50 protein-coding genes and 2 tRNA genes (2 of these 52 cut by a window edge) are annotated in these 57,671 nt (G+C 51.6%); 28 read left to right on the top strand and 24 right to left on the bottom strand.

Annotated elements, in window-relative coordinates; translation table 11 throughout:
• Nucleotides 1-172, top strand: the 3' portion of a protein-coding gene (locus tag JS578_01500) for a phosphatidate cytidylyltransferase (protein ID QRX63967.1). It extends 668 nt beyond the left edge of the window; only the last 172 of its 840 coding nucleotides appear in the window; its start codon lies beyond the left edge, outside the window; its stop codon occupies nucleotides 170-172.
• Nucleotides 173-296: 124 nt separating this feature from the next.
• On the top strand, nucleotides 297-515 hold the full coding sequence (locus tag JS578_01505; protein ID QRX63968.1) for a winged helix-turn-helix domain-containing protein: 219 nt from the start codon (nucleotides 297-299) through the stop codon (nucleotides 513-515).
• 81 nt (nucleotides 516-596) lie between these two features.
• Here JS578_01505 and galE read toward each other — a convergent pair whose 3' ends face one another.
• Nucleotides 597-1,628, bottom strand: coding sequence for a UDP-glucose 4-epimerase GalE (gene galE, locus JS578_01510; protein QRX63969.1), 1,032 nt, complete (start codon nucleotides 1,626-1,628; stop codon nucleotides 597-599).
• A 121-nt stretch (nucleotides 1,629-1,749) separates the two neighbouring features.
• Between galE and JS578_01515 the strand changes: the two genes are divergently transcribed.
• Together JS578_01515 and JS578_01520 are read left to right on the top strand one after the other, a co-directional pair.
• A complete protein-coding gene (locus JS578_01515) occupies nucleotides 1,750-2,229 on the top strand; it encodes a YkgJ family cysteine cluster protein (protein QRX63970.1) in 480 nt (159 codons plus the stop codon).
• A 71-nt stretch (nucleotides 2,230-2,300) separates the two neighbouring features.
• On the top strand, nucleotides 2,301-3,287 hold the full coding sequence (locus JS578_01520) for a GNAT family N-acetyltransferase (GenBank protein ID QRX63971.1): 987 nt from the start codon (nucleotides 2,301-2,303) through the stop codon (nucleotides 3,285-3,287).
• Nucleotides 3,288-3,536: 249 nt separating this feature from the next.
• Here the strand turns inward: JS578_01520 and JS578_01525 are convergent, their stop codons facing one another.
• Nucleotides 3,537-4,226 (bottom strand): 1-acyl-sn-glycerol-3-phosphate acyltransferase, encoded by a 690-nt coding sequence (locus JS578_01525; protein ID QRX64881.1) that lies wholly within the window; start codon nucleotides 4,224-4,226, stop codon nucleotides 3,537-3,539.
• A gap of 236 nt (nucleotides 4,227-4,462) precedes the next feature.
• Between JS578_01525 and JS578_01530 the strand changes: the two genes are divergently transcribed.
• Nucleotides 4,463-4,747: a hypothetical protein gene (locus JS578_01530; GenBank protein QRX65019.1), complete on the top strand. Its 285-nt coding sequence runs from the start codon at nucleotides 4,463-4,465 to the stop codon at nucleotides 4,745-4,747.
• 94 nt (nucleotides 4,748-4,841) lie between these two features.
• Here JS578_01530 and JS578_01535 read toward each other — a convergent pair whose 3' ends face one another.
• Nucleotides 4,842-6,230 carry a nodulation protein NfeD gene (locus JS578_01535; GenBank protein ID QRX63972.1) on the bottom strand — a complete coding sequence of 463 codons (1,389 nt, stop codon included), beginning with the start codon at nucleotides 6,228-6,230 and terminating at the stop codon, nucleotides 4,842-4,844.
• Nucleotides 6,231-6,325: 95 nt separating this feature from the next.
• On the opposite strand from JS578_01535, the gene JS578_01540 reads away from it, so the two are divergent.
• Complete coding sequence (locus JS578_01540) at nucleotides 6,326-6,706, top strand: 2-amino-4-hydroxy-6-hydroxymethyldihydropteridine diphosphokinase (protein QRX63973.1); 381 nt, start codon at nucleotides 6,326-6,328, stop codon at nucleotides 6,704-6,706.
• On the opposite strand, the gene JS578_01545 is transcribed toward JS578_01540, so the two are convergent.
• Nucleotides 6,703-8,901, bottom strand: coding sequence for a bifunctional (p)ppGpp synthetase/guanosine-3',5'-bis(diphosphate) 3'-pyrophosphohydrolase (locus tag JS578_01545; GenBank protein QRX63974.1), 2,199 nt, complete (start codon nucleotides 8,899-8,901; stop codon nucleotides 6,703-6,705). The genes JS578_01540 and JS578_01545 overlap by 4 nt on opposite strands.
• A 143-nt stretch (nucleotides 8,902-9,044) precedes the next feature.
• On the opposite strand from JS578_01545, the gene JS578_01550 reads away from it, so the two are divergent.
• The 4 genes from JS578_01550 (at nucleotide 9,045) to menA (ending at nucleotide 15,610) form a co-directional block, all read left to right on the top strand.
• Nucleotides 9,045-11,609 (top strand): glycoside hydrolase family 2 protein, encoded by a 2,565-nt coding sequence (locus JS578_01550; protein ID QRX63975.1) that lies wholly within the window; start codon nucleotides 9,045-9,047, stop codon nucleotides 11,607-11,609.
• A 1-nt stretch (nucleotide 11,610) separates the two neighbouring features.
• Nucleotides 11,611-13,020, top strand: coding sequence for an MFS transporter (locus JS578_01555; protein QRX63976.1), 1,410 nt, complete (start codon nucleotides 11,611-11,613; stop codon nucleotides 13,018-13,020).
• A 187-nt stretch (nucleotides 13,021-13,207) separates the two neighbouring features.
• Nucleotides 13,208-14,689, top strand: coding sequence for a proline--tRNA ligase (locus tag JS578_01560; GenBank protein ID QRX63977.1), 1,482 nt, complete (start codon nucleotides 13,208-13,210; stop codon nucleotides 14,687-14,689).
• A gap of 15 nt (nucleotides 14,690-14,704) precedes the next feature.
• On the top strand, nucleotides 14,705-15,610 hold the full coding sequence (gene menA / locus JS578_01565) for a 1,4-dihydroxy-2-naphthoate octaprenyltransferase (protein ID QRX63978.1): 906 nt from the start codon (nucleotides 14,705-14,707) through the stop codon (nucleotides 15,608-15,610).
• A gap of 19 nt (nucleotides 15,611-15,629) precedes the next feature.
• On the opposite strand, the gene JS578_01570 is transcribed toward menA, so the two are convergent.
• The gene (locus JS578_01570; protein ID QRX63979.1) at nucleotides 15,630-16,163 is read right to left on the bottom strand and encodes a hypothetical protein; all 534 of its coding nucleotides are present in this window, start codon (nucleotides 16,161-16,163) and stop codon (nucleotides 15,630-15,632) included.
• Nucleotides 16,164-16,422: 259 nt separating this feature from the next.
• On the opposite strand from JS578_01570, the gene JS578_01575 reads away from it, so the two are divergent.
• Genes JS578_01575 through JS578_01585 form a run of 3 tightly spaced genes read left to right on the top strand, consistent with a single transcriptional unit; the run spans nucleotide 16,423 to nucleotide 20,287 of the window.
• The gene (locus JS578_01575) at nucleotides 16,423-17,961 is read left to right on the top strand and encodes a DUF853 family protein (protein ID QRX63980.1); all 1,539 of its coding nucleotides are present in this window, start codon (nucleotides 16,423-16,425) and stop codon (nucleotides 17,959-17,961) included.
• Nucleotides 17,962-17,974: 13 nt separating this feature from the next.
• Nucleotides 17,975-19,456 (top strand): hypothetical protein, encoded by a 1,482-nt coding sequence (locus tag JS578_01580; GenBank protein ID QRX63981.1) that lies wholly within the window; start codon nucleotides 17,975-17,977, stop codon nucleotides 19,454-19,456.
• A 54-nt stretch (nucleotides 19,457-19,510) separates the two neighbouring features.
• Nucleotides 19,511-20,287 carry an ABC transporter ATP-binding protein gene (locus JS578_01585; GenBank protein QRX63982.1) on the top strand — a complete coding sequence of 259 codons (777 nt, stop codon included), beginning with the start codon at nucleotides 19,511-19,513 and terminating at the stop codon, nucleotides 20,285-20,287.
• A 19-nt stretch (nucleotides 20,288-20,306) separates the two neighbouring features.
• Here the strand turns inward: JS578_01585 and JS578_01590 are convergent, their stop codons facing one another.
• On the bottom strand, nucleotides 20,307-20,723 hold the full coding sequence (locus tag JS578_01590) for a hypothetical protein (protein QRX63983.1): 417 nt from the start codon (nucleotides 20,721-20,723) through the stop codon (nucleotides 20,307-20,309).
• Between the two features lie 273 nt (nucleotides 20,724-20,996).
• Here JS578_01590 and JS578_01595 point away from each other — a divergent pair, with 273 nt between their 5' ends.
• Nucleotides 20,997-21,464, top strand: a complete 468-nt coding sequence (locus JS578_01595) for a hypothetical protein (GenBank protein QRX63984.1) — start codon at nucleotides 20,997-20,999, stop codon at nucleotides 21,462-21,464.
• Nucleotides 21,465-21,830: 366 nt separating this feature from the next.
• Here the strand turns inward: JS578_01595 and JS578_01600 are convergent, their stop codons facing one another.
• From JS578_01600 to JS578_01610, 3 genes are all read right to left on the bottom strand, one after another.
• Nucleotides 21,831-22,625, bottom strand: a complete 795-nt coding sequence (locus tag JS578_01600; protein QRX64882.1) for a transporter substrate-binding domain-containing protein — start codon at nucleotides 22,623-22,625, stop codon at nucleotides 21,831-21,833.
• Between the two features lie 51 nt (nucleotides 22,626-22,676).
• Complete coding sequence (locus tag JS578_01605) at nucleotides 22,677-24,734, bottom strand: putative porin (GenBank protein ID QRX63985.1); 2,058 nt, start codon at nucleotides 24,732-24,734, stop codon at nucleotides 22,677-22,679.
• Between the two features lie 87 nt (nucleotides 24,735-24,821).
• The gene (locus tag JS578_01610; GenBank protein ID QRX63986.1) at nucleotides 24,822-26,609 is read right to left on the bottom strand and encodes a hypothetical protein; all 1,788 of its coding nucleotides are present in this window, start codon (nucleotides 26,607-26,609) and stop codon (nucleotides 24,822-24,824) included.
• A 309-nt stretch (nucleotides 26,610-26,918) separates the two neighbouring features.
• Here JS578_01610 and JS578_01615 point away from each other — a divergent pair, with 309 nt between their 5' ends.
• The 8 genes from JS578_01615 to JS578_01650 all read left to right on the top strand — a co-directional run bounded on the left by JS578_01615 (nucleotide 26,919) and on the right by JS578_01650 (nucleotide 34,056).
• Nucleotides 26,919-27,776 (top strand): ATP phosphoribosyltransferase, encoded by an 858-nt coding sequence (locus JS578_01615; GenBank protein QRX63987.1) that lies wholly within the window; start codon nucleotides 26,919-26,921, stop codon nucleotides 27,774-27,776.
• 44 nt (nucleotides 27,777-27,820) lie between these two features.
• A complete protein-coding gene (hisD, locus tag JS578_01620) occupies nucleotides 27,821-29,152 on the top strand; it encodes a histidinol dehydrogenase (GenBank protein ID QRX63988.1) in 1,332 nt (443 codons plus the stop codon).
• Nucleotides 29,139-30,167 carry a histidinol-phosphate transaminase gene (hisC, locus tag JS578_01625; protein ID QRX63989.1) on the top strand — a complete coding sequence of 343 codons (1,029 nt, stop codon included), beginning with the start codon at nucleotides 29,139-29,141 and terminating at the stop codon, nucleotides 30,165-30,167. Before hisD ends, hisC begins: the two co-directional genes overlap by 14 nt.
• Complete coding sequence (gene hisB, locus JS578_01630; GenBank protein ID QRX63990.1) at nucleotides 30,164-31,252, top strand: bifunctional histidinol-phosphatase/imidazoleglycerol-phosphate dehydratase HisB; 1,089 nt, start codon at nucleotides 30,164-30,166, stop codon at nucleotides 31,250-31,252. Before hisC ends, hisB begins: the two co-directional genes overlap by 4 nt.
• 1 nt (nucleotide 31,253) lies before the next feature.
• Entirely contained in the window at nucleotides 31,254-31,832 is a 579-nt protein-coding gene (gene hisH / locus JS578_01635) for an imidazole glycerol phosphate synthase subunit HisH (protein ID QRX63991.1), read from the top strand.
• Nucleotides 31,833-31,852: 20 nt separating this feature from the next.
• Nucleotides 31,853-32,581 carry a 1-(5-phosphoribosyl)-5-[(5-phosphoribosylamino)methylideneamino]imidazole-4-carboxamide isomerase gene (gene hisA / locus JS578_01640; GenBank protein QRX64883.1) on the top strand — a complete coding sequence of 243 codons (729 nt, stop codon included), beginning with the start codon at nucleotides 31,853-31,855 and terminating at the stop codon, nucleotides 32,579-32,581.
• A 79-nt stretch (nucleotides 32,582-32,660) separates the two neighbouring features.
• Nucleotides 32,661-33,416 (top strand): imidazole glycerol phosphate synthase subunit HisF, encoded by a 756-nt coding sequence (gene hisF, locus JS578_01645; protein ID QRX63992.1) that lies wholly within the window; start codon nucleotides 32,661-32,663, stop codon nucleotides 33,414-33,416.
• Between the two features lie 10 nt (nucleotides 33,417-33,426).
• A complete protein-coding gene (locus JS578_01650; GenBank protein ID QRX63993.1) occupies nucleotides 33,427-34,056 on the top strand; it encodes a bifunctional phosphoribosyl-AMP cyclohydrolase/phosphoribosyl-ATP diphosphatase HisIE in 630 nt (209 codons plus the stop codon).
• 105 nt (nucleotides 34,057-34,161) lie between these two features.
• Here JS578_01650 and JS578_01655 read toward each other — a convergent pair whose 3' ends face one another.
• The 9 genes from JS578_01655 to JS578_01695 all read right to left on the bottom strand — a co-directional run bounded on the left by JS578_01655 (nucleotide 34,162) and on the right by JS578_01695 (nucleotide 41,528).
• Nucleotides 34,162-35,331 carry an SAM-dependent methyltransferase gene (locus JS578_01655; protein QRX63994.1) on the bottom strand — a complete coding sequence of 390 codons (1,170 nt, stop codon included), beginning with the start codon at nucleotides 35,329-35,331 and terminating at the stop codon, nucleotides 34,162-34,164.
• 109 nt (nucleotides 35,332-35,440) lie between these two features.
• The gene (gene rpmA, locus JS578_01660; protein ID QRX63995.1) at nucleotides 35,441-35,710 is read right to left on the bottom strand and encodes a 50S ribosomal protein L27; all 270 of its coding nucleotides are present in this window, start codon (nucleotides 35,708-35,710) and stop codon (nucleotides 35,441-35,443) included.
• Between the two features lie 20 nt (nucleotides 35,711-35,730).
• The gene (rplU, locus tag JS578_01665) at nucleotides 35,731-36,042 is read right to left on the bottom strand and encodes a 50S ribosomal protein L21 (protein ID QRX63996.1); all 312 of its coding nucleotides are present in this window, start codon (nucleotides 36,040-36,042) and stop codon (nucleotides 35,731-35,733) included.
• Nucleotides 36,043-36,159: 117 nt separating this feature from the next.
• Nucleotides 36,160-37,662, bottom strand: coding sequence for an NAD(P)H-hydrate dehydratase (locus JS578_01670; GenBank protein QRX63997.1), 1,503 nt, complete (start codon nucleotides 37,660-37,662; stop codon nucleotides 36,160-36,162).
• A 23-nt stretch (nucleotides 37,663-37,685) separates the two neighbouring features.
• Nucleotides 37,686-38,612 carry a hypothetical protein gene (locus tag JS578_01675; GenBank protein QRX63998.1) on the bottom strand — a complete coding sequence of 309 codons (927 nt, stop codon included), beginning with the start codon at nucleotides 38,610-38,612 and terminating at the stop codon, nucleotides 37,686-37,688.
• Nucleotides 38,613-38,730: 118 nt separating this feature from the next.
• Nucleotides 38,731-38,814, bottom strand: a tRNA-Leu gene (locus tag JS578_01680).
• An 8-nt stretch (nucleotides 38,815-38,822) separates the two neighbouring features.
• Nucleotides 38,823-38,906: transfer RNA gene (locus JS578_01685), tRNA-Leu, on the bottom strand.
• Between the two features lie 292 nt (nucleotides 38,907-39,198).
• A complete protein-coding gene (locus tag JS578_01690) occupies nucleotides 39,199-41,169 on the bottom strand; it encodes a PspC domain-containing protein (protein QRX63999.1) in 1,971 nt (656 codons plus the stop codon).
• On the bottom strand, nucleotides 41,166-41,528 hold the full coding sequence (locus tag JS578_01695; GenBank protein ID QRX64884.1) for a PadR family transcriptional regulator: 363 nt from the start codon (nucleotides 41,526-41,528) through the stop codon (nucleotides 41,166-41,168). The genes JS578_01690 and JS578_01695 overlap by 4 nt, the downstream gene beginning before the upstream one ends.
• A 203-nt stretch (nucleotides 41,529-41,731) precedes the next feature.
• On the opposite strand from JS578_01695, the gene coaBC reads away from it, so the two are divergent.
• Both coaBC and JS578_01705 read left to right on the top strand, forming a co-directional pair.
• Nucleotides 41,732-42,931, top strand: a complete 1,200-nt coding sequence (gene coaBC / locus JS578_01700; protein QRX64000.1) for a bifunctional phosphopantothenoylcysteine decarboxylase/phosphopantothenate--cysteine ligase CoaBC — start codon at nucleotides 41,732-41,734, stop codon at nucleotides 42,929-42,931.
• Between the two features lie 15 nt (nucleotides 42,932-42,946).
• The gene (locus JS578_01705; protein ID QRX64001.1) at nucleotides 42,947-44,638 is read left to right on the top strand and encodes a M23 family metallopeptidase; all 1,692 of its coding nucleotides are present in this window, start codon (nucleotides 42,947-42,949) and stop codon (nucleotides 44,636-44,638) included.
• Nucleotides 44,639-44,679: 41 nt separating this feature from the next.
• On the opposite strand, the gene pncB is transcribed toward JS578_01705, so the two are convergent.
• The 6 genes from pncB to JS578_01735 form a co-directional block, all read right to left on the bottom strand.
• Nucleotides 44,680-45,852 (bottom strand): nicotinate phosphoribosyltransferase, encoded by a 1,173-nt coding sequence (gene pncB / locus JS578_01710; GenBank protein QRX64002.1) that lies wholly within the window; start codon nucleotides 45,850-45,852, stop codon nucleotides 44,680-44,682.
• 287 nt (nucleotides 45,853-46,139) lie between these two features.
• On the bottom strand, nucleotides 46,140-46,433 hold the full coding sequence (locus JS578_01715; protein ID QRX64003.1) for a hypothetical protein: 294 nt from the start codon (nucleotides 46,431-46,433) through the stop codon (nucleotides 46,140-46,142).
• Nucleotides 46,434-46,451: 18 nt separating this feature from the next.
• The gene (locus tag JS578_01720) at nucleotides 46,452-49,589 is read right to left on the bottom strand and encodes an efflux RND transporter permease subunit (protein QRX64004.1); all 3,138 of its coding nucleotides are present in this window, start codon (nucleotides 49,587-49,589) and stop codon (nucleotides 46,452-46,454) included.
• A gap of 30 nt (nucleotides 49,590-49,619) precedes the next feature.
• Complete coding sequence (locus tag JS578_01725) at nucleotides 49,620-50,642, bottom strand: efflux RND transporter periplasmic adaptor subunit (protein QRX64005.1); 1,023 nt, start codon at nucleotides 50,640-50,642, stop codon at nucleotides 49,620-49,622.
• 23 nt (nucleotides 50,643-50,665) lie between these two features.
• Nucleotides 50,666-52,063: a TolC family protein gene (locus JS578_01730; protein ID QRX64885.1), complete on the bottom strand. Its 1,398-nt coding sequence runs from the start codon at nucleotides 52,061-52,063 to the stop codon at nucleotides 50,666-50,668.
• 85 nt (nucleotides 52,064-52,148) lie between these two features.
• Nucleotides 52,149-52,766, bottom strand: coding sequence for a TetR/AcrR family transcriptional regulator (locus JS578_01735; GenBank protein ID QRX64006.1), 618 nt, complete (start codon nucleotides 52,764-52,766; stop codon nucleotides 52,149-52,151).
• Between the two features lie 262 nt (nucleotides 52,767-53,028).
• Here JS578_01735 and JS578_01740 point away from each other — a divergent pair, with 262 nt between their 5' ends.
• The 4 genes from JS578_01740 to JS578_01755 all read left to right on the top strand — a co-directional run.
• On the top strand, nucleotides 53,029-53,484 hold the full coding sequence (locus JS578_01740; GenBank protein QRX64007.1) for a hypothetical protein: 456 nt from the start codon (nucleotides 53,029-53,031) through the stop codon (nucleotides 53,482-53,484).
• Complete coding sequence (locus tag JS578_01745; protein ID QRX64008.1) at nucleotides 53,484-54,176, top strand: DUF2461 domain-containing protein; 693 nt, start codon at nucleotides 53,484-53,486, stop codon at nucleotides 54,174-54,176. The genes JS578_01740 and JS578_01745 overlap by 1 nt, the downstream gene beginning before the upstream one ends.
• Nucleotides 54,177-54,245: 69 nt before the next feature.
• Nucleotides 54,246-56,549 (top strand): NADP-dependent malic enzyme, encoded by a 2,304-nt coding sequence (locus tag JS578_01750; protein QRX64009.1) that lies wholly within the window; start codon nucleotides 54,246-54,248, stop codon nucleotides 56,547-56,549.
• Between the two features lie 28 nt (nucleotides 56,550-56,577).
• Nucleotides 56,578-57,671: the 5' portion of a TrpB-like pyridoxal phosphate-dependent enzyme gene (locus JS578_01755; protein QRX64010.1), read on the top strand. The gene runs 262 nt beyond the window's last position; the window shows 1,094 of its 1,356 coding nt (coding positions 1-1,094); the start codon lies at nucleotides 56,578-56,580; its stop codon lies beyond the right edge, outside the window.

Raw genomic sequence — 57,671 nt, forward strand, 5'->3', positions numbered from 1 at the left:
TGCCCTTTTTGGCACCGTAGGCGACCTCTTTGAATCGCTGATCAAACGTACCTGCTCTGTGAAAGATGCCGGCACCCTGATCCCCGGCCACGGAGGCATTCTCGATCGCATCGACAGCCTACTGGTGGCAGTACCGGCAGCGTACCTCTTCCTGATTCTCTTTTTAAACTGATTCCTTTTTTCCTCTTTTGGGGCGAACAAACTTCTGACATCAGTTGTTTTTATGATGCAGGATGATGATCCCCAACAACAAACATGCAAAACAAACAAGCATCACACCATTAAGAGCTATCGTTATGAACAAGAAACTGATTGGCACCAATGCAGGTATTATCTGGAACCTGTTGAACAACAACCAGAAATGGAATATCGCCGACCTGCGAGAGGCTTCCGGTTTGACAGAAAAGGAGATTTACACTGCCATAGGCTGGCTGGCCAGAGAGAACAAGATAGAGATTGAAAAAACACACAAGGGTGATGAAAAATACTACCTTGTGATTGAATATTACTTCTGAGCTAACCTCAGAAATGGATACACAAGAAAGGTCCGGCCATCAGTTCCGGACCTTTCTTATATGGTTAATACTGCTTTGCTTTCACATCACACCTTTCTCACGCAGTCGTTGCTGCCATCGCCATGCAGAAGCCATGGTATCCTCAACCGACACCTCTGCTTTCCATCCCAGTACCTCATTCGCTCTGTCCGGTTGTGCCCATATCTGTTCAATATCACCCTCACGACGTCCCACAATCTGGTAGTTGAGGGGCAACCCGGAGACTTTCTCAAAGAGGGCAATCAGTTCCAGCACTGACAACCCCGTACCGGTGCCCAGGTTGAAGATCTCGACAGGTTCATCCGACTGATCTTCGACCATCCGCTCAATGGCTTTGACGTGCGCTTTGGCCAGGTCCATCACATTGATGAAGTCACGGATACAGGAGCCGTCGGGCGTATTGTAATCATTGCCGAAAACACTCAGCTGCTGCCGGATACCAATCCCGGTTTGGGTGATGTAGGGTACCAGGTTTTGGGGCACCCCCAGCGGCAGTTCCCCGATCTCGGCAGAGGGATGGGCTCCGATAGGATTGAAATAACGAAGAATGATGCTTTTGATCGGAGCTCCCGAGTGGACAAAATCCCGAATGATCTCTTCGTTGATCTGTTTTGTGTTCCCGTAGGGAGACGCTGCCGGTTTGATGGGTGCGTTCTCATCGATGGGGTTGCTGTCGGGTTCCCCGTACACGGTGCAGGAGGAGGAGAATACGATTCCCTTCACCTTGTGTTCCGGCATCAACTCCAGCAGGTTGACCAACGAGACCAGGTTGTTTCGGTAGTAAAGCAGCGGCTTTTGTACCGACTCACCCACCGCCTTGCTGGCAGCGAAATGGATGATACCGTCGAAGGTGTGTTTCCTGAAAAGTGCCTTCAACGCCTCCATGTCGGTGCAGTCCAGCTTGTCGAATTGTGGACGGATGCCGGTGATGCGTGTAATCCCCTCGATTACATCGGCATTTGAGTTGGAAAGATTGTCTGCAATGACCACTTCGTAGCCTGCCTGTTGCAATTCAACAACTGTATGGGAACCGATGTAGCCTGTCCCCCCTGTTACCAGTATTTTATTTGCCATATGTTTATAATAGTTTGATTGATCTCTCTGATGGTTTGGTTAGCTTGTTGTACAAATTTACAAAATAAATCAGTAACTGCTGTCGAGTTAAGCAGAAAAGCATATACTTTTGCAGAAAAAAATGAATGTCACTGATCTGCCGAAAGAGGTTGCACTGAGAAAGCCCGCATGGGAGAAATGGGTTGCGAAGAACAAACGACGCCTGATGAAAATGGATCGGGAGATTCTGCAACTGCACCTTGAAGCCGAGGAAGAGACCGATTGCCTGGCGTGCGGAAACTGCTGCCGCTCACTGGGGCCGATGATCCTACCCGACGATGTGGATCGAATGGGCAAGGCTCTGCGCATCAAACCTTCGGTGGTCATTGAGCGTTACCTCCGCACCGATGAGGATGGCGACAGGGTGTTCCGCTCCATGCCCTGCCCTTTTCTTGGTGACGACAACTATTGCGCCATCTATGAGAACAGGCCCAGGGCATGTCGTGAATATCCGCATACCGACAGGAAGAAGTTCTACCAGATCTTCGCTCTTTCGGTGAAAAACGCGGAGACCTGCCCCATCGTTTTCAAAGTGCTGGAAAAACTGACAGCCGGAGGATAACCACCTGGGGTTGTCTGTTTGCTTTTTTTTACTACATTTGTAAAAAATGTGATCATTCACCCCCGATCTGCATGGCATTCAGCGTTCAAACATACTATCACAAAGAAGAGCTGCCGCCAATGGAAGAAACCAACTTCTTCCACTCTCCCGACGCTTTCGACTGGTACAGTTGCATACCCGCATACACCCCCTTCATGCTGGTAGCCTTCAACGAAGGGAAACCGGTTGCCGCCCTCTTCGCCATTATCGCCCGCAAAAACAGATTGCTGCGCCATTCACTCTTCAGACGATGCATCATCAGCCAGCCCCCTTCATTTTTCGGGAGTGATCTACCGCAGATAGAGCTCTTTGAACTGCTTATCACCCGCTTGGTTGAAGAGGTGCGACAAAAGGTGTTTCTCATCCGTTACGAGAACCTGGGTAACGCCATCTTCGGATACAAGGGGTTTCGCGAGAATCAGTTCTTCTCGGTGAAATGGATCAACATCTGCAATTCGTTGCAACGAAGACGAAAGATTTGGGACCAGCTCACACCCTCCCGCAAGAACCAGGTCAACAGGGCATTGAAGAAAGGGGTGCAGATGGTGGAGGTAACCTCTGACGATGATCTGCCTGAAATCTATCGGCTGATCAGGGATACCAACCAGAAGAAGATCAGACGTCGTTTACCACCATACCTCTATTTTGAGAATTTCTACCGACACTATGTGAAAGAAGGAAAGGGAATGATTTTGCTCACCCGCTACCAGGGCAAGATCATTGGTGGAGCCATACTGGGTTTCGAGCAGAAAAAGAAAGTCTACTGCCTCTATTACTGGGGCAAATCGAAGCGCTACAAACTGCTCTATCCTACCATCTTCACCATCTATTCAGCTATGAAACGGTCGGAAGATGAAGGCTTTCACTATTTTGATTTCATGGATATAGGCTTTATTCACAAAAACAGCGGACGGTCACGTTTTCTCCTTCAGTTCGGGGGAAAACAGAAAGCCACCAGGCGCTGGTATCGCCTCAACTGGGGGTTGCTCAATTTTTTTGCCAACAGATTATACGACTAATACCGTGATGTTCAATCAGGAACAACTGTACCCTCAAAATATGCAAACAAACGCAAATAACCTGGTAGTTTGAAGCACTCTAAGGAGATAAATACTAAATTAATTTAAAAAGCATCTTTTTTTCTCCATATTGCTTGGAAAAGTGCATTGATGCGTGTACATTTGTACTGTGTTTTTCATGGTATTAGATTTAAGGTTAACAATGAAGATTGGTTGTCGTGAGACAACCATTTCTTTTTTAACCCCCTCCTAGCGATATTTCTCCCACAATGCAGAATGGATGATCTCTTTTGACCGGTCGATCAGAACGGCCAGCTCCTCGTCGCTGAGCGATGATGTAGGGATCGGATCATGAATGATCAACTCAAGCTTTCCCGGTTTGAGGAATCGGCTGTTTCGCTTCAGTACATCATATGGCCCGTTGATGGTCAGCGGTACCACAGGCAAATGAAGATCCCGTGCGATATGATAGGCTCCCCGTTTGAAACGCCCCATCTTACCGGTGAGAGTACGCGCACCCTCAGGAAAGATCACCATGGAGACACCATCCGTGATTTGTGCCTTGGCTCTTTCAATGGTAGCAGCACGGGCTGTAGCGGTGGAGTTGTCCACAAACACATGACCTGCTTTTTCAGAAGCATACCCCACAAATGGAATCTTTCGCAGACTCTGTTTTTGAATCCATTTGATGTTCTGATTCAGGAAACCATAGACCAGGAAGATATCAAACGCACCCTGATGGTTGGCTACAAAGACGTATGATTGCCTGGGATCCAGTTTCTCGTGACCTGAACATTTCACCCGACAAAGCGCCAGCCAGCAGGTGACCCGGCTCCAGATGTGAGGAGGATAATACCCCCAGAAGCGATTTCCGAAAAAGGGAGTCGTAATCATCACCGTTACAGCGGTAAGAATGGTGATCAACAGAAACAACGGCATGAAAATGATCCATTGATAAAAAAACCGGGCAATTCTTTTCACAGCTTACACTTTCTACGGATGAACAAAGCACAAAAATAAACAAATTAAAAGATGTCACACGCCTCCATGGCTGTTTTTTGGCCCAAAACTGCTTTTTTAAACGGTGGTTCAGTTTTTTCTGTCAAATTATTTCCTGGTTTGTCGATTTTTGTGTTTATTTGCGTTACGAAATCGAAATCATAATTATTATACACATGAAAGAATTTGCGAAGTACTTCGGAGTGATTGTAATGCTCATTGGCGTTGCACTGTTGGTGGTACCCTTCCTGATGGGCACAACAAACAATACCAATTTGATCATTGGGTTGTTATTGGTGATTGAAGGGATGCTGGGCCATATCTTCATCAACAACATGAAAAAAGGAAGCAAGCTGAGCAACATCATCTGGGCCATCATTCTGTTGTTCATCCCTTATCTTCTCTTTTTCTTCTTCAAGAAGAAGGCATACAGCGAAGAGGAGATGGCTGCTTACAATTAAGATTGCTGCCTGAAAGCAGTTGCATAAAAGAACTATTAGACAAAAAACAAACCCTGAGACAATGTCTCAGGGTTTGTTTTTTTCAGAAACCTGGTCAATTATCTTTTCGCATCACATAAAGCTGAAAATTTTCATAACGTTTCACCACCACCTCTTCCCCCTTCTCTACAAAACCTTTCAGAGAGACAGCGTCGTAATATGCTCCCTCCAGTAATATCTTCCCCGAGGGACGGAGCACTGTGGCCGCCACGGCACTCTTACCCGTCAACAGGCGGGGTTCCACCGGTACCGAGACAAAGCCCTCCTCATCGGCATTGAGTGCGGCATTTCTCAAAATACCCGGCTTGCCGATCCTTCCGGTGAGGTAGATGATCAGCACCATCCCCATGCCCATACCTCCCAGCACGATCATCACTGCGCGAAAGAGTCCAACAGCATCTACCCCCTCCAGGCCGAAACGTATGTTCCCCACGAGTGCCAGCACCAGTGAAGAGAAGATAAAGACGATGCCGGCGATACCGGGAACGCCAAACCCCGGAAAGACAAACAGCTCAAATACGATAAAGATCAGTCCCAGCACAAAGAGAAGAACCTCCCAGTTCTGGGCGTATCCGGTGAGGTAGAGCGGTGTGAAGTAGAGCAGAGCTGCAGTGATGGCCATTGCAGTGGGAAAACCCATGCCGGGTGATTGCAGCTCAAAGTAAATGCCGCCGATGATCAGCATGATCAGTAGTGCCTGTACCACACCGCTGGTGAGAAAACCCTTTACCCTGTCGTAAAAGGTGGGGTTATAGGTCTCCAGCCGGTAATCAGCAATGCCCAGCCGGGTCACGATCAATTCATGGAGGCTCTCGGAGGTGCCCTCACAATAACCCAGCTCCATGGCCTGGGTGGCTGTTAGAGTCAAGATCTGCGTCGAATCGGCATATCCGGGTACTACAATCCGTTCATCCACCATTGCCTCTGCAACCAGCGGATCCCGCCGCCACCGCAGAACCGTGTCCCCATCAACGATGGTTGATATTTTACCGTGGCTCTCGGCCGTGGCACGCATGATGCCGCGCATGTAAGATTGGTACTTGTCCGGAGCCGCGGCACCTGTCCCGCCTTCCACCACGGTTGCCGCACCTATGGAGGCACTGTTTCGCATGAAGATGCTATCGCAGGCGGTGGCAATCAGAGCTCCCGCCGAAGCTGCATTGTTGTCGATGAAAACATATACCGGCAGGGAGCTGTTGAGGATGGCCGTTCGCATCGAATCAGCTTCGAGCACCCCTCCCCCGTATGTGTTCATGTGCAGCAAAATTGCATGGGCCTCTTTTTGTCCGGCTTCATGCAATCCATTTTGCAGGTGAATCCAACTGTTGCTGCCGATGTTTTCACGGAGATTGATCCGGTAGATCAGCGGAGTATCATCCTGTGCCGTGATATTGCTGACGAGAAGTGAAAAAAGAAGGAGTAACGCTCCCTGTAAATTTTTCATTTTTTAATAGTTATAGTGGAACAAAGATAATTGATTTACGTTTGAGCCGATCATTTTCATCAAAAATGTGTATATTTGTAGTTCAATTTAACAGTATGAGCACAATTTTACTAAGCATAGGATCCAACACGTTCGCGAGGACCAATATTGACAAAGCCCGGAGGATGTTGACGCGCCTCTTTCCCGGCATCGTCTTCAGTGAGTCTGTCTTGTCGGAACCGGATGATGAGCGTTACTCCTTTCTTTTTCGGAATGTGCTGGCAATGGCTGAGACAGATTACACACCCGTGGAAGTGATTGACAAGATCAAACAGACAGAACGTGCCGTTGGTCGTTCACCGCGTGACAAGTACCAGGGAAAGGTGATCATCGACATTGATCTGATCCGTTACAACGACGAGATTCTGCGTCCCGAAGATTTTCAACGGGAATATCTGCAACAACTCCTCACCACCTTCACTCCTCCGGTCGATTAGTTTAACCTGGTTACCGATTTCACCCCCTTCACAGCCTTCAGTTTCCTGATAAGCTGTTCCAGCATTGAGGTGTTGGCTAGCATCACCGATATATTCCCCTGAAAAAGGCCGTCGTTGGAATCAATGGAGATGGCACGCAACTGTACCCCCTCCTCTTTTGATATAATCGACATCAGGTTAGCTACGATGTTGATCTGGTCATTGCCAATCACCCTCAACACGATGGTGTAGTTAGAGCTGCCGGTACTACCCGACCAACGTGCCTTGATCACACGATAGCCAAAGCGTGAGAAGAGATCCTGTGCGTTGGGACAGTTTACCCGGTGAATTTTAATGCCCTGAGAAGAGACGAAGCCAAAGATCTCATCCCCAAAGATAGGATTGCAGCACTTTGCCAGTTTGTAATCAACGCCGGTCAGGTTTTGATCAATCACAAGCTCATCACTGCTGTGGCTCTCACGAGCGTCGGTTTTGAGGGTGAACTGGCCGGCACTTATCTGTTGAACAGCATCACGGCTCTCGCTTTCCCTGCTCTCCAGTTCCAGGTAACGATCAATCACCCAGTTGACATCCAACTTCTCTGCCGCGATGTCTGCGTAAAAATCAGTAACAGTTTTATATTTCAGCTTCTTGATCAACTGCATCAGGTGGGCATCGTCGACCTCGATCTTACGGTTTTTCATCCGTCGCGAAAGCGTCTCCTTGGCAATATCGACCTGCTTACCCGCTTCCTCTTTTAGCAGCTGGCGAATCTTGGTGCGTGCACGGGAGGTAATCACGAAACTGAGCCAGTCCTGCTTTGGCGTCTGATGTGTGGAGGTGTTGATCTCCACCTGGTCGCCACTCTTCAGCGGATGCTTGATCGGCACATTCTTACCATTCACCCTTCCCGAGATGCAGGAAGCTCCCAGCTTCGAGTGGATGGCAAATGCAAAGTCCAGCACGGTAGCTCCTTTGGGCAGCTTGAAGAGATCACCCTTGGGTGTGAAGACAAAAATCTCTTCCTCATAAAGGTCAAGCTTGAAATCGGTCAGTTTCTGACTCAGGTTGGACTCCTTGTCTTCGAGCGATTCACGCAACGTGGTAAGCCAGCTGTCTAGCGTCGACTCCTCTTTCACCCCCTTGTACTTCCAGTGGGCAGCCAGTCCCCTCTCAGCAATCTCATCCATTCGGCGGCTTCTGATTTGCACCTCCACCCATCTTGAATTGGGCCCCATCACGGTGATGTGCAGTGATTCGTAACCGTTGCTCTTAGGGATCGAGAGCCAATCCTTCAATCGCCTGGGGTTGGGTTGATACATGTCGGTAATCACCGAATAGACCTGCCAGCACTGCGCTTTCTCCTGATCGGCCGGAGCATCCAGGATCACGCGAATAGCAAAGAGATCGTATATATTCTCAAAATCAATCTTCTGCTTCTTAAGCTTGTTGAGAATAGAATGAATCGATTTGGTACGCCCCTTGATGTCGAAGATCAGCCCTGTTTTTGCCAGCCGCTCCTCCACCGGCTCAATGAATTCACGGATATATTTCTCTCTTGAGCGCTTGGTTTCGTTCAGCTTTTGTGCCACATAATCGTACGACGCACGGTCGGTATATTTGAGAGAAAGATCCTCCAGCTCCGATTTGATGCTGTAAAGACCCAATCGATGTGCCAGGGGAGCATACAGAAAGGAGGTCTCCACAGCCAGGTCAAGCCGTCGGGAGCTATCGCTGCCTTTTGCATCACGCATCAGCTGCAGCTGCCTTGCAATCATCACGAAGACCACCCGAATATCCTCAGCCATCGAAAGCAGCAGCTTCATGTAATTCTCCGACTCCACGGCTGATCGTTTGTCGCTGAAACGGCTGATCTTCTTTAACCCCCGCAGGATCACCTCCACCTCTTCACCAAAAAGCCGCCCGATATCTTCCAGTTGATACTGATCCGAAACGGCTCCACGATAGAGCAAGACAGCACATACCGTGGGTTGTCTTAGTCCTATCTCATTGATGGCAATCAGAGCAGTACGCATCTCGAGGACAAGGGAGGAATATGCATCCTCATCACCCGGCTCCGCGGACTGCAGGGAGCTCCTTACCATCTCCTTGAGGCGTAACAGCTTCTCGCGCTCCATTGCCTGGCGCAAAAAAGAATATAACCTTCGATAGAGTTGCAGGAACTCGCGGCGTTCGATGGTTTGCTTGTCGTTCATCCTTTTGTGGTTGTTCGTAATGCTCTTACAAATGTACAATTTTCCGTTAAAAAAGTGATCCTCTCACCAGAAAAGTAAAGTGAGAGACCTCTCCCCTGCACTTGCGCAACCGAACCAGAATATCTATATTTGTATTTCATTTTATGCGAAAGATCACCATGCGAAAGATTCTCACCATGCTCTTACCCCTCCTCTCCCTGCTGGCAAATGCACAGCAAAGCGAAACCATCTCCCTGAACGAGGGATGGCAGTTCTCACAGATGAACAGCGACCAGTGGTACAACGCAGAGGTGCCCGGCTCGGTACAGCGCGACCTGGTGCGTCACGGTGTACTGCCGGATCCCTTCTACGGCACCAACGAAGAACGGGTGCAGTGGGTGGAAGATGAAAACTGGGATTTCAAAAAAACATTCTGCGTCTCCGCTGCACAGCTGCAACATGACGAAGTGTTGCTCCGGTTCGAAGGACTGGATACCCATGCCGAGGTGTTCCTCAACGGCTCCCGCATCCTGCGGTCGCAGAACATGTTCGTGGGTCACGAGGTCTCAGTGAAGAACCTGCTGAAAGAGGGGGAGAACAGCCTCTATATTCGTTTCTACTCACCCATCGCGACCATGATGCCGGCCCGTGCCACCTTCGGCTACGACTACCCCGCGGGGAACGACCACCGTGAGGAGAAGCTGAGCATCTACAACCGAAAGGCTCCCTACCACTTCGGGTGGGACTGGGGGATCCGCATCGTGCAGATGGGTATCTGGAAACCTGTTTCACTTCTCTTCTATGACGATGCACGAATAGAGGATTACTACGTGAAGCAGCATTTGGTGACTGAGGAGAAGGCAGAGATTGCACATCAGCTGACCATTCACGCTCTCACAGAAGGTGATGCCACCCTCACATACGGTTATCTTCTCAACGGAAAGATGCTGAAATCGGAGCAGAAAGAAGTCCGTTTGGCGGAAGGGGTGAACAGCCTCTCCATTCCTTCCACCATCAGCAATCCGCAACGCTGGATGCCGGTGAACTGGGGTGAGCAGCATCTCTACGACTTCTTCGTGACCGTGAAGCGTGGCGACAGGCTGATCGCAGAGAAGCAGGTGCGCACGGGACTCCGTACAGTGCGCCTGGTACAGGAACCCGATGATCATGGTCGTTCCTTCTACTTCGAGGTGAACGGCATCCCCCTCTTCGCCAAGGGAGCCAATTACATCCCGGGGGAGATCTTCACCACACAGCAGGATGAAGCCTACTACGAGAAGATCTTCGACCAGATCACCGATGCCAACATGAACTTTGTCCGCGTCTGGGGGGGAGGCATCTATGAGCATGAGGAATTTTACCGACAGGCCGACGAAAGGGGCATCCTGGTATGGCAGGATTTCATATTTGGTTGTGTACCCTACCCCTCCGACGATGCCTTCCTGGCCAACGTGCGGGAGGAAGCGATCTACAACATCAAACGGCTCCGCAACCATCCCTCCCTCGCCTTCTGGTGCGGCAACAACGAGATTGACGAGGCCCTCAACCACTGGGGTTGGGACAAGCAGTACCCAGAAGAGGTGATGAAGGCCTGGTTCGAAGGGTACGACAAAACCTTCCGCGAGCTGCTGCCATCATTGGTGGAAGAGTTGGATGGTACCCGCAGTTACATACACGGATCACCTTACGACGCCAACTGGGGCAACACCGAGAAATTCGCCTCAAGCGACGTGCACGACTGGGGTCTCTGGTATGGGCACCTCCCCTTTGAAGCGATGGCAGACCGATTGCCACGCTTTGCCAGTGAGTTCGGCTTCCAGTCGTTCCCCGAGATGAAGACCATCCGCTCCTTCGCACCCGAAGAACAGTGGGCACTGGAGAGCGAGGTGATGCAGGTACATCAGAAGGCTTCAACTGGCAACTCACTCATCAAGAAATACATGGACATGTACTACCCCGAGCCGAAGAACTTCGAAGACTTCGTTTATGTGGGACTGGTGATGCAGGGCAACGGCATGGAAGAATCGGTGGAGGCGATGCGCCGCGGCAGGCCCTACTGCATGGGTGCACTCTACTGGCAGATCAACGACGACTGGCCGGTGGTATCCTGGTCGAGCATCGACTACTATGGCAACTGGAAGGCACAGCATTACAGGATGCGCAACGTGTTGGCACCTCTGGCATTGGGGGTGGATGAAGAAGAGGGCATGGTGCACTATTACACCCTGTCAGATTATCTCACAGACAGGGATGACCTGACCCTTACGGTACAGGTGATCGATTTCTCAAAAGGAATCCAAAAGGAGTTTCGGGAAAAGGTAAGTGCGACGGCAAACGCCAGCACCATTGTCAAAAGTTACAAGCTTTCCGATTTGTTGAAGGAGGATGAAAAGTCGCACACCCTGCTTCACGCCTTCCTCACCGACAGTAACGGGGAAGTGATCTCGCGCAAGGATCATTTCTTCTACTGGCCCAACCGGCTGAAGCTGCCCAAGACCACAGTCGCAAGCAATGTACAGTACGCTGATGGAGAGTACCGGGTAACGCTCTTCAGCGAGAAGCTGGCCAAGGATCTCTTTCTCGAGATCCCAATTCAGGGAGCCCGCTTCAGTGACAACTTCATCAACCTGTTGCCGGGAGAACAACGCACCATCATCATCCGCTCCCCGCAGTTGAAGGCCGCTGAAAGAACTGCGGTGACTGTGAAGCATATGCGGGAGACATTCTGACATGAGTACCCACCAAGCTGACAATGTGCAACATGCACCGGAAGTGAAGAGTCTCTCCATCCTACTGATGGTTGCCACCACCTCTTTCCTGGGCACCTTCCTCATCTCAGCGGTCAACATTGCCCTCCCGGACATAGGCAATGAATTTAACTTCTCTGCCGTGGGCCTGAGCTGGATCATCACCTCGTTTCTGTTGGCGACGGCGCTCTTCATGCTGCCCGCAGGAGCCTGGGGCGACCGTCACGGCAGCAGCCGTTTTTTCAAGGTGGGAGTGCTGCTCTTCTCCCTCTCCTCTCTCTTCTGCTGGATGGCACCCAGTGGAGGATGGCTCATCGCTGCCCGTTTCCTGCAGGGGGTGGGTGCCGCCTTCACCAGCACCACAGGTCAGGTGTTGTTGGTCTCCTCCTTTCCCGCACACAAAAGGGGCCAGGTGCTGGGCATCTCCGTCTCGGCTGTCTATGCAGGTCTGGCACTGGGCCCCCTGCTGGGTGGGATCATCACCCTCTATGCCGGATGGCGCCTGCTCTTCCTCATTGCCGCTCTGCTCGGCTTTGCCACGTTGCTGCTGACGCTTCTCAAGCTGAAGGAGCCGGCAAGAAAACAGCACTCTCCTGCATCAAATGATGGCAGGGGCACACTCCTCTTTATGATGGGCCTCACGTCACTGGTCTTCGGCTCCACACTCATTCCAGCGCTCCCAGGATGGCTGCTCATGGTGGGTGCACTGATCCTGTTGCTGCTCTTCTGGCGGCAGGAGAAGAGAACCCAGCATCCGCTGTTCGAGGTGCGTCTCTTCACCCACAACCGCCTCTTCACCTTCTCCAGCCTCTCGGCACTGATCAACTACACCGCCACCTTCGCCATCGTCTTCTTCCTCAGCCTCTACCTGCAAAAGATCCAGGGGCTCTCCCCCCGTGATGCGGGTGCGGTGATCATCGCCCAGCCATTGATGATGACCCTCTTCTCCCCGCTGGTGGGACGTCTCTCCGACAGGATTGAACCTCGCTACTTCGCCACTGCAGGCATGGCTCTTTGCTCCTCCGGACTGGCCATGCTGGCTATGATCGGCAGCCGGACACCCATCTGGGTGATCATCGCCATCCTCGTGTGGGTGGGTCTCGGCTTTGCCCTCTTCTCCTCACCCAACATGAGCACCATCATGGGATCGGTGGAACGAAGCAGCTACGGGCAGGCCTCCGGGCTGGCAGCCTCAATGAGGGTCTTTGGACAGATTGTCAGCATGAGCGTGGTCACCCTCCTGTTCACCCTTTATTTCGGTGATTTAACCGTGGAGGCGGTGGGGGAAGCAATGTTTCTCAAGGCCATGCGGTTGGGCTTCATTATCTTCGCACTGATTGGCATCCCCGGAATCTACCTCTCATACAACAGGGGAAACATGAAAAACCGATAAAATCGAAGTTTTGACTGATTGAATATTTTTCGCGCATACCATGTTTAAAGTGAATCAGAACAATCTTATGACCAATGCTGTCGATTCTTTAGACCTGCGAATAAAAAATGTGTCGCACGAATGGGGTAAAATCAGTCAGTTGGTGTTATCTTTGCACCCACAAATAAAAGATTGAATTTTCACGATAATGGCTAAAGAATTGAAGGAGCTTACGCCCCGCAGTAAAGACTATTCGCAGTGGTACCTCGACCTGGTAATCAAAGCCGATCTGGCGGAGAACTCCGCCGTGCGCGGCTGCATGGTGATCAAACCTTACGGTTACGCCATCTGGGAGAAGATGCAGCGCCAGCTGGATGATATGTTCAAGGAAACAGGACACGAGAACGCCTACTTCCCGCTCTTCATCCCCAAATCCTACCTCAGTCGAGAGGCCGATCACGTGGAGGGTTTTGCCAAGGAGTGTGCAGTGGTGACCCACTACCGCCTGAAAAACGACCCCAACGGCAACGGCGTGATTGTGGACCCGGAAGCGAAACTGGAAGAGGAACTGGTGGTACGCCCCACCTCTGAGACCATTATCTGGAGCACCTACAAGAACTGGATTCAGTCCTACCGCGACCTGCCGCTGCTCATCAACCAGTGGGCCAACGTAGTGCGCTGGGAGATGCGTACGCGGCTCTTCCTGCGTACGGCCGAGTTCCTCTGGCAGGAGGGACACACCGCACACGCCACGGAAGAGGAAGCAGTAGCGGAGGCGGTGCAGATGATCAATATCTATGCCGATTTCGCGGAACAATATATGGCGATGCCGGTGATCAAGGGACACAAGTCGGAATCGGAACGTTTTGCCGGCGCCCTCGACACTTACACCATCGAAGCACTGATGCAGGATGGCAAGGCTTTGCAGTCGGGCACCTCCCACTTCCTTGGGCAAAACTTCGCCAAGGCATTCGACGTGCAATTCACCGACAAGAGTGGCGCACGTGATTTCGTCTGGGCCACCTCCTGGGGTGTCTCCACGCGACTGATGGGAGCCCTGATCATGTCCCATTCGGATGACAATGGCCTGGTATTGCCCCCGAAGCTGGCACCCTACCAGGTTGTGATCGTGCCGATCTACAAGAACGAAGAGCAGCTCCAACAGATCAACGAAAAAGTAACCGGCATCGTGAAGGGGTTGAAAGATCTGGGCATCTCGGTCCGTTACGACAATGCCGACAACAAGAAACCGGGCTGGAAATTCTCAGAGTATGAATTGAAAGGGGTACCGGTACGACTCGCCATGGGTGGCCGCGACCTGGAGAACAACACCGTGGAGGTGGCACGCCGCGACACGCTGACCAAGGAGACCCTCTCCTGTGAGGGTATCGAACAACATATCAAGGATTTGCTGGATGAGATGCAGGAAAACATCTACCGGAAGGCGGCCGACTTCCGCACGGCACAGACCCGCGAGGTGAACAGCTACGAGGAGTTCAAGGTGGAAATCGAGAAGGGTGGCTTCCTGCTCTGCCACTGGGATGGCACTGCCGAGACCGAAGAGCTGATCAAGAACGAGACCAAAGCTACCATCCGTTGCATCCCTCTCGACGGCGACAAGAGCCCCGGGCAGTGCATGGTGACCGGTAAGCCCTCCTCACAGCGGGTAATCTTTGCCAGAGCCTACTAAACAACTTTTTGCAACATGGCATCGCTCAACAGGTGGATAGAAGCCTTCCGGCTACGCACCCTCTTCCTGGCGGTGTCGAGTGTCATCCTGGGCAGCGGGGTGGCCTGGTTCAAGGGGCTCTTTACGCTCCACACCTTCATCCTCGCCTTCCTGCTGGCGGTAGTGCTGCAGATCCTGGCCAACCTGGCCAACGACCTGGGGGATTACCTCAAGGGTACCGACACCACCGGACGGCGTGAGGGACCGGTAAGGGCACTGCAGGGAGGCAGCATAACCCCCCGCGCCATGAAGCGGGCAGTGGCCATAGCTGTTTCAATATGCATTGGGATCGGACTGGCGCTGATCTTCACAGCACCGGGAACAGCCAGCGGAGATGCAGTCTGGATTCTCCTGCTACTAGGAGGCGCCTCCATCCTGGCAGCCCTCTTCTACACCATGGGACGCCATGCATACGGATACAGGGGATGGGGTGATCTCTTCGCCTTCCTCTTTTTCGGACCGGTGCCGGTGATCGGCACCTACTTCCTCCACACAGGGTCAGCAGTTGCACTGCCCCTGTTGCCGGCAATCGGACTGGGACTGATCAGCAGCATGATCCTCAACGTGAACAACATGCGGGATATCGAGAACGACCGCTCCTCCGGAAAAAGAACCATCGCTGTCAAACTGGGATTGAAGGGAGCCAAACGTTACCATGCTGCGATGACACTGGCCACCATCCTCAGCTTCGCCCTTTTCAACCTGATCTACCTCCCTTCCTCACTGCCGGGTTATCTCTACCTGCTCCTCTTCATCAGGCTCATCACGATCATGGCAGCCATCAACAAGCGGGAAGGAGGCAGGCTCGACCCCTACCTGAAAGAGACCTCCCTCACGGGATTTCTGCTCTCGCTCGCATTCGTTCTCTGTATCAATCTATAGAGACTTGCTTATACCGTAGTTATTCGGCCTCCATCCATTGCACCAGTGCTGCTATTTGGGTGGGATCATCAAATTGGATCTCCTGTTCTGAAACATACTGATCGAAACGATCTCTACTCTTTTTGTAGAATTTTCTCAGCTGTTTCATCGAATTAACTTTCTTCCAGCCGGATCCGTTGTCGATGCGATACATGTAGCTGGTTTCAATCTTGAAATCTTCGGGCAGATTCAGATCATAAAAGGTGTTGTTCGCACCCCACCTTGAAATTTTATCGACAGATGAGATCTGTGAGGTACCCCCAAAGGGAGCCGGATTGCCGGGAGGAATCACGCTGCAGCGTAAAAGAGCCAGTAACTTCACTTCACCATTCAGGATCAACTCAGCGAACTCATCTTCAAAAGGCACAAGCTTCCGATCACTGATGAACACCGTGTCTGTCTGGCTTAGCGCGGGGTCGGCCAACGCCAGCACCTGTCCGTTTTGCTGAAAGACAATCTCCTCGGTGATCGCATTGTAATTCAACATCGCAGCATTCAACGTTCCATCTTTCATCAAAACCTGACCGGCGGTAAACTCGGGAAACAGATAATGTGATATCACTGTACCTTTTTGTGCGTGCATGGTTGTTGCTATCAACCAGAGTAAAAACAGAGTAGAAAATTTGTTGGTCATCGAATTAGAATTTTTTGATTACAGCGCTAAAGATAATGGAAAAAATGATTGGATACAAAATATCATTTAACCATCAACCCTGCAAAACTAAAAAAATGTTTATCTTTGCCCTGTACAGAAACCAAACAATCAGACCAGTATGTTCGACAACAGCCAACGTGCCTTCATCGCCCTCAACGACAACGCAGAAGTCTGCCTGATACCCAAGATGGCCAATCGCCATGGACTGATCACCGGTGCCACCGGTACCGGCAAGACCGTCACACTTCAAACCCTTTCAGAAACATTCAGCGAAATGGGTGTCCCCGTCTTCGCCGCCGACATGAAAGGCGACCTTTCAGGGGTGGCCAAGATTGGCGGCAACAAAGAGAGTGTCACCAAGCGTGTTGAGGGCTACGGGTTGAAAGAGAAGGGCTTCGCCTACAAGCCTTTTCCAGTACGATTCTGGGATGTGTTCGGTGAACAGGGACACCCGGTGCGCACCACCGTCACTGCCATGGGTCCGCTGCTTTTGGAGCGATTGCTGAACCTCAACGACACGCAGGGGGCGATCCTCTCCATGGCCTTCCGCATCGCGGACGACAACAACCTGTTGTTGATCGACCTGAAAGATCTGCAGAAGATGATCCAGTTCATCGGCGACAACCGGAAGGAGTTCACCACCCGCTACGGCAACATCTCACCGGCCAGCATCGGTGCCATCCAGCGCAGCCTGCTGCGCCTGGAGAGCGAGGGTGCCGACAAGTTCTTCGGTGAGCCGGAGTTTGAGATCACCGATTTCATACAAACCGAACAGGGCAAGGGGGTGATCAACATCCTAGCTGCCGACAAGCTGATGAACTCGCCCCGTGTATACACCACCTTCCTGCTCTGGCTACTGGACGACCTATACGAGACGCTGCCCGAGGTGGGCGACATGGAGAAGCCGAAGCTGGTCTTCTTCTTCGATGAGGCACACCTGCTCTTCAACGACATGCCCTCCTCCTTGCTGGAGAAGGTGGAACAAATCGTCCGCCTGATCCGCTCGAAAGGGGTGGGTGTTTACTTCTGCACCCAGAACCCCGCCGATATCCCGGAAAGGATACTGGGCCAGTTGGGCAACAGGGTGCAACACGCGCTGCGTGCTTACACACCCAACGACCAGAAAGCGGTGAGGGTAGCCTCCAACACCTTCCGTGCCAACCCCGCCTTCAGTACCGAAGAAGCGATCACGCAACTCAACACCGGTGAGGCGCTGGTATCGTTCCTCAATGAGAAGGGAGCCCCCCAGATGGTGGAACGGGCCAATATACTGCCCCCACAGGGACAAATCGGTCCCATCACTGAAGGTGAAAGAGACCAACTCTTACGCAGTTCGCTCATTTACGGCGTCTATGAAAAGCTGATCGACCGCGAGTCGGCCTTCGAGATCCTCTCACAGAAACAGGAATTGCTGGAAGAGGAGCGACGTCAAGCTGAAGAGGAGAAAGAGCGTATCCGCCGCCAGAAGGAGGAGCAGAAGGCTGCCCTTGAAGCAGAGCGCGCCCGGCGTGCCGCCGAGCGACAACGAAAGGCAGACCAGGGCATCCTGGGAGAGATGCTCGATCAGGTGGGCAAGAGTGCCAAACGTCAAATCACAACCCAACTGGGTCGCACCCTCACCCGAAGCCTGCTGGGTGCACTTTTCGGAAAAAGATAAACACAACAAATCAATGCTCACGATTCTATTCAAACACTATTGGCTGGAGAACAAACGTTCTCCGGGCTTTTACCGCAACCTGGCAGTGACCATCTTCATGGGACTGATGGCCCTCTATTTCGTCGTGATTTTCGTGATGCTGGGCTTCATGCTGCCACACATCCTGGCAGAGACAGTTCCGGACAGTAACCCTGCCGATCTGTTTCACGGAGGCATCCTCTATGCATTAATCGCCATGCTCTTCTTTCGCTACCTGATGCAGCCGCTGAGCAGGATCAACCTGCAGGCCTATCAGGTGCTGCCGCTGAAAAGAAATACGCTGGTCAGCTACCTCCTGTTGAAACCGTTGCTCAACCCGGCCAACTATCTGACGCTTTGCCTCGTGATCCCCTTCGCAATCAGCGGTATTTACCCGGAATATGGGGTGGCAGGCGCTTTTCGTTTCATCTTCTCGCTGCTTTCGTTGATCGCATTCAACACGCTGATGGCCCCCCTGCTGAAACGACAGTTCAGCAACCTGCTTACCGGCATGCTGCTGCTGCTGGTTGTGGCAGCGGTGCCGGCGCTGCTGGAGTATTTCGGGATCCTCTCGCTGTTCGACCTCTCCCGCCAACTCTTCACAATGATGACCGGCACTCCGCTGGTCTGGATTGCGGCATGGCTGCTTCCATTGGGAGCATACGGACTCAACAGGCTCTACTTCGCACACAACTACTATCCCGAGACATTCGAGAAGAAAAAAACATGGCGGCAGAGCGACACGAAGCGCTTCTCCTTCATGGAACGATTTGGTAAGATTGGCGAGTTGATATCACTTGAGATAAAGCTGGTGATGCGGCACAAGCGTACCAAGAGCACGCTCTACACCGCCCTGCTCTTCCTGCTCTACGGGCTGCTCTTCTACCCCAACCCGATGTATAACGAGAGTCCCGGCTGGCTGCTCTTCGTGGCCATCTTTGTCACCGGCACCGGCATGCTGATGTTCGGACAGTGGATCATCAACTGGGATGGTTCACACTTCGACTTCCTGATGACCCGTAACATTGAGACTTCAAGTTACATCAGGGCCAACTACTTCCTTTTGCTGGCCCTCTGCATCCTCTCCTTCATCGCTACCACCCCCTACTTTCTCTTTGGGACACATGTCATTCCCTACCACGTGACGGCATTACTCTACAATGCGGGCGTCAACATCCATGTCTATCTTTATGGTGCCACCTTTAACACCAAACGACTGGAACTCGAAAAAGGATCCTCCATGAACATGCAGGGGGTGAGCTACAAAAACTTTATCGTGATGATCCCCCTCCTGCTGGTGCCAATTTTGCTGGTGAAAATCTTTGCTCTCTTTTCGGCCGATCACATCGCGCTGATCATCCTCTCCCTGCTGGGCCTCGGCGGCATCCTCTTCCGTGAATCACTGATCAGGATGACAGAACGACAATTTCTGAGGAGGAAATATGCGTTATGCTCCGGCTTTCGGAAGAAGGAGTGATCCGGATCGCCGATGATTAACCTTAATAACAGATAAACAAAACAAACTCATCATATGCAACAAAACGTAAATCCTGTCAATGAATCACCCGTTACACCGCCTGCAGTTCCGCAGGTCAGCGTTGAGAACGGAGGCATCATCACGGCTGCCGGCCTGCAAAAGCATTATAGCGGCGTCAACGTACTCAACATTTCATCCGTCTCAATTGCCAACGGCGAGAGTTTCGGGCTGGTTGGCAACAATGGCGCCGGCAAGACCACCTTCTTCCGGCTGATCCTCGATCTGATTGAAGCATCTGCGGGAGAAGTGCTGATCGAAGGTGAGCCGGTAGCCCGTAGCGATGGGTGGAAACAGAAAGTGGGCTCCTTCCTCGACGAGGGATTCCTGATCGACTTCTTGACCCCTGATGAGTATTTTGCCTTCACAGCGAAGCTCTACAACAAGTCGGAGGGCGATCTGGCTGCCTTCCTGGAGTCGATGCAGGAGTTTTTCAACGGGGAGATCACCGGATCGGGCAAGTTAATCCGCGACCTGTCGAAAGGCAACCAGAAGAAAACAGGCATCGCGGCCGCACTGCTCGGTGATCCGCAGATCTTGATTCTCGACGAGCCCTTCACGGCACTCGACCCCACATCGCAAATTCGTCTGAAAAGAATGCTCAACGAGCTCAGGAGATCCCGCAACATGACCATGCTCATCTCCAGCCACGACCTGAATCATGTGACGGAGGTGTGTGAGCGTATCGTTGTATTGGAAAAAGGATTGGTAGTGAAAGATATCGCCACCGGGGAGGAAACGTTAAAAGAACTGGAATCCTATTTCGCGGTATAGGGTTATCTAAGGGCATGCACTATTGATCAACACCCGTGTCAACCACGATACGGGGGTTGCGGTCCACCAGCTGGGCAATGAGGGCATCCAGATCGGAAGCCTTTACCCTCAGTACCTCAAACCCACGCACCTTCTCAATGCGCAGCTGGTTGGAGCTTATTTTCTTCAATGCCACCATGTCACCGATGGCAATCCGTCTGTTGCGAGTCAGTATCTTCAACAAAAAGCGGATCTCCAGGAAATTGGTCTCGGTGACAGCATACTCCTTGATGGTGACCGACAGCATGAAAAAGATGGTGAAAGAGAAATAGATGATCAGGTTCCAAACCTTTTCATCGATGATAAGGCGATAGACAAGCAATGCCAGCAACATGACTGCTGCCACACCCCAGAAAATATTCGCCAACCCGTTGTCTGCTTTGAACTTTTTCTCCATATGATCCAGTCGTTTCAACTACAAAGATAGATTTATTCGTGAAAAAATAGTTAAACCAACCGTGAAAATAGAGAATAGACCAACAGCTTATTTTTATCGATTAAACCCGCTGATGATTGGACAAACACCCTTCAAACGTCCATACAGACCTCTGCTTCTGAACGTTAATTCGCTCATTTCCTGACACCCCGATGCTTGGATGTTTAAACTTTTGCCTATTTTTGAGTGTCATAGAATCGTAAACAAAATATATTCACTAAAAAAACAATGGTTATGAAGAAAACAGTAGCAGTGGCAATGATTGCCCTTTTCACGATGAGCTTTGCAATGACAGCTCAAAACAGGAATGAAAGTGACAGAATTGGTCGTCGCACACAAGTTGAAAAGAGATGGACCTCTAAAAACAGAGCCGAGAACATGGCGAAACAACTGGAGCTCACAGAGGAGCAAAAAGCGAAGGTGGAAGCACTCTATGAGAAACAGGATGCTGAAAGAGCTGAACAATTGAAACTTCAGCGTGAGAAACGGGAGCAGGTGATGCAGGATCGTGAAAGCCGTCGTGAAGCAATGGAGAAAATTCGCGAGGAGGCTGTAGCGAAAAATGATGCCGAACTGGAAAGCATCATCGGCAAGGAAAAGATGGAACAATGGAAACAGTATCGCGAGGATGTAAGGAAGAAAATGCAGGATGCCAACCGGAAGGATCGTCGTGCGCCCCGCAGAAATGGACCAAGAGGCTGAACTACATTGTAGCTAAAACGTCAAATAAAGAAGCCGTCTCATCAGATCAGATGAGACGGCCTTTTTTGTGCTTTTGTTTTTCCATTACTGTATCCCAAATTCAGGATGAGACAGGGAAAAAATTGGACAAAACAGGGTTCTCGGAGCCTCTAGCCTTATTGCACCCTTATTGCACCCTTATATCCACTCCAATAATTATGGGAGTGGCTATAAGGGAGCAATAAGATTAGAATATAAAAGCAGCGACCAATAAGTTTGGAAAAGGGTCACTTTTATGGTGTAAGGTTCTTACAGGATGAGACCCATCCTGCAAAAAAAGAGACTGCCTCGATGATGAGACAATCTCTTTAGCATGCTAAACAAAGTTTACTCTTTGTAATATCTGCGGAAAATCAGATCGAACTGTCTTGTCTCCCGGAATCGGCTCAACCAGGAGTTGAGACTGTCCAGCAAATGCAGTGCGTCTGGGCGCAAGGCCCATGATTCTACCTGGGTAAAGCTGATGTCGGTATCGATGTCGATTTCGGGAAAATGAGCTTCCAACCGTACTGCCACCTCTTGATCACAAATTGTAAAGTCAATGTCGCCGGAAGCGACCATCATCACCAGCTGTTCCGTTTCGTACGTGGGATCTTCTTCAATCAGGATGGTATCACCAATCTCGTGTGAAAGATTGTTCAGTCGCATGATGGCCGGTGCATCAGCAGGGACATGGACCGACTTACCCGCCAGCTCGAGATGCTGCCGTATCGGCTCGAGTCCCCCGTTGAAAGAGGCTTTTCGCTGTACCAGCACCAGCCGGTTGTAGGTGATGGGATCGGTAAAGGCAAAGCTGTCCCGGAGCGCACTGTTCACCGGTATGTTTCGTGCTACCAGATCGTATCGTTGTTCCAGCAACCCCCTCAGGTTATCCTCCAGGCTGTTCTCCAGAAAAAGATTGACCTTCACACCCCACTCTTTCTCCAGCGCCTGCATCATCTCGAGTTGAAATCCGAGCGCGGTATCACCTGACACAAAATAACCGATGGAGTTGTAATCAGTGACCACGTTCATCTCTCCCGTTGCCATGATTTCACTGTAATCACGCGGCAGCAACACTTGTTCCTGAGGGCTAAAGAGCCGTTGCAGCAGGATCATTGCCAAAAGAGCAGTGATCAGCAGGGTGAGATAAAGATTCAACCGTCGCCTGACTTTCAAAACTAATCTGTTTTTTTAGTTGTGCAAATTAACGGAAAGGCCCAGCTTAAAGATAAAAGGATTCACCGGATAACCGGGCAACGTGAATGAGTCGTTCTCCTTCAGCACTTTCGGGGCTACATTGTAGAACATCAGAAAAAAGCGGGTCTGCTTCAGATGCATGTTGGCATAAACCGTCGCGATGGGATAGTCACCGATCTCGCGCTCCCGTTGGTTGTAAAACTGCAGCAGTGCCGGTTCATAGCCCGGGGCAAAATAGCTGGTGTGATAATGAGCATCCACACCCAGTTGCAGCGTCAACTCATTCACGATCTTTGCTTTCAGGTACATGTTGGAATAAATGCTGAGCATGGGAACAGGAATTGCCTCCTGGTTGCTGGAGGTCTGGTAGACCACCTGGTTGTCCCAGTTAAAGACACCCAGCTTCAGCTTCTGTTCCACCCTTGCGGTCAACACCTGGATATTGCCGCCCTCCTGTGCGATCATCTTGTCGGCCCCGTAGTAAATATGGTTCTGCAGATTCTCCATGCCGGCACTCAGTGTTGTATTGGTAAAAGGTATGAAAAGTTTTCCGCCCACATAGACTCTCCGCATGTCACCAAGATCCTGATTCCATCTGAAATATTTGGAGTAATAGTTTTCCTGGAGGTACTTTGGCCGTAAATTCTTTAAATAGGCCTCTGCAGTCAATGTGGTACGTTTCCCGGCCAGCTCAAAACCGGTCTCCATATCACCCATTAACCTGAGTTCCCCCAGGTTGGCACCCAGCACCCCCAGGTCGCCACGCAGGTTGAACAACAGATGCTCCCCCTGTTGCTTGTTGAGCACCCCACCGAGGGTCACCGCGCTCTCCCGGTGCGACCTGTATCCTGTTCCCGTGGTATCACGCATGGCGTAGTTGCGCAGATCATGTTCCAGAAAGGCAGTGAGGCCGAACTTGACCCACTCCTTGAATCCCTCGCGAAGACTGAGTGAGACACTGTTTTTAAGCGAAGTAAAACGTATGCTGTCATCCACGGCCCCCTCGTAATAGCGGTTCTCATAAAATCGATCGATCTGTTGCATCTGCACGCCTTCAACATTCACATAGGCGGTGTCGTATGAGAGGAAGCGGCGGTGTTGCTGGGTAAGCTGCGTAGAGAAACCAATGCTGGCTACCGGCACAAATGTTCCGAGACCCTTGTGCAGTGAATCCTGCGGCAACTCACGGTAGCCCAGATTGTATCGTCCCGACAGGAAGTAACGGTTGTTTTTAAGTGCATTCCAGGTGTCGTTGATGCGCACGGGGATGTCGAGCGATGTAAAGGTCTCACCCACTTCCTGGGGATCGGTGATAAAACGTTCATCGGTGATACCGCCATTCTCGAACTGGGTGATGCTTCCCAGATGTACCATGGCATGGGCCTCCAACCTGTCGGAGAGGTAATTCCCGAAGAGGGAGAAGTTGTTGTGCTTGACCGACTGTGCGGCATAAAAGCCCCTGGAATTGATCAGATCCACATCGAGTCCAATGTTGAGACTTTTCCCGAAGTTGGATGTAAGACGTGCTTCCAGTCGCTCTTCACGCGTCTGCTTGGGTCCCGCACGATGGTATCCCAAACGAGAATAGGGTACCCGTGTGTTGACAAAGATCAGCTTTTCGGGATCTTTGAGGTAGTGGCTGTAGGCGTTGTTGAAGAGGAAAGTCTCCGTCTCCCCCCTGTCGAAGAAGATCTTGGAGATATCGGGTGAGCCAAGGGGTCCCAGAAAGCCCATGGCGGTGGAGTAGCTGTCGGGTAGCGTAGTGTGCTGAAAGTTGTGCAGCAGCGTGTCTGACTCTGCCGGCATGCGATTACCGGTGCGGGCATCCAATCGCCAGATGGTCATGCGCGCCAGCTTTTGCAACGAGTCGGCCTCCGCGCCATGATCGTGGATGAGATGATCCAGATGAGATGATTCGCGGGGCAACAGATCAAGCGAGTCGGGGTCGCTGGTGATCTGCGATGAATCGGGCATGATGATGCGTGCCTGCGAGAAGGCTGCACCCACGCTGAGAAGCGTAGCGAGAAGCGATATGATCAGCTTATTTTTCATCGGGTGCAAACTTACATAAAAAAATGTCACAGCAGGTTATCCAAGGCTCCATTTCTGCTGTTTTTGAGAATTTTTAGGAAGCCTTGTCTATTCAGTGATTCCCATTTTTCTCATCAAAAAACTGGCATTCATGTTTCGCGCTAACCCCTCCTGCAGCTGATAGCTAAACGTCAGGTTATCTTCCTGTATGAGGGCATCAAAGTGCCAGTTCTTTATCACCTGTGGATATTGTGTCTCCAGGTTACCCAGCGCCAGATCGTGTGTGGCAATGATACCACATCCACCGAGACCCACCAACCGCTTTATCAATGCCTGTGAACCCCGTTGTTTATCCTCGGAATTGGTTCCTTTCAATATCTCATCCAAAATGATCAAGATACCCTCTTCCCCTGAAACCAATCGGTCGATAATCATCTTCAATCGCTTTAGTTCCGCAAAGAAATAGGACTCACTGTTTACCAGTGAGTCGGAGGTACGCAGGTTGGTCAGCAACCGCCCCGGATAAAACGACAGTCTCTCCGCATAAACGGGCAAACCGACTGATGCCAGCAGATGATTGATCCCGATTGTTCTCAGATAGGTACTCTTGCCCGCCATATTGGCTCCCGTAACGATCATGAAACTTGGTTTATGAGAAAGATCGATGTCGTTCTTTACGCATTTCTCGCGCGGGATGAGTGGGTGACCCAGTCCTTCACCACGAAAGCAGTGGCTGTCGGAAATCCCGGGGTAGCAGTAATCGGGATGGTTGACTGCAAAAGTACCCAGTGATATCAATGCATCCATTTCGGCCAACAATGCAAACCAGGTATCTACATCACCTCCGTGATGTTTCATCCATCGCTCAATTTTCAAAGCATAGAGCGTTGTCCATAGAAACAGAGGATTCAGCAGCAGCATGGCGAGTGTAAAACCCACGTCGAGGTTGCGGCTCATTTTCGACAATTCCCTGATCGCATCAGAAGCTTTTTCGGGAAGGATAAGTTGCTTTTGCAGCGACTTCAGCAGTTGTGATTCGCATTTCTCCTGTTCTGAAATCTTAAACAGGGAAGCATATGCATCCAATCGTTTGGATCGTTTATCAAACAATACCCATATAGCCTTCACCCTTTTCATGGGAATCAGTGATAATGCGAATGTAAAAAGATAAAGATAGAGAAAGAGGCCGCCGGGCACAATTCCTGTAAGCCATAAAAAGATAAAAACAAGATAGAGGAAGGGGGTGATCCAAACGGCAGCTTTCCAAATCTTATTCTGAGACAACCCATTATCGGGACCCGAAGCAGTAAAATGCAACTCTTTCACAGAAGAAGAAGATATTTTCATCCCCGCCGTTCGAAAATGCAAACAGAACTCCTCCTTGCCCGCCAACTCCATGATGGTTTGTTGTCTGCCAAGAATCGCATCTTTATCGGTCAACGGATATTGTATCATCTCGGCCAGTTTTTGTTTCCCAATGGGCAACACCGTCCTGTTAATCTGCTGAAAAAATGAGTTCTCTCCAAAGATATCAAGATCATAACTGAACGGATGAGTAGGATCTGTCATCTCCCCGGCACCATTAAAAACCGAAAAATCATGACGAAATGCTTTTAGTTCATTTTCAGCCAACAGAATCAGAGACTCGGCAGACTCTTTCCGGTCCGATAACCTGTCATGCTTCTTGAATAAAAAAGCAAAAGAAAGAGCCATGACAATGAGAAGTGGAATAAGCAGTTGGTAATCACCCACAAGCATATAGATCGCTATCAGGGTTCCGATAAACAGGATTAACCGAAAAGTGCCCAAAAGATGCATTTGTTTTCCTAGTCGATCGCTCTTTTTCCTGTTCTCCGACACCAATGTCTCGTACGTATGTATCCTCTCTTCAATCATCCTGTTCACGATTATTGTTCTTCGGATACAAATCTATATAAAAACCCCCATGGAACCATACGAATGCAATATTTATAAAAAAATGCAGTTTTCGCTTTCGTTTAAAATAATTCTTATATCTTTGCATCATCAAAACAATAATATGAAAGCAAATTGGTTCCATCATCATCATTTTCATACTTGCAGTCAGGCGAGCTGAAATAGATATGTGCGAACACCAACGAGATATTTATTGACCCGTCTGAAGAGCATCAGGCGGGTTTTTTATTAGTAGACCACTGTTGCTTTCCGGCACATAACAAACCAACAATGGAAAAAATCAAGATTGCAATCCAAAAAAGCGGACGGTTGAGCGAGAAATCACTTGAGTTGCTCACCGAGTGCGGAATCAATGTCTCCAATGGAGATCGTAAGCTCAAAACCACAGCCCGCAATTTCCCCATGGAGATCCTCTTCCTTAGGGACGATGACATCCCACAATATGTGGAGCAGGGTGTTGCCGATATTGGTATCCTGGGTGAAAATGAGGTGTGGGAGAAGGAGAAAGATGTGACGGTTGTAGAGAAACTGGGCTTCAGCAATTGCCGTCTCTCTCTTGCCATACCCAGGGAAGAGGTATATACCGGCCTCGATTATTTCAGGGGCAAGCGAATTGCTACCAGTTATCCGAAAATCCTCGGCAACTATTTCCGGGAAAAAGAGATTGAGGTAAAGATTGAAGAGCTGGGCGGCAGCGTTGAGATCGCTACCGGCATCGGTCTTGCCGATGGCATCTTCGACATCGTAAGCACCGGCAGCACCTTGATCATGAACGGTCTGAAAGAGGCGGAGACCATTCTTCGCAGTGAAGCGGTGCTCATCAGCAACAAAAAACTCACACCCGCAGTCTCCTCTCTGCTGGATCAGTTGCTCTTTCGTATCAAGTCGTACAAGGAGGGACAAGGTAAGAAGTATGTCTTGCTGAATGCCCCCAACGAGGTACTGCCCGATATTGTGCGGTTGCTGCCCGGCATGCGCTCCCCCAGTATCCTGCCCCTGGCCGATGAGGGTTGGAGCAGCGTTCACTCGGTGATACGCGACGATGACTTCTGGGAAGTAATTGATGAGCTGAAGCGTCACGGTGCCGAAGGGATCCTGGTAATCCCTATCGAGAAAATGATCCTGTAGAAATTGTCTAATCCGTTCATCCGCTAATCAACGAATCACTCAAGATGAAAACAATCAACAACCCTTCTGAAAGCAAATGGAAAAAGCTGACCGAACGTCCGCTCATCAAACAGCGCAAGCTGATGGATACCGTGGAAAAGATGTTCTACGACATCCACCGCAAGGGAGACAAAGCAGTGCTGGCCTACAGCCGCAAGTTCGACTTCCCGGCACAGGAGACACTGGAGGTGGATCAGGAGGTCATTGCGCAGGCGGCCGAGAGGGTGCCGGAACGATTGAAACAGGCGATTGCACTGGCAAAAAAGAATATTGAAACTTTTCACCGCTCACAGCAGGAGGATGTACAAAAGATAGAGACATCACCCGGTGTGGTATGCTGGCGCGAGACGCGTCCCATTGAACGGGTGGGCATCTACATCCCCGGTGGCACCGCTCCCCTCTTCTCCACCGTGTTGATGCTGGCGGTACCGGCAAGGATTGCCGGATGCAGTGAGATCGTGCTCTGTACTCCTCCCAACGAAGAGGGTGAAATTCATCCGGCAATACTCTATGCGGCAGCGCAGACAGGTGTCACCCGCATTTTTGCCGTCGGCGGCATACAGGGCATAGGAGCCATGACTTTCGGCACCGAGAGCATTCCAAAGGTTGATAAGATCTTCGGTCCGGGGAACCAGTACGTGATGGCCGCCAAACGGTCGGCACAATTCTACGGCACGGCCATCGACATGCCGGCCGGCCCCAGCGAGGTACTGATCATTGCAGACAAGGACTGCAACCCTGCTTTTGTAGCAGCTGATCTGCTCTCACAAGCCGAGCATGGGCCCGACAGCCAGGTGATACTGCTTTCAGACAGCAAGCAGGTGATTAAGGATGTGAACAAGGAGCTCGACTTGCAGCTTGAATCACTCCCTCGGAAAGAGTTTGCCACACAGGCACTGAAAAACAGCAGGGCCATTTACTTTCGTGATCTTGAAAACTGCATCGCATTCAGCAATGCCTACGCACCGGAGCATCTGATCCTGGCGACCGAGAACCCGACACTGCTGAGTCGCACCGTAGTGAATGCCGGGTCAATCTTCCTCGGCAACTATAGTTGTGAAAGTGCAGGTGATTATGCCAGTGGCACCAACCACACGCTTCCCACCAGCGGCTATGCCAGAGCCTATAGCGGGGTATCACTCGACAGCTTCGTGAAGAAGATCACCTTCCAGCAACTCAGCCCCGAAGGGATTCTCTCCATCGGTCCCGCCATTGAGGCGATGGCGGAAGCGGAAGAGCTTTTCGCTCACAAGAATGCGGTATCACTGCGTCTGGGATCTGTGTTGGCAGAAAAAATGCAACGAAACGAAGAAAACAGCAAAGATGAAACATTTTGACCTGCAGGCGCTTGTACGTCCCAACATATGGGCATTGAAACCCTACTCCAGCGCACGTGACGAGTTTAGCGGTGATGAGGGAATCTTTCTCGATGCTAACGAAAACCCGTTTGGCAGGAAGAACCGCTATCCGGATCCGCACCAGCGGAAACTGAAGCAGGCATTGTCTGCCTTTCGCGGCATCCCTGCCGATCAGATTTTTATCGGCAACGGCAGTGATGAGGTGATCGACCTGGTCTATCGCATCTTCTGTGAACCGGGAAGAGATCGTGTGATCCTCTGCCCACCCACCTACGGAATGTATGAGGTGTCGGCACGCATCAACAACGTGGAGGTAATTGAAGTTCCTTTGACAGATACCTTTGAACTGCAGATGGACTTGATACTGCAACAAAGTGCCAAATGCATCTTTGTCTGCTCTCCCAACAATCCTTCAGGCAACAGCCTGCAGGGTGTCGAGCAACTGCTGGATGCGTTTCAGGGAATTGTGGTGGTGGATGAAGCCTACATTGATTTCAGCAGCGGTGAAAGCTTCACCGGGTTATTGTCCCGTTACCCCAATCTGATCGTGATGCAGACTTTCAGCAAGGCCTGGGCACTGGCGAGCGCACGTGTGGGCATCGCTTACGCTGGCAAGGATATCATCGCACTGATGGACAAGACGAAACCTCCCTATAATGTGAGCAGCTTCAACCAGCTGGAAGCACTCAAGGCCCTCTCCAAACCGGAGAAACATGCCCACAGGGTGAAGGTGATCCTCGAACAACGAGCGCTCCTTGAGACGGAATTGTCACAGATGAAAGTGGTTCAACATGTATATCCATCCGATGCCAATTTCCTGCTGGTGGAGGTCGATGACGCCAACAGACTCTACCACAGACTGGTGGAAGAGAAGGTGATCGTGCGCAACCGCCATTCCGTCGTACGCAACTGCCTCCGCATCACTGTGGGAACACCGGCTGAGAATCGCCAGCTTCTCACTGCAATTCAAAACTACAGCAATCGGAAATTATGAAGAAGATATTATTCATTGATCGTGATGGTACACTGATCCTGGAGCAGGAGGATGAACAGATCGACAGCCTCGGGAAGCTTGAATTCTATCCCGGGGTGTTTCAGTATCTCTCCCGTATCGCGGCAGAACTGGAATATGAACTGGTGATGGTCACCAACCAGGATGGCCTTGGTACCGACTCCTTCCCGGAGGAGACTTTCTGGCCCGCACACAACAAGATCATCCGTGCCTTTGAAAACGAAGGAGTACGGTTCAGCGAGGTGTTGATTGACCGTTCCTTCCCGCACCAACAATTACCCACCCGTAAACCGGGTACAGCCATGCTCACCCACTATCTGAAAGGGAACTACAACCTGGCAGAATCATTTGTAATTGGGGATCGCGAAACGGACATACAACTTGCTATAAACATGAGATGTAAATCCATTTTGTTAAGCAATGATTCACATCAGAAAGCGGATCTTACCACCTCCGACTGGGGTGAGATCTACCGCTATTTGAAAGAACAACCACGTACCGGTAGGGTGCACCGCAAGACCTCCGAAACAGATATCCTGGTAGAGGTCAACCTTGACGAGAGTGGCGGCAGCAACATTTCAACAGGAGTGGGATTCTTCGATCACATGCTCGAACAGATTGCCCGGCATGGCGGTATCCGAATGACTGTAAAGGTAAAAGGAGACCTTCATATCGACGAGCATCACACCATTGAGGACAGCGGCATCGCTCTGGGTGAAGCATTTCTGCAGGCACTGGGACAGAAGAAAGGGATCTCGCGCTACGGTTTCATGCTCCCGATGGACGACTGTCTGGCGCAGGCTGCGATCGATTTCGGAGGCCGTCCCTGGCTGGTATGGGATGCCGACTTCAAACGTGAACGGGTGGGCGACATGCCCACCGAGATGTTCCTCCACTTCTTCAAATCCTTCAGCGACAGTGCAAAATGCAACTTGAACATCCATGCAGAGGGTGAGAACGAACACCACAAGATTGAGGCGATCTTCAAGGCATTTGCCCGTGCCATAAAGATGGCTGTGAAAAGGGGAGAGACAACAGGGATACCCAGCACGAAAGGAGTGATATAAGATGGTTGCAATCATTCAATACAACGCTGGGAACATCACCTCTGTAGAAAACGCAGTGAAACGGCTCGGTTACCAGTGCAAAGTTACAGGTAACATTGATGAGATCCGTCAAGCAGAGAAGGTAATCTTTCCCGGTGTAGGTGAAGCAGGGAGTGCCATATCCTATTTAAGAGAGAGAGGGTTGGACAAGATCATTCAATCGCTAACGCAGCCGGTGCTGGGTATCTGCCTGGGTCTGCAACTGATGTGTGAACATTCAGAGGAGGGCAACACACAATGCCTTGGTATTTTCCACACCACGGTGAAGCGGTTTCCCGCCAAAGGAATCATACCCCATATTGGATGGAACAATCTTTCATCAATGAAATCACACCTGTTTGAAGGAGCTAACAGTAATGATGACTACTATTTCGTGCACAGCTACTATGCAGGCCTGTGCGAAGAGACAATCGCAACCTGCGATTATCTCCTCCCTTTCAGTGCTGCCATGCAAAAGGATAACTTCTTCGCCACACAGTTTCACCCGGAGAAGTCGGGCAGCGTGGGAGAACAACTGCTGTACAACTTCCTGAAAATGTAACAACCAATTCAATCAGGCTTATAATGAGAATCATTCCCGCCATAGACATCATCGACGGCAAGTGTGTCCGTCTCACAAAAGGCGATTACGCAACACAAAAGACCTATCGTGACAACCCGCTCGACGTGGCCCGAGAGTTTGAAGATCACGGCATTCGCTATCTTCACCTTGTAGACCTTGATGGTGCACGCTCCAAACATATTGTCAATCATGGCGTGCTAAGGCAGATCACCGAAGGCACCTCACTGCAGGTCGATTTTGGCGGTGGCATCAAAAGTGATGATGATCTACGCATCGCCTTCGAGAGCGGCGCTGCCCAAATTACCGGCGGCAGCGTGGCACAGCAGCAGCCGGAACTCTTCCTGCAATGGTTGGAGCACTACGGTGCGGAACGGATCATCCTCGGTGCCGACAGTCATCACAGGAAGATTGCCACACAGGGATGGCAGAAACAGTCAGAGGAGGATGTGGTGGATTTCATTGCCTTCTTTGCAACAAAAGGAGTAGCGTATGTCATCTGCACCGACATTTCCAAGGATGGCATGTTGCAAGGCCCTTCGCTTGAGCTCTACCGTGAGATTCTTTCCGGAAGCGATGTACGACTGATTGCCAGTGGTGGTATCACCTCCATGGCCGATCTGGAGAAATTACAGGCCATCGGTTGCGAGGGAGCCATCATCGGCAAGGCGATTTATGAAGGACATATCCAATTGAAAGAGCTGCAGTCGTTCATAACTCATGGTTCTTAGTTTATGTTTTGAGGTTCATTGTTCATTGTTGAAAATCGATAGCCGATTACTGTTTGCTGATAATTGATTACTAAAAAAAATGCTAAAAAAAAGAATCATTCCCTGCCTGGACATCAAGGAGGGACGTACGGTAAAAGGAGTCAACTTCGTAGGACTCCGTGATGCGGGCGATGCTGTAGAACTGGCCCGCCGCTATGTGGAAGAGGGTGCCGACGAGCTTGTCTTCCTCGACATCACCGCCACGGTGGAGCAGAGAAAGACACTCACCTCGCTGGTGCGACGTGTGGCGGAGGAGATCAATATCCCATTCACGGTGGGTGGCGGCATTCGCACACTTGAAGATGCACAGGCGATCATTCGTGCAGGTGCCGACAAGGTGAGCCTTAACTCATCGGCTGTTGACCGGCCTGAATTACTCACCGAGATTGCAAATCAGTTCGGCAGCCAGTGTGTGGTGCTGGCTATTGACACGAAACAGGAGGAGAATGGTGAGTGGATGGTCTACGTACATGGGGGGAGAACCCCCACCCCGCTACAGACGGTCGACTGGGCAATTGAGGGTGTAAGGCGTGGTGCAGGTGAGATACTGCTCACCTCGATGAATCACGATGGTATGAAGCAGGGATTCGCCCTGGAGATCACAGAGGCTGTCTGTGAAGCGGTTACCGTACCGGTCATCGCTTCCGGTGGTGCCGGCAGTATGGCACATTTCGCTGAGGTATTTGCCAGGACAAAAGCAAGTGCGGCACTGGCTGCCAGCATCTTTCACTTTGGAGAGATCCCCATTCCCGAACTGAAAGCTTATTTAAGCGAGATAGATATTCCAATACGATAATCTGTTGGTGATGAAAGAAATTAAGCTGTTCAACCAACACAATGAGATAGACATTATGATCAATTTTGACAAGTCCGGCGGACTGGTGCCGGTGATCATCCAGCATGCAGGGACCCTGCAGGTGCTAATGCTGGGCTACATGAACGCAGAGGCACTCGAGAAGACCAAAAACGAAGGGAAAGTCACCTTTTTCAGCCGCAGCAAACAGCGGTTATGGACCAAGGGCGAAAGCTCAGGCAACTACCTGACCGTTGAGGAGATTCTTACCGATTGCGACGACGACACCCTGCTGATCAAAGCCTTCCCAGAGGGACCTACATGCCATACCGGCAGTACCTCCTGCTTCCGCGAGGAGACTGCCAAAGGGTTTGTCTACGACCTGGAAAAGGTAATTGAGCAGCGCATCACCGAGAATCCGGAAGGCTCCTATACCGCACGACTCTTCAGTCGCGGCGTCAACAAGGTGGCGCAGAAAGTGGGTGAAGAGGCTGTAGAGCTGGTGATAGAAGCAAAAGATGACAATCTTGACCTGTTCCGCAATGAAGCGGCCGACTTGCTCTACCACTACCTGATCCTGCTCAAGACCAAGAACCTGAAACTGGAGGATATCGAAGCTGTCTTGAAGGAGAGGCACAAGTAATTTTGAAGGAGAGACAAAAGTAATTCGGGAAGTTTAAGGATTGAGGTTTTTGGTTTAAGGTTCGATATTTATTGGTTTCTTGGTTTGTGGATTTGTGGTCTTAGCTTATAGTTTACTACAGCTGATCCACACCTTCTGACCATCGTACAGGGTGGTGGCAAAGAGATAATTGTCCCCACCCTCAGTGAGACCCCATCTTTTGCGTATCTCAGCCACTGAGTGCGAGTAGTTGCGTACCGTGATATTCGTCTTCGGCACCGCGGCAACAAAACGCCTGATTTCTTTCCTGTTGGCAGGGAACCACTCTTCCACCCGAAAGATGCGACCGGGAAAGTCACCCACCAACCGGTCGCCGGTATAGAGATGGCTGTGCTTATGTAGCTTCTGTAACCTGTAGCGATGTGCCGTCACATTAAAGCCGCCCGCTTTCAGGATTGAGGCATTGGGTTCATAGAGATAACGACCGGGAACCATACTGTAGGGTGCCTCCTGCTCCTCCTCCCCTGGGGTAAAGGAGAGCAATTCCATTTCCCCTCCCTTTTTAAGGTTCACCGCATGGTAGAGCGGCTCAATCGATTCTTTCCTGAGCAGGAAGAGCAACTCCTTGCACTCATTCTCCACGGAGACCACATGCACTTCGCTCACCTGGTGCAGTGTTTTCACTGCCAGCGAGATATCGAGCATCGGTGAATATTTGATCATCACCTGCTCACCCTTCTCCAACAACCGGTCGGCAAGCAGTGAGAGATCAGGGGAACACTCTTCAATCCGGAACACTTTCCTTCCCCCCACATCCCGGCGTGCCGGATCGAGGTAGATCAGTTCGGCCAATGGCAGCTTCGACAGCAACGCTTCACCTTCCATGTGATGCACCTCCGCTTGCTTCAAGTCCAACACAGCAAAGTTATGCCTTGCCAGGCGGCATAGCTCTTCATCCTTCTCCACGTAAAGCGCCCGCCTGAAATGTGGTGCCAGGAAAGAGAAATCAACCCCCATCCCGCCGGTAAGGTCGGCAAAAAGATCTCCTCCGGTCACGAGCGAAGCCTTGTAGCGTGCTGTCAGCTCAGATGAAGCCTGCTCCAGCGAGAGCTGTTGCGGATAGAGCAGCTCCCGGTTCCGAAACCAGGAGGGAATCTTCTTCTCTGCCACTTGCCGCCCGGCAATCTGCGCAAGCAAAAAAGGCATATCCTCCCCTTTGTAGCGAAGTGCCAGTGCGTGCACATCCTCCTTCTCGTGAGCCTGAATAAATGCCAGTTGTCTGTCGGTTGGTTTCATGCCGCAGCAAATAAAAAAACAACCTGCTTCTGAAAAGCAGGTTGTCCTTATTCACTAATAATCACTTTATGGTTTTATCTCCCCATCCTCATGACAGGAATGTAGCGCTTTATGCTTCGGCCACTGCCTGTGGCAGTACCGATACGAATGAGCGATTGTCCCTTTTCTTGCGGAACACCACCACACCGTCGGTCAGGGCAAAGAGGGTGTGATCCTTACCGATCCCCACATTCTCTCCCGGATGATGCACAGTACCACGCTGACGCACGAGGATGTTGCCTGCTTTGGCGGACTCCCCACCGAATATCTTTACGCCCAATCGTTTACTTTCCGATTCACGGCCGTTCTTCGAACTACCTACACCTTTTTTATGTGCCATTTTCTTCTGATTTTAACTGATTAAGCAACAATTGATTTTACAAGTACCTCCGTAAACTGCTGACGGTGACCGTTCAGTTTTTGGTATCCTTTTCTTCTTTTCTTCTTGAAGACGAGAACCTTGTCTCCCTTCACATGCGAAAGAACTTCAACCACCACCTTGGCTCCTTCAACCAGGGGGGCACCTACGGTGATCGCTCCGTCGTTATCAACGAGCATCACTTTCTCAAATTCCACTTCCGCGCCCTGATCGGCGTTGATGCGGTGAACAAATAACTTCTGGTCCTGCTCTACTTTAAACTGCTGACCCTGAATGTCTACAATGACGTACATATCTGTAATAACTTATCGTTACGTGCCTGAGGCGAGTCACATAGCGCGACTGCTTGTTGAGCCTATTGGCAAAATGAGGTGCAAAATTACAAAAAAGTTTGGGAAACTGCAAATAGTTTATTCCTTTTTTTCAATCGATTGGTAGGCAGCCCCAATATGTGCGATGATGTCACCAGCCATGAAGCTGCGGGGATTGATCGTTTTTTGTGTCAAATCAGCAGTCAATCCGTGCAGATAGACCCCTACCCGAGCAGCATCCATGGGTTTGTATCCCTGTGCCATCAGTGAGGCAATCATCCCCGTCAGCACGTCCCCGCTACCGGCAGTCGCCAGTGCCGGCGTACCGCTGCTGTTCACATAAATATGATCGGACTCAACGATGAGTGAATAGGCTCCTTTCACCACGATCACCACTCCATATCTCTTTGCGAAGAGTCTTGTCTTTTCAATTTTCTCAAAATCGTCGCGCCAGCTACCGATCAACCGTTCCAGCTCTTTCGGATGAGGTGTCAGGATGGTCCCCGGCACCATCAGAGAGTACCATTCCGGATGTCGTGAGAGAATGTTCAGTCCGTCGGCATCAATCACCAGCGCTCCTCTGTAGTAATACAGAAAGGCAGCAAAAGCCTGAGCTGTGTCACCATGTTGCCCCATTCCCGGCCCAATGCCCACGGCATCGGGATCAATCGGATAATTTATTTCTGTGATACGCTCAGCATCTTGGTCTTCGAGGACCATCGCCTCGGGGACGACCGACTGCATCACAGCAGTTCCACAGCGTGGCAGATAGGTGGTTACAAGGCCACAGCCGGTGCGGAGGGCTGCCTTTGCAGCCATACAGAGTGATCCGCATTTGCCGAGGCTTCCACCCACAAGAAGGGTGTGACCCTGGGCACCCTTGTGGGCAAATCGGTGCAACGGTTTCAACAGAGAGGCAATCATTTCCTGCTCGACATACTCCATCTCACTCTCTGCTTCGGCAATGGCACCGTCATCCAGCCCTATATCCACGATCTGCACCTCACCGGTGAAATCACCATTCTCAGGCAGAAAGAGTGCCAGCTTCGGAATCTGAAAGGTGACCGTCACTGTTGCCCGCACGGCAAACCTACTGTTACGGTCCGTGAAGAGACCGCTGGGCAGATCAATGCTGTAGACCGGTCGGCCACTCTTGTTGATTGCTTCAATCACTTTTGCAGCGATACCTTCCACCTCCCGCGAGAGACCTGTTCCGAAGATCCCGTCGATAAGCAGATCGAACTGCTCCATTACAGGGAGATCCTGCTCGCCGGTGATGATATTGGAGGCAATATACTCTGCCTTCACACGGCGCAGGTTGTGCGCACAATCTTCCGTGTAACGGCCACCCTGATCCACCACACAGACCTTCACCCTGTAACCCGACTGATGGAGGAGTCGCGCCACCACCAAGGCATCCCCTCCGTTGTTGCCCGTACCGGCAAGGATCAGTATTTCCTGTTTCTTCTCCGGACATCGTGTCATAAAAAAGTTCGTGAAAGCGGTTGCCGCCCGTTTCATCAAAGTCAGAGAAGAGATACCCTCCCGTTCAATAGTCGCAGCATCAATTTTCCGGATCTGTTCAGCTGTCAGGATTTTCATAGTATCAAACGAATATTTTGCATTTACACATTGTCATCCGGCAATTCAATCCTGCGGTACATCTTGTAGAGCCTGAGCATCAGCGTGCCAAACAGGACGGCCATCACCACCAGCAGATGGCTGGCAACCCCCTCCACATTGAACGATAACTTGATCAGCGTGGTGGAGACCACGAAGCCGGAGTTGCGCATCACCTTCGGGAAATCGTCGGTGATGGCAAAAGAGAAGAGCAGCACCAGCAGATCGGTCAGGATCAGCACCATGAAAAAATCGGAGAAGAATGCCTCTGTAGCCATCTTGGTATGCCGAAAGAACCCAAGCAGTGAATGATCCATGAAAAGCCATTCCACCATGTTGAACAGCACCATCACCACAAAAAGAACTGTCAAAAGCAAGGCCAACACCTTTTTGGCCGTGACGTACCGTTTCTTTTTCGTTGGCAGACCGGGAGGCAGACCGGGATAATTTTTATCCACCCGGATCGACTTCTGGTTACGGAGATAAAATAGATAAATCAGCAGGAAGAGGATCAGGATGGTAGCCATCGAATAGAGAAAATCGGGCGTGGCGAAGAGATCCTCCAAATCGGAGGTGAGGGAGAGCTTTGAAAGCTCATCGAAGATGCCGCGGATGGTGATCAGCGCGATGATTTCGAACTGTTTCCCGATGTAGATTGTAATTGATTTGGGCAGATAGTAAATCAGACAGTAGACCTCATAAAAGAGAATGATGGAGAAGGGGGTATACAAGGCATCAATGGGACTCTCCATCCCGGCAAGAGAACCGCCGGCACCAATCCAGCCCAAATGCTGCATGCCGATTACGATGAGATGCAGAAAAAAGCCCGCCAGTGCCATTACAAACACCAGTTTTTCTATCAACCGCTTACTCTTCCCGGAGAGGACCTTCTCGTAGAGTGTTGCGACGATGCTTTTCATTTTTCTCTTCATGCGCTTCTTTTTGGTAAAGATAGAACTTTTCAGAAAAAAAAAGAAATCACCCTGCCGGAAATAGCATGATGGGAATAAAAGAAAAAAATGGGGTTGATTTGTAAAAGGAAAGAAAAAGTGCGCAGGATGAGACTCGAACTCACACGCCGTAACCGGCACTACCCCCTCAAAGTAGCGTGTATACCAATTTCACCACCTGCGCAGGGAAGGTGCCCGGAACAGGACTCGAACCTGCACGTTGTAACCAACACTAGTCCCTGAAACTAGCGCGTCTACCAATTCCGCCATCCGGGCATTCTCATAATGTATCTTAGGGTGAGGGAACAGGCCGCTGCCTGCCTGCAAAACGGTGAAGAGCCAGGGGCATTCTTTCCGAATTGCGGATGCAAAGATACATGATTTTTTGAAACAGAAACAATAATTGTCATATTATTTTCACCCATTTCAATCTATTTACCACCTGACAACGGCTACTGAACACAACATTAACCAATTGGTTCGTCATGCCACCTACATAAAAAGGCTGTCCCTTACGGACAGCCCCTTCAAAACACAATGAAAATATTAAAAAGTAGAGTGAATCTGCTCAAACAACATCACTCCCGGCTTCCGATTCCTCATCTTCAAGGTGAGGAGGCTCTGCGGTCATGAAGGTACGTGTATAGTTCCTGATGCGTCTGCGCACCACAGAAGGAGGTTCCTGGTTCCTGTAGTTGTTCAGCACGTCGCTCACCTCTACCGTCTTGCCCGCCGGCACCGAGATCTCCACCGTGATGCTTTGTTTGCGAAAACCCTGCGTTGACGGCACCATCAGAAACTCCGGCAGGTAGAGCAGCGAGTCTTGCTGCGTAATCTCAAAACGGAACTCTTCCAGATCTGCCTTCGCTCCGCGCAGCTCGCGACAGCTGCTTGCAGCAATTGTCCGTACGTGAAATAAAGAGTCATTGCTGTTGCGGATGTGCAGATGAATGTCGCGGAAGAGTAATGAATCCTCGTTGACGTTTGTATAGGGGAGATGGTCGATATCAGAATCCATTCCCCAACCGATACTGAACTCTGAATAATCATCTTGATAGGGTTTCATATCCACATAGAGGCTTTTCCCTTCTACGGGTATCAATTCAACACTCCTTTCCAGGGTACTCTCCTCGCGGAACTTGTCAGCCACCTGAGCTGCCAGGATACCGGCTGTCACCAGACCACCGATCCAGAGGATCGAAGAGATGAGACCAATCATCGGACGTGATTTGGCCTTCATCACCCTCCGCACAATCCACACCAGGATTGACACAACCGGAACACCAATTAACAGGATGAGCGAGGTGTACAAGAGAGTGGTCTCCTGCCCCGGATCAATGAACAAGGATTTCAGTGGCATCATCTGTGCCCCGGCAAAGAGAAAGGCCACAAAAGCACCCACTGTCACCAGTGCCAGGATACCCACGAAAGAGAAGAAAATAATCTTCAACAGCAGAATAAACCCATTCAAACAACCGGAGCGCTCCGACGAAGTGGCAACGTGTACCCTGTTAGCGGAGGCCAAATGATCAGCAGGCTTCCCTGCATCTGAAGGCTGCTGCGGAGGCAGCTCATCTTTGGAGACTTTTTCAACTGAATCATCGCTCCCAGCAGCCATGTAAACGGGAGCTGCAGGCGGCATCTCTCCCACGTCGCCGCGGCTCCTGTTACTGGCCACGTTGCTACTCACCCTTTCACGGATGGAACGGATATACTCCTCTTCACCCATCATCTCAAGCTTCTGCTTCACGCTCTTCGCCTCGGGAATGATGATCCAGAAGACAATGTAAACCACCACCATACTCATGTTGATGTTCCAGCTGAAGTCAACGTCGTCGAAAAGGAAGTTGAGCGGGAAGAAGGAGATCATCCCGATCAGGTTGAACAGCAACGGCAGCAGGAAGATCAGACGGGGGATCCAGCTGTCGATCTTGAAATAGGCGGCAATACCGCCGCAGACACCCCCCAGAAAACGATCATTCGGATTGCGGTAAAGCCTTTTTGATACATTTGTTTCCAGCTCTTTCGGTTTCAATACGATCCAAAGCACGATGTAGACCCAGAAAAGGAATCCGAAGAAAAGCACAAAGATCATCCGGAGCCAAACCGGGTCGGTCTTGAAATAGTGTGCCAGACCACTGCAGACACCTCCGAGAATGCGATCACCTGAATTGCGATAGAGCGAACGACGCACCTCTTCGTTAGAAGCGGCTGCAGAGTGCTGCTCCCGGTTATCAGAGGATTCTGCTCCCGGTTGTGATGCAGCCTCTTCATAATCGCTGTCAAAATCTTCCGGCTGCCCGATGCTGGAGATGATTGAAGCCACATCCTCATCGGTAATACAGTTGATTCCATGCTTCAAACGATTGCCGAAGAGCTCGGCAATGCGGCACTCAATGTCATTCACAATCTCATCTCCCCCCTCCTCACGCGCAAAGAATTGGGTCAGACGCTCGATGTACTGTTTCAGCATTTCATAGGCGGTCTCCTCAATCGCGATCACCTGCCCCTGAAAATTGATGTTGATTACTTTCTTCATATGGTGTTGTTGTTCAATTCTGACTCTTCCTTCGGTTTACGGGTTACCAGTTCTACCCCTGTAGCCAGTTCATTCCAGGTGGTGGCCAGCAATGCCTGAAACGCCTCTCCTTTCTCGGTGAGCTGAAAATATTTCCGGGGTGGCCCCGAAGTGCTTTCCACCCACCGGTAGGTAAGGATCTCTGCGTTCTTCAAACGATTCAACAGCGGGTAAAGGGTACCCTCCAACAACTGCAGTCCTGCATTTTTCATCTCATCGATGATATCGCCCGGATAGGCCTCCCCTCGTTTGACAATGGATAGGATGCAGTATTCAAGCACTCCTTTCCGCATCTGACTCTGTGTATTCTCTATATTCATAGCCATTTTTACTCTTTTCAGCCTATTGCTGAGATCTGATTTTTCATCTTCACCCCACAAAATTAATTATAACAAAGTATTATGCAATACATAGTACCAATTATTTTCATGTTTTTAGTATTTATTAACTATGCAACCGTTTTGATGGGTAACAGCCACAACTCAAAAAAAAAGGTTATATTTGTGACCACAAACCATTTTGTATGTCGTTACAGGGAAAACATATTGTATTGGGAATCAGCGGCAGCATTGCTGCCTACAAATCGGCCATCCTCACCCGACTGCTGATCAGAAAGGGTGCTGAAGTACAGATCGTAATCACACCGGCCGGCAAACAGTTCATCACGCCGGTGACGCTCTCTGCCCTCTCCGGCAGACCGGTGATCAGTGAATTCTTCGCCTCCGGTGACGGGACCTGGCACAGCCATGTGGAGCTGGGGTTATGGGCCGACCTGATGGTGGTGGCACCCGCCACCGCTGCCACCCTGGGCAAGATGGCCCACGGCATTGCCGACAACATGCTGATCACAACCTACCTCTCCATGAAGGCGCCGGTATTCGTGGCGCCCGCGATGGACCTTGATATGTTTCGTCATGTCACCACGCAGCGTAACCTGGAGATCCTGCAGCAGGATGGCGTCAGGATCATCGACCCGGCTGAAGGTGAGCTGGCCAGTCACCTCGAAGGAAAAGGACGTATGGAGGAACCCGAAAAGATTGTCGCCATCCTGGAGCAAGCCTTCGCAAAAAAGGAGCTCGCAGGCAAAAAGATACTGATCACTGCCGGTCCCACCTATGAGCGGATCGATCCTGTACGCTTCATCGGCAACTTTTCCTCGGGAAAGATGGGTTTTGCCCTGGCAGAAGAGTGTGCTGGGCGCGGTGCGGAGGTGTTGCTGATTACCGGCCCCACCGCATTGTCACTCTCCCACCCCGTTGTCCGCAGAATCGACGTGGAGTCGGCAGAGGAGATGCATGACGCAGCCCTGAAGGCTTTTCCGGAAATGGATGCCGCCATCCTCTCGGCAGCAGTTGCCGACTATCGCCCGGCGCAGAGGGCTGAACGCAAGATCAAGCGGAAAGAGGGTGAAGGGCTCACACTGAACCTCACCCCCAACCCCGACATCGCGGCAGCACTGGGACGCATCAAAAGGGAAGAACAGCTGCTGGTTGGCTTTGCCCTGGAGACAGACAACGAAGAGACCAATGCCCTCGTGAAGATGGAGAAGAAGCAATTCGACCATATTGTGGTCAACTCCCTGCGCGACGAGGGGGCCGGCTTCGGACATGACACCAACAAGATAACGATCCTCTCCCGCAGTGGCGGTAAAAGGGCGTTCGAGTTAAAAACTAAAAAGGCAACGGCGAAGGATATCATTGATACCCTCTTTGCTGCTACATAGACCAAACATTGATTGATGAGATTTTTTTATACATACGGATTCCCTCTTTTTCTATTGTTCGCTTTCACCTCAACGGTACTCTCCCAGACATACAGAAACCCGCTTACCATCCCGCCGGCGCTCAGCGGCAACTTCGGCGAACTGAGGAGCAACCATTTCCACTCCGGCATCGACTTCAAGACACAGCAAGCGGTCAACAAGCCGGTCGTCGCCATTGAGGATGGATATGTCTCCCGCATCAGCGTCTCACCGGGCGGCTATGGGCTGGCTCTCTACATCGATCATCCCACCACGGGTCACACCAGCGTTTACGGCCATCTAAACAGCTTTTCCGATAAGATTGCACAATATGTGGAAGAGAAACAGTATGAACTGGAACGTTTTCAGGTGAACCTCCACCCCGAAGAGGGGCTCCTGCCGGTGAAGCGGGGTGAACAGATTGCCCTCAGTGGCAACACTGGCAGTTCGGGAGGTCCTCACCTTCACTTTGAGATTCGCGACCGGATGAGTGAGGAACCGCTGGACGTACTGGAATATATTGCCCGCATACCCGATACACGAAAGCCGGACATGCGGGGCATCGCCCTTTACCCGGTTGAAGGCAGAGGGATGGTCAACGGCAGCAGCAACCCACTGCGGATCACCCTTGCCAAAGACAAGGCCGGCAATCCACTGCCTCCGGGCAGTAACCTTACTGCCTGGGGCCGCATTGGCATTGGACTGAAAGCCTACGACCGGATGAACGGCCAGTCCAATATCTACGGTGTGAAACATGTCCGTCTCTACCTGGATGATGAGCAGATTTTCAGCAGCACCATCCGTCGTTTCTCGTTCGACCAGACCCGTATGCTCAACGCCTTCATCGATTACGCCGACTGGCGCGAACGGCGTTCACTCTACATGAAATCGTTCCTCGAACCGGGCAACAAACTCCCCTTCTTTCAGACCAAAAACAGGGGTTTTGTGGAGATCAACGAGCAGAGGGAATACCGCATCCGGTATGAGCTGGAGGACCACTACGGCAACAGTCTCTCCTATCGCTTCACGGTGAGGGGCGTTCCGGGTGAAATACCACAACCCCTACCCTGCGGTCATTTCATGTCCAGTCAGTTTGAAAACAGCTACAGGGACCCTGATCTAACGCTTACCATCCCTAACGGCAATCTCTACCAGGACCTCTGCTTTACGCATCATGTCGTGAAAAGCAGCAGCCACTATTCCGATATCCACCGGATTCATGACACCCCGGTCCCCCTCCACCGGAGTGCGAGTCTGCGCATCCGTCTGAAGAGCGATACCTTAAAACAGAAAGGCAATTACGGGATCGTAAGCCTTGCCAAGAATGGGAAAGAGAGCTGGCTGGGGGGAGATTATGCTCATGGCGGCATCACCGCTTCCATTCGGGAGCTGGGAGGACGCTACGCTGTGGCGGCAGACAGTGTGGCACCGCTGATCACACCACTGCAGCGGGAGAACTGGAAAAGCCGGCGTACCATCCGCATCCGTCTCAGCGACGACAAAAGTGGAATCGCCTCCTTCCGTGGGGAAATCAACGGTCGTTTTGTGCTCTTCACCCACGACAGCAAATCGAGCCTCTACACCTATCGGTTCAATGAGAAAAGGGTTCCTGACGAAGACCCCCTGGAGCTGACCTTTACCGCCACCGACGGCGCAGGCAACAGCAGCGAATACAAATCAACCTTGTAAGCCCGGGAGGTTCACCCGGCTGATGATCTGCCAGATGTTTGTCAGAGTCCCAGCGTCTCCTGCACCAGGCGGATCTCCCGCTCACTGCCGGTGTGCTTCCCCTCCACGTCAGATAGCTTCACGCAATCCTGCCACTCCTCCTTGTCGGTCATCCGGCAGCGGAACAGCTTCATCACGATGTTCATCCCCTTGATGTTGTTGCCCACATCGTTGGTCAGGTTGGTGCCGATGCCGAAGGTGGCACCGATCCGGTCACCACAGTACTCCTTGATCTGAATCGCTTTCTCCACGTTCAGGCTGTCGGAGAAGACCAGGTATTTGAGCTTGGGGTTCACCCGCAACTCCTCGTATCGTCTGATCACCTTGTCCACAAAGAGGTAGGGATCGCCGCTGTCGTGCCGCAGGCTGGTGAAGAGGGCCGCATGCTTCTTGCTGAAGTTTCTCAGAAACACATCGGTGGTGTAGGTATCGGTGAGCACAGTTCCCAGGTCTCCGTCGTAGACGTTGATCCAGTCCTCCATAGACATGTAGTTGGCCATCTTGTAGCCGTAGATGGATCCGTGAAACTGCACCCACTCATGCGGATGGGTGCCGGAGACGTTGAGACCATGCTTGTAGGCCAGGTAAACATTGCTGGTGCCGAAGAGACTCTCGCCGGCATGCTGTTTCAGGATCCCGGTGACCCGGTCCTCCACGTCGAAACTGAAGCGGCGTCGCATACCGAAGAGGGAGAATACAATGCCATGCTCCTTCATCCGCAGCGCCTTCTCAATGGCAGCCTGTTGCATATAGGGAAGGTCGGGATACTCTCCCCTCTCCCGGAACCACAGCTCGGAGATGGTGGCCAGGATGGGGGTCTCCCAGAGCGTCACCCGGTAGAGCAGCCCACTGGCTTTGATGCGCAGCTTGCGCTGCTCCATGGTGATCTCCACCTCCGAGGGGTCGAAGCGAAACCCTTTCAGGAAATCGATGTAGGTGGGCGGCAGATAGGGCATCTGCTTCCTTACGAACAGCTCCTCCTCACGGGTGAGCGAGAGCTGTGCCATCTGATCCAGCTCCTGTCGCAGCAGCCGGTCAAATCCCTCCGGGTAGTCGCCCCCACTCCGGTCAACGAACTCAAACTCACCGCAGGCACGGGGAAAGAGTTTCGAGTAGGCGTAGCTGGTGGTAAACTTATAGAGGTCGGTATCGAGTATGCTCCTGATGATTGCCATATGATCTGCTCTTAATTGTTTGGAATGTAAACGTTTTTTTTAATGATTTCGTTCACAGGAGATGGACAATGACCGGAAAACAGATTCTTCTAACATTCGTGTCTATCCCTTCATGATCCCCTCATACTTTTATGAGGGGATCATGAGGGGATAATGAAGGCATACTAACCGATATCTTGTAAAAAGAGCAGGATGTATGTCAGGTGTACCATTGAACAGAACCCCCCAAAAAAGAGGGGGCGCCACTATTACAGCGACGCCCCCTGAAAATCTATCGTTTAAAAATATCAGATGCCTCCTTCAATGTTCCAGACAAACGCCCGCAGGCCCAGGTTGGCCGACTCGCTGTCCAGTTCACGGAGGTAAGCCAGCAGCCCCTCCACCTTGTGGTCCTCAACCACCGTGAGGATGGCGTTGTTCACCGAGGGCCAGGCGTGGCTCCCGTAGTGGGGGATGCCATTGCTGCTGCCTCTGCCGTACACCTCTTTCCAGGAGGTGAACCCTCGTATGTTGAGCCGGGCGAGGTTCTCCACGATGATGTCATAGTGGGCCTGGTCGAGCATAATCATTACTGCTTTCATATCTTATGGATTGTTTATTTATACGTTCACTTCATTGTTCACCAGCACCTCACGATGCTTCCTGCGTTTTCTGCGCACGCCGTAGCCGGCCATCATCGAGTAGAGTGCCGGAATCAGCACCAGGGTGATGATGGTGGAGAAGGTCATCCCCCCGATGATGGAGATACCGAGCGACTTCCACATCTCCGATCCCTGCCCCGTACCGATTGCCAGCGGCACCATCCCCAGGATGGTGGTAAGCGTGGTCATCAGTACCGGCCGCAGACGGGAGCGTCCCCCGTGCACCACAGCGGTGATGATTGACATGCCCCTCTCCCGGTTCAGGTTGATGTAGTCGATCAGCACGATGGCGTTCTTCACCACCATACCCACGAGCATGATCAGCCCCACGAAGCCCATGATGCCGAGCGGCTCTCCTGTGACAGCCAACAACAGGATCGAACCTGTGAAGGCGAAGGGTACCGTCAGAATGATCATGAAGGGATAGGTGAGCGACTCAAACTGAGAAGCCAGCACAATGTATACCAGCAGTGAGACAATCATCAGCAGCAGTCCCAGCTGCCCAAACGACTCCTGTTGTTCTTCCATCGAACCGCCAATCTCAATCTGCACTCCGGCAGGAACCTCATACCCGGCAAGCAGGCTGGTCACATCCTCCACCACCTCGCTCAGTGCGCGGCCATAAATGCTACCCGTGACGGTTACAATACGCTGGCGGTCCTGACGATCCACCTGTGGCAGGGTCGATGTCTCTACCACCGTTCCCAGGTCCCTGACACGCACACCGGCACCCATCGGGTTATAGATCATGATGTTCTCGATATCCTCGATCGACTCGCGGTATTGCTCCTCGTAGCGTACCCTGATGTTGTACTCCTCACCCTCCTCGCGGTATTGCGACATGGTGAGGCCGTTGATCCTGTTGCGGATGGCATTGGCAGCTGTGCTCATGTTCAGTCCGTTCAGCGAGAGCTTATCACGGTCGAACTGAATCTGGTACTCCATGCGGTAATCTTTTCGGGAGACGGTGATGTCCCTGAGGCCATCCACCTTTTCCATTTTTTCCTGCAACTCTGCCGCTACCTTGTCGGTCACCGTCAGGTCGTAGCCATAGATTTCAAGCGCCACGTTGCTGCCGCCGGTCATACCCATGTCGCCCCCACCGGGCATCACCTGAAACCGTCTCACCTCCGGCATCGCCGCCAGGTCTTGCCGCATCTCATCAGAGACTTCATAGATGCTCTTCTCGCGGTGCTTCGACTCGGTCAAACGGATGGTGTAGGTCATGATGTTGGAGGCGTTGTCCTGCATGGCTGCCCAGGCGTTGTCCTCGCTGGCCGATCCCACGCTGAAGGAGATGATTTCTATCTCCGGATACTTGGTCTCCATCATCTGAGCGATGCGGTGTCCCGTCTCGCGGGCCACCTCCATGCGCGTGCCGGTGGGCATCTCCACCGTAAGGCCGATGTCATTGTTATCCGAAGCGGGCATGAACTCGGTCTTCAGCGTCACGGCGCTGATCACCACACTTACCGCAAAAACAATCAGTACGGTGAAGAGGGTGAGCCTGCGACGTCGCACCACCCTGCCTACAAGGCGTGAATAACGATGATCCAGCCGGTTGAGCAGCGGCAGCACCCGCTTGCTGTACCAGCGATCGAAGCCATTCATCTTGACATCCTTGTTGCCCCGCATCATCTTGGCACTCATCATGGGGGTGAGCGTCAGTGCAATGATCAGCGAGAGGGCGATGATGATGGTCACCATCCATCCCAGCTGCTTGAACATCACACCTGCAAAGCCGCCCACCATGGTCATCGGCAGGAACACCGCGATGATGGTGAGTGTAGAGGCGATTACCGAGAGGGAGACCTCCTCGGTACCATAGACAGCTGCCTGTCGGGGGCGACTCCCCCGCTCAATATGACTGGTGATGTTCTCCAGCACTACGATGGCATCGTCCACCACCATACCGATGGTGATGGAGAGTGCCGAGAGCGAGATGATGTTGATGGTGTTACCCGTCAGGTAGAGGTAGATGAAAGAGCCGATCAGCGAGATAGGGATGGTCACCATCACGATGATGGTGGCACGCCACCTTCCCAGGAAGAAGAGCACGATCACACCCACTATGAGAAGTGCCAGCAAAATGGTTTCCAGCAAACTGTTGATGGAGACCTTCACATACTCGGAGGAGTCCATCACCGTCACCAGCTTGATGTCGGGCGGGAGGGTCTTCTCCAGTTCGGGCAACTGCTCCTTCACGGCATTGGCGATTGACACGGTGTTGGCTCCCGACTGTTTCTGCACCACGATGGAAGCACTGCGTGTACCATTGGTGTAGTTCTCCTGCACGCGCGACTCGAGGGTGTCGCTCACGGTAGCCACATCGCGCAGGTAGATGGGTTTGCCCTGGCTGCTGCCCACGATGATGTTGTTCAACTCACGGCTGTTTTTGAACTGCCCTTCCAGGCGCAGCATGTATGTCTGCGAACCGATGTCGAAGTTACCGGCCGGCACGTTCACGTTCTCGGTGGCGATCACCTGGGCAATCTGCTCGAGTGACAGGTTGTAAGCCTCCAACTTCTGCGGCGTTACGTTCACCTGCACTTCCCGTTCGGGTGCCCCAGACACGGAGACGGTACCGATTCCCGGGATGCGGTTCAGTGGGTTAGCCACCTGTTCGTCAAGGATCTTGTAGAGTGCGCCGGCACTCTCCTCGGCAGTGGCCGAAAGCACCACTACAGGAATCATGTCGGAACTGAACTTGAGGATCATCGGATCCTCGGTCCCATCAGGCAGGAAGCCGGCGATCATATCCACCTTGTCACGGACGTCGTTCATCACCTCGTCCATGTCGGTACCAAATTCAAACTCCAGCATGATCATCGACATGCCGTCCTTCGACTGTGAGGTGATCTCCTTCAACTTCTCAGTCGAGTTGAGCACATCCTCCAGCGGGCGGGTGACGTTTGCTTCCACATCCTCGGCACCCGCACCCGAGTAGGAGGTCATCACAGAGACGATGTTCAGATCGATGTTGGGATAGAGGTCGATCGGCAACTGCCGGTAAAACATCATCCCGATCAATACGACACCGATAAAGATCAATGCTGTTCCCACGGGATTTTTCACCGCGGTTTCATATGGTTTCATCTGTTCCTTTCTATTTGACTGTTCATATCGTTACTCGATCACCGCTACTTCGGTACCGTCAATCAGGCCGCTGTTGCCCTCCACGATCACCCGGTCACCCTGGTTCAGGCCCGAGAGGATCTCATACTTGTCATCAATCCTGGCACCCAGCTCCACCAGGGTGTAGTGCGCAATGCCCTCCTTTTCTACGAAGACATACCGATCGTTTGAACCCACCTGCTTCAACACGGCCCTGTCAGAGAGCAGGGGACGATCATTGGTGCCGAAGTTCATCTTCACCCTGGCGAACATGCCCGGACGGAGACGCTGTTGGCTGTTGGGGACGGTCACCTCCACAGTGAAGGTGTGTGCTACCGGGTCGAGCGTGGGATGCACCAGCGACACCTTGCCCTGGAAGATCTCCCCCTCGAGTGCGTCGACGGTCACCTCCACCGGCATCCCCTTCACCACCTTGCTGTAAAACGACTCAGAGACGTTCACTACCACCTTCACCGGGTTGATGCTCTCGATGGTGAGGATGGGCAGCTGCATTGCTACATCGCCCGGATCGTAGTTGCGGGCGGTCACCACCCCACTGATGGGACTCACCAGCGTGGTGTTTTCACCCAGGTTGTTCAATGCCGTCTCAGCAACCTCAAGCTGTGTACGGGCCTGGTCGAGCTGCTGCTTGGAGATGCCGCCCACGGCGAACAGCTCCTCATATCGTTCAAAATCCCTCCGCAGGGTGGCTACCTGTGTCTCCTGCTGGGAGAAACTGGCGGCATCCATCGCAGCAACGGCCTGGCCGCGGCGTACCGTGGAGCCCACATCCACCATGATCCGACGGATACGTCCCCCCATGGCTGGCGCTATGTTGTTCACCTGGTCGGCTTCCACCGATGCAGTGAAAGATGAGATCTGATCAACCGGCACCACCTGTACGGTCTCCACCCGCACATTCTTCTTCAGGGATGCCTCGTTTTCGGTTCCTTCCGAAGTTCCTTTTCCTCCGCAGGAGGCAAGCATTGCTAATGCCAGAAGAGATGTAAATTGCAATAAGCTGTACTTTTTCATCTGTTTGTTTGTTATCTTATTTTTTATTCGTTTGTCTCTACAGGTTGTATGTCATAGCCCAATACCTTCTCCAGGTCGGCCTTCGCCGCCAGGTAATCATATATGGCATTGCGATACTGAAGTTCAGCGTTGATCACTGCCAGTGCCGCTGCATTCACATCGACAATGGTACCCATGCCGGTTTCATAACGTTTCAGGGTGATCTCATGTCCCTTGCGGGCTTGTGCCACCGACGATTCGGTAGCCACCACCTGTTCAATGTTTTTGTGGATCAAATCGTAGTTGTTGCGGATGGAAAGCTTCAAACCACGCTCCAGCTCCTTGCGCTGCTCCTCCATCTGGTAGAGCTGCAGTTCTGCCTGCTTCACGCCATGATAACGCTGTCCCCCGTTGAAGATGGGGATCTGCAGGGTGACGCCGAGCATTGAATAGGGATCCCAGCGGTAATCACGGAACTTGAAGTCGTTGTTCTGACTGGTGTAGGTCCAGTTGAAGCTGGTGACCAGTGAAGGTGCGAACTGCAGTTTCTGCATCTCATAGGCATTCTGTGCCTGCTCAGACTGCAGCTCAAACTGACGGATGTCGCTGTTGTTGACCAGTGAGGTGTCAGCGGGGATGATTGCATCGAACATGGAGGTACGGTAATCACCCAGTGCTCCCCTCACCCTCAGCGGCAGATCACCATCCATGCCCATCAGCATCTTGAGCTGCAGCTCGGCGATCTTCATCATGTTCTCCGCCTGCAGGATACTGGGTATTAAACTCTTGAGCCTCACATCGGCAGTGATCACGTCATACTCAGCCACCACGCCCTGGTTGTAACGGTTGCGAATGTTCTCCAGGTTGAGCGAGTCGGTCTCGTAGGTCTTGCGGAACACCGAATAGCTGTCTTGTGCCAACAGGAGACTGTAGAAAGCCTTCTTCACCTGGTTCACCAGGTCGATGCGGGAGGAGCGTGCCTGCTCCATTGCCAGCCGGATGTCCACCTCGCTCATCTGGATATTCTTCCAGAGAGAAGGCATCACCAGCGGCATGCTCACGTTCATCCCGGCCGACCAGACGTTGAAGCGGCCCATCTGTATCCCCTCGCCGGATGCTTCCGGGTCGGGCATCATCACCTTGTTGAGCACCTGCAGGATCTGCAGCTCCTCAGGGGTATACTGGGTGGGATCAACATCTCCGCCCCCCATTCCGAATCCTTGATCGAAATATACTGTCTGACGCTTGATGGCGCGCTGGTACTGACCAATCAGGTCGAACTGCGGCAGCAGTGCACCATAGGCCGATTTCTTCGCATACTCTTTCTTGGTGATCTCCATGTCGGCAACCTTCACTTTGGGATTCTCACTGAGTGCAATCTCGAGTGCCATGGGCAGATCAATGGAGAGAGTGTCATTCGACTGGGCATGGATACCTGACATAGTGGTAGCAGCAGCCAACAGCAGAACCGACAACAATCGGAATGATCTAAACTGATTCTTTATCACGCTTTTCATCTTTATTTAATTAGTTTTCTGTATTCTGTTCCTGATCTGACAAGTATTGGTCAATGATCCTGATTCCCTTCTCGGTGGAGATACCCCTGATGAAGTTGATCATCATGGTGAAGAACAACTCCTGGAATGAGAAGGGAGGTTTTTCAAGATAAGAGGCACGAATGTAGGTCTGTGTCCCGTCTTCCACCAGGAATGCGGTCACCTCCACATTCAGGTTGCTCCGGATGTATCCTTGTGCAATTCCCTTGCGGAGGAATTCACACAGAAAGATGTTGTTTTTGGCCACATCCTCCTTGATCAGCTTCGCTGCCTGTGGATAATATTTCTGGATGTCCTCAAAGAATTTCACGTTGGCCAGCGGCAGGTTCTGTTGCGCTTCGATAACCCTCAGGAACACCCTGATCACGTTGTAATCACCGGTAAGATAGGTGGCAAAATGGGCATTGCGTTCGTCCCATGTCTTCTGAAGAAACGAAATGAGCAGATCCTCCTTATCCCTGAAGTTTTCGTAGATGGTTCGCTTAGAGATGCCCAACGATGTGGCGATCTCATCCATCGAACTGTTTTTGACTCCATACTGGATAAAAAGATTTCCTGCTTTTTCTATGATTCTGTCTCGCAATTCCATCAATAACCTAATTTTTAAAGGCACAAAAGTAACACGGAAAACCCAAAAACACAAATCAGTTTTCACGGTTTAACAAACTTTACACCACACCAACCGATGATGTCACAAATTAAGCATTGTTCTATGCAACCAAATATCGATGAACGCATCTCATTTACACGATGAATGAATCTTTTTTTCCCGTCAAAAGATTCATTTTTTTCAGAGAGCCTGAAATAATCCTTATCTTTGAAGGGTAAAATTATTAAAATTTGAGAAACATATGAAACAAGTGTCAGCTTTTCTTCGCATTTTCTTCATCATCTTTCCGCTACTGGTTTTCACGCAATGCAACGAGGGCAGTAAACAAAAATTAATGAATGTTGATGAACTGATGGTCAACACGCTATCGCTTACCGGAGAAACAGTGATCGTAGAGGGGCTCTGCACCCATGTCTGCAGCAAAAGCGGCATGAAACTCTTCCTGAAGGGCAACGACAACTCAGCCACCCTGCGTGCCGAATCAGACGCCACCCTGGGCAAGTTTGACCCCCTCGCTGAGGGAAAGATGGTGAGGGTGATTGGGATTCTGGAGGAGGATCCGACTGAAATCACTGCTACGCTCCATGAGCATGGTGCAGCGTTGAACGACAGCACGGTAAGTGGCCATTGTGAGGAGGAGGATAGTGCGGTGCCAACCTACCATATTGCCGCCACCTCTTACCAGATATTGAATTGATGGAACGCATCACTCCTTTCAACGGATTCACCCATGAAACCATTTCATTTTTGCGTGAACTGAAGGAGAACAACGATCGCGAATGGTTCAACGAGCGAAAGGAAATCTATCAGGAGTCCCTCCTGAAACCCTTCAGGGCTCTTGCCCTGATGCTCTCTCCGGCGATGCACAACATCGATCCCCTCTTTGAGCTGAGACCTGCGAAAATGCTCTCACGCATCTATCGCGACATTCGTTTCTCACCCAACAAGGAGCCCTACAAGAGCTCGATGTGGCTCAACTTCCAGCAAAAAGCGACCAACTGGGAAGATTATCCCGGCTTCTTCGCGGAACTGGGCACGGAAGAGTTTATTTATGGCATGGGGCTCTATGCACCGAAGCGGAAGATCATGGATGCATTCCGGGAGGAGATTTCCTACAGTTCTGATTCTTTTCGGGAGATGGCATTGAAAGCCAATTCTGTTGGTTTCACGGTGGAAGGAGAACCCTATAAAAGAGCTCTGCCCAGTGAACTGCCCGAATTCTTCCAACCCTGGATACAGCGGAAAAGCTGCTACCTGCTCAAACGGATTTCAGTGAACGATCCACGGATTTACAGCACAGCCATCGCCCTGCAGCTGATGGAGGATTTCACAGAGGTAGCAGATCTTTACCACTTTATGATGGATGTGACGAAGGAAGCGGAACAATAATTATAAATTATCACAATTATTTTATAATTTTGTACAGGTTATTAAACAATCTGCACAAATTCCATCAAAATGACAAAAAACAAACTTAGGGACGATGCACTTGCCTATCATGCACAGGGGCGTCCCGGTAAAATAGAAGTAGTACCTACCAAGCCCTACAGTTCGCAACGGGACCTCTCACTGGCCTACTCACCGGGTGTTGCCGAACCCTGCCTTGAAATTGAGAAGAACCCGCAGGTGGCCTACGACTACACCTCGAAGGGCAACCTGGTGGCGGTGATCTCAAACGGCACTGCCGTACTGGGGCTGGGCGACATCGGTCCACTTGCCGGTAAACCGGTGATGGAGGGCAAAGGACTCCTCTTCAAGATCTTCGCTGGCATCGATGTCTTCGACATCGAGGTGAACGAAAAAGATCCTGAAAAATTCATCCAGGTGGTCAAGGCCATTGCCACCACTTTTGGAGGCATCAATCTGGAAGATATCAAGGCACCGGAGTGCTTCGAGATCGAAGAGCGACTCAAAAGTGAACTCGAAATCCCCATCATGCACGACGACCAGCATGGCACCGCCATCATCTCTGCCTGTGGTCTGCTCAACGCCCTCGAGCTGAACGGAAAGAAAATAGAAGAGCTGCAGATCGTGGTCAACGGTGCCGGGGCTGCAGCCAACTCCTGCACCAGGCTCTACATGGCCCTGGGCGCCCGGAAGGAAAATATCGTGATGCTCGACTCCCGGGGGGTGATCCACACCAACCGCAGCGACCTGAACGACCGCAAGCGCCCCTTTGCCACTGACCGAGACATCCATACTCTCGAAGAGGCGCTGAAAGGAGCTGACATGTTCCTCGGTCTCTCAGTGGCAGATGTATTGAATGAGGAGATGCTTCGTTCCATGAACGACAACCCGATCGTCTTTGCACTGGCCAACCCCAACCCGGAGATCTCTTACGAACGGGCGATGTCGGCCCGCGAAGACATCATCTTCGCGACCGGTCGTTCCGATTATCCCAACCAGATCAACAACGTCCTGGGATTTCCCTATATCTTCCGTGGTGCACTCGATGTGCAAGCCACTTCGATCAACGAAGAGATGAAAATAGCCACGGTATATGCCCTGGCTGAGCTCACCAAGAAGGCGGTACCCGATGTGGTAAATGAAGCTTACAGCGTGAAGAAACTCAGCTTCGGCAGGGAGTACATCATTCCCAAGCCACTCGACCCGCGCCTGCTCACTACGGTGGCACCTGCCGTGGCAAAAGCAGCCATGGCCTCAGGGGTGGCACGCAAGCCCATCACCGATTGGGAGGCTTACGACCATAAGCTGCGCGACCTGATGGGACTCGACAACAAGATGATCCGCCGGATGTTCGAGATGGGGCGGCAGCAACCAAAACGGGTTGTCTTCTCCGAGTCGAACCACCTCAACATGCTCAAGGCAGCCGAGGCAGCCTACGCTGAGGGCATCTGCCATCCCATCCTGCTAGGTAACGAAGAGAAGATTGCCAACATGGCAAGGGAGAACCAGATCAGTCTCGAGGGAATTGAGATCGTGAACCTGCGGCACGACCGTGAGGAACAACGACGTATGCACTATGCAACCCTGCTCACAGAAAAGAGAAACCGTCAGGGGATGACCCTCGAGGAGGCAGCCGAGAAGATGTTCGAACGCAACTACTTCGGCATGATGATGGTCGAGACCGGTGAGGCTGACGCCATGATCACCGGTGTCTTCAGCAAGTACCAGCAAACCACCGATATTGCGAAAGAGGTGATTGGCATCCGCGAGGGATTGAATCACATCGGCGCCATGCACATCGTCAACACCAAGAGAGGGATGCTCTTTCTTGCCGACACCCTCTTCAACCGACACCCCGACAGCGAGGCGCTGATCGACATCGCCCGCCTGGCCAACGCCACGGTCAAGTTCTTCAACCAGGAACCGGTCATCGCCATGCTCTCCTACTCCAACTTCGGTGCCGACACGGTGGGCAGCCCTGCCAGCGTACACCAGGTGGTGGACACATTGCACGAACGCTACCCGGAGATGGTGATCGACGGTGAGATGCAGGTCAACTATGCACTGAACAAACAGCTGCGCGACAGGAAGTATCCCTTCTCCAGGCTGCACGACAGGGAGGTCAACACGCTAGTCTTCCCCAACCTCAGCTCCGCCAATGCAGCCTACAAGCTGCTCAAGGAGTGCGGTATGAACGACATCATCGGACCCATTCAGATGGGGCTCAACAAGCCGGTACATATCCTTGACGTGGAGACACCCGTGCGCGACATCGTGAACATGGTGGCAGTGGCAGTGATTGATGCCATCGTGGAGGAGAACATTCGTACCAACCAACTCACACGCATTCAATAACAATAGAATAATAACCGATACTGATAAAATGATGGAAGAAAGAAAGAAATTCCTGCTCTCCGAAGCAGAGATCCCCGAGAAGTGGTACAACATCACCGCTGAAATGAAGAACAAGCCGCTGCCGATGATCAACCCGGGCACCAGAGAGCCGCTCAAGGCGGAGGATCTCTACCCCCTCTTCGCCGAGGAGCTGTCACGCCAGGAGGTGAACCAGAGCGACGCATGGATTGATATCCCCGAAGCGGTGCGTGAGAAGTACAAGATCTACCGTCCCTCACCGCTGGTGCGTGCCATGGGACTGGAGAAGGCACTCGACACACCCGCGCACATCTACTTCAAGAACGAGAGCGTCAGCCCGGTGGGATCACACAAGCTCAATTCGGCACTTCCCCAGGCTTACTACAACAAGATAGAGGGCATCACCAACATCACCACCGAGACCGGTGCCGGACAATGGGGTACCGCCCTGGCGCTGGCCACTAAGATGTTTGGTCTTGAGCTGGCGGTCTACATGGTGAAGATCAGCTACGAACAAAAACCCTACCGTCGCTCACTGATGCAGACATGGGGTGCCCAAGTGATCGCCTCACCCAGCATGTCCACAAAGGCAGGTCGCAAGATCATCACAGAACACCCCAACTACCAGGGAAGCCTCGGTACCGCCATCTCCGAAGCGATTGAACTGGCGATGCAGACCCCAAACTGCAAGTATGCACTGGGCAGTGTGCTGAACCATGTTTCACTGCATCAGACCATCATCGGCCTGGAGGCGGAGAAACAGATGGCCATGGCGGGAGAGTATCCCGACGTGGTGATTGGCTGCTTCGGTGGCGGCTCCAACTTCTCTGGCATCTCTTTTCCTTTTATGCGTCACAACTTCGAGGGTAAAGCCAGCACCCGCTTCGTGGCTGCCGAGCCGGCAAGCTGCCCCAAGCTCACACGCGGCCGTTTTCAGTACGACTTCGGCGACGAGACCGGCTACACCCCCCTCATTCCGATGTACACACTGGGACATAAGTTTGCACCTGCCAACATCCACGCCGGGGGACTGCGCTACCATGGTGCCGGCAGCATCGTGAGCCAGCTGCTCAAGGATGGCTATATCGAGGCGATCGACATCAA

It is taken from the genome of Dysgonomonadaceae bacterium zrk40 (genome assembly GCA_016916535.1).
In the GTDB taxonomy this organism is placed as follows: Bacteria; Bacteroidota; Bacteroidia; order Bacteroidales; family Dysgonomonadaceae; genus Proteiniphilum.

Bases quoted from the DNA above. Each gene is read 5' to 3' on its own strand.
- JS578_01735 (QRX64006.1), bottom strand. From the start codon at position 52,766: ATGGAATTGCGAGACAGAATCATAGAAAAAGCAGGAAATCTTTTTATC.
- JS578_01515 (QRX63970.1), top strand. From the start codon at position 1,750: ATGAATGTCACTGATCTGCCGAAAGAGGTTGCACTGAGAAAGCCCGCA.
- menA (QRX63978.1), top strand. From the start codon at position 14,705: ATGGCATCGCTCAACAGGTGGATAGAAGCCTTCCGGCTACGCACCCTC.
- JS578_01605 (QRX63985.1), bottom strand. From the start codon at position 24,734: ATGAAAAATAAGCTGATCATATCGCTTCTCGCTACGCTTCTCAGCGTG.
- JS578_01615 (QRX63987.1), top strand. From the start codon at position 26,919: ATGGAAAAAATCAAGATTGCAATCCAAAAAAGCGGACGGTTGAGCGAG.
- JS578_01695 (QRX64884.1), bottom strand. From the start codon at position 41,528: ATGAATATAGAGAATACACAGAGTCAGATGCGGAAAGGAGTGCTTGAA.
- JS578_01690 (QRX63999.1), bottom strand. From the start codon at position 41,169: ATGAAGAAAGTAATCAACATCAATTTTCAGGGGCAGGTGATCGCGATT.
- JS578_01550 (QRX63975.1), top strand. From the start codon at position 9,045: ATGCGAAAGATCACCATGCGAAAGATTCTCACCATGCTCTTACCCCTC.
- JS578_01595 (QRX63984.1), top strand. From the start codon at position 20,997: ATGAAGAAAACAGTAGCAGTGGCAATGATTGCCCTTTTCACGATGAGC.
- JS578_01570 (QRX63979.1), bottom strand. From the start codon at position 16,163: ATGAAAGATGGAACGTTGAATGCTGCGATGTTGAATTACAATGCGATC.
- JS578_01745 (QRX64008.1), top strand. From the start codon at position 53,484: ATGGAACGCATCACTCCTTTCAACGGATTCACCCATGAAACCATTTCA.
- JS578_01715 (QRX64003.1), bottom strand. From the start codon at position 46,433: ATGAAAGCAGTAATGATTATGCTCGACCAGGCCCACTATGACATCATC.
- coaBC (QRX64000.1), top strand. From the start codon at position 41,732: ATGTCGTTACAGGGAAAACATATTGTATTGGGAATCAGCGGCAGCATT.
- JS578_01740 (QRX64007.1), top strand. From the start codon at position 53,029: ATGAAACAAGTGTCAGCTTTTCTTCGCATTTTCTTCATCATCTTTCCG.
- JS578_01725 (QRX64005.1), bottom strand. From the start codon at position 50,642: ATGAAAAAGTACAGCTTATTGCAATTTACATCTCTTCTGGCATTAGCA.
- pncB (QRX64002.1), bottom strand. From the start codon at position 45,852: ATGGCAATCATCAGGAGCATACTCGATACCGACCTCTATAAGTTTACC.
- hisD (QRX63988.1), top strand. From the start codon at position 27,821: ATGAAAACAATCAACAACCCTTCTGAAAGCAAATGGAAAAAGCTGACC.
- galE (QRX63969.1), bottom strand. From the start codon at position 1,628: ATGGCAAATAAAATACTGGTAACAGGGGGGACAGGCTACATCGGTTCC.
- rplU (QRX63996.1), bottom strand. From the start codon at position 36,042: ATGTACGTCATTGTAGACATTCAGGGTCAGCAGTTTAAAGTAGAGCAG.
- JS578_01705 (QRX64001.1), top strand. From the start codon at position 42,947: ATGAGATTTTTTTATACATACGGATTCCCTCTTTTTCTATTGTTCGCT.
- hisF (QRX63992.1), top strand. From the start codon at position 32,661: ATGCTAAAAAAAAGAATCATTCCCTGCCTGGACATCAAGGAGGGACGT.
- JS578_01520 (QRX63971.1), top strand. From the start codon at position 2,301: ATGGCATTCAGCGTTCAAACATACTATCACAAAGAAGAGCTGCCGCCA.
- JS578_01540 (QRX63973.1), top strand. From the start codon at position 6,326: ATGAGCACAATTTTACTAAGCATAGGATCCAACACGTTCGCGAGGACC.
- JS578_01750 (QRX64009.1), top strand. From the start codon at position 54,246: ATGACAAAAAACAAACTTAGGGACGATGCACTTGCCTATCATGCACAG.
- JS578_01720 (QRX64004.1), bottom strand. From the start codon at position 49,589: ATGAAACCATATGAAACCGCGGTGAAAAATCCCGTGGGAACAGCATTG.
- JS578_01555 (QRX63976.1), top strand. From the start codon at position 11,611: ATGAGTACCCACCAAGCTGACAATGTGCAACATGCACCGGAAGTGAAG.
- JS578_01655 (QRX63994.1), bottom strand. From the start codon at position 35,331: ATGAAACCAACCGACAGACAACTGGCATTTATTCAGGCTCACGAGAAG.
- JS578_01575 (QRX63980.1), top strand. From the start codon at position 16,423: ATGTTCGACAACAGCCAACGTGCCTTCATCGCCCTCAACGACAACGCA.
- JS578_01545 (QRX63974.1), bottom strand. From the start codon at position 8,901: ATGAACGACAAGCAAACCATCGAACGCCGCGAGTTCCTGCAACTCTAT.
- JS578_01585 (QRX63982.1), top strand. From the start codon at position 19,511: ATGCAACAAAACGTAAATCCTGTCAATGAATCACCCGTTACACCGCCT.
- JS578_01730 (QRX64885.1), bottom strand. From the start codon at position 52,063: ATGTCAGGTATCCATGCCCAGTCGAATGACACTCTCTCCATTGATCTG.
- JS578_01535 (QRX63972.1), bottom strand. From the start codon at position 6,230: ATGAAAAATTTACAGGGAGCGTTACTCCTTCTTTTTTCACTTCTCGTC.
- JS578_01650 (QRX63993.1), top strand. From the start codon at position 33,427: ATGAAAGAAATTAAGCTGTTCAACCAACACAATGAGATAGACATTATG.
- hisH (QRX63991.1), top strand. From the start codon at position 31,254: ATGGTTGCAATCATTCAATACAACGCTGGGAACATCACCTCTGTAGAA.
- hisC (QRX63989.1), top strand. From the start codon at position 29,139: ATGAAACATTTTGACCTGCAGGCGCTTGTACGTCCCAACATATGGGCA.
- rpmA (QRX63995.1), bottom strand. From the start codon at position 35,710: ATGGCACATAAAAAAGGTGTAGGTAGTTCGAAGAACGGCCGTGAATCG.
- JS578_01530 (QRX65019.1), top strand. From the start codon at position 4,463: ATGAAAGAATTTGCGAAGTACTTCGGAGTGATTGTAATGCTCATTGGC.
- JS578_01590 (QRX63983.1), bottom strand. From the start codon at position 20,723: ATGGAGAAAAAGTTCAAAGCAGACAACGGGTTGGCGAATATTTTCTGG.
- JS578_01560 (QRX63977.1), top strand. From the start codon at position 13,208: ATGGCTAAAGAATTGAAGGAGCTTACGCCCCGCAGTAAAGACTATTCG.
- JS578_01505 (QRX63968.1), top strand. From the start codon at position 297: ATGAACAAGAAACTGATTGGCACCAATGCAGGTATTATCTGGAACCTG.
- JS578_01525 (QRX64881.1), bottom strand. From the start codon at position 4,226: ATGCCGTTGTTTCTGTTGATCACCATTCTTACCGCTGTAACGGTGATG.
- JS578_01610 (QRX63986.1), bottom strand. From the start codon at position 26,609: ATGATTGAAGAGAGGATACATACGTACGAGACATTGGTGTCGGAGAAC.
- JS578_01675 (QRX63998.1), bottom strand. From the start codon at position 38,612: ATGAAGAGAAAAATGAAAAGCATCGTCGCAACACTCTACGAGAAGGTC.
- JS578_01670 (QRX63997.1), bottom strand. From the start codon at position 37,662: ATGAAAATCCTGACAGCTGAACAGATCCGGAAAATTGATGCTGCGACT.
- JS578_01580 (QRX63981.1), top strand. From the start codon at position 17,975: ATGCTCACGATTCTATTCAAACACTATTGGCTGGAGAACAAACGTTCT.
- hisB (QRX63990.1), top strand. From the start codon at position 30,164: ATGAAGAAGATATTATTCATTGATCGTGATGGTACACTGATCCTGGAG.